Source organism: Streptomyces sp. NPDC015345 (assembly GCF_043078805.1).
In the GTDB taxonomy this organism is placed as follows: domain Bacteria; phylum Actinomycetota; class Actinomycetes; order Streptomycetales; family Streptomycetaceae; genus Streptomyces.
Genome location: NZ_JBIBTX010000008.1, coordinates 333312 through 390982, shown reverse-complemented (window position 1 = coordinate 390982; position 57671 = coordinate 333312). Strand labels below are relative to the sequence as shown.

Below are 57671 nucleotides of genomic sequence, written 5' to 3'. Positions count from 1 at the left end.
CGTCGTCGTGGCCACCGCGGTGCTCAATCTCTGCGTACGGGACATCCATCGGGTCAGGCGCCTGCCGTAGCCACGCCCGTCCTCGCCAACTGCCGCCGTCCGCACGGGGATTGATGTCGTTGAGTTATCACCTAATGGCATCGGGTCCGACCGCGCTCCCGCTCCCGATACTCGTCCCGACCGGAGGCCGCACCCGCAGGCCTCCATCCCGGAAGGGACACACCCCACATGAACAGAACCGGAACCGTCGCCGCCCTCGGCGCCGCCGCCCTCGTGGCCGCCCTGACCGCCCCCACGGCGTTCGCGGCCCCCGCCGCCCCCGCTCCCGCCGCCGAGAAGTCGTACGCCACCTCCGCGTACTCCTCGTCCTCGTACACCGGCGAGAGCCAGGCCGCCAACCGGCAGTTCTTCGAAGCCGTCATGAAGTCGGCGCTGAAGAAGCAGGCGGCGAAGCCCGGCATCCAGGCCGTCACCGTCACCTACAGCACCAGCCGGGCCCCGAGCTTCCGCAGCCAGATAGCGCAGAGCACACAGATATGGAACTCCTCGGTGAGCAACGTGAAGCTCCAGGAGGCGAGCAGCGGCACGGACTTCGAGTACCGCGAGGGCAATGACTCGCGCGGCTCGTACGCCTACACCGACGGGCGCGGGCACGGCTACATCTTCCTGGACTACCGGCAGAACCAGCAGTACAACTCCCTGCGCGTGACGGCCCACGAGACGGGTCACGTGCTCGGTCTCCCCGACCACTACTCGGGCCCGTGCAGCGAGCTGATGTCGGGCGGCGGCCCCGGCCCGTCCTGCACCAACGCGCGGCCCAACGCCCAGGAGCGGCAGCGGGTCGACAGCATCTGGTCCCGTGGCGTCGCCGTCCTCAAGGACGAGGGCGAGCTGACGAAGATCCGCTGACCGGGGCCCTCCACCCCTGGCCCGGCGGCTGTTACGTACCGCAAACACCTTCCGGGCCAACCCGGCCGCGCGCGGCGCCCTCTCCCACGACATGGGTATTCATGCTCGTGGGAAGAGGGTGCACCGCCGCGTGCGGCGTCTCGTGGACTACCCGCGCTCCGGCCGCGCGGGCGTCCGCCGCTGGCTGCCCTCCTGGCGGCAGCTGCTCGGCTCCGCCGGTCTCCTCGCGCTCACCCTCACCGCGCTCCTGATCGGTGTGTACGCCAGTGTGGACATTCCCGACGAGAACGCCGGGATCCACCGCGAGGCCAACGTCTACTACTGGTCCGACGGCACCCAGATGGTGAGCACCGGAGAGGTCAACCGGCAGAACGTGGAGCTGGACCAGATCGCCCCCGCCGCCGTGAACGCGGTGATCGCCGCCGAGAACGAGACGTTCTACGACGACTCCGGCGTCTCCCCCAAGGGCCTGGCGCGGGCGGCGGTCAACATGGTCCGCGGCCAGGAGACGCAGGGCGGTTCCACCATCACCCAGCAGTACGTGAAGAACACCTACCTCTCGCAGGACCAGACCGTCACGCGGAAGGTCAAGGAGTTCGTGATCGCGCTGAAGGTGGACCGCAAGAAGAGCAAGGAGGAGATCCTGGAGGGGTATCTCAACACCAGCTGGTTCGGGCGCGGGGCCAACGGCATCGAGGCGGCCGCCCACGCGTACTACGGCATCCCCGCCGAGAAGCTGGACCCCAGCCAGGGCGCGTTCCTGGCCGCGATGCTGAAGGGCGCCGAGCTGTACGACCCGGCGGGCGGCAAGGCCAACCGCGAGCGGGCGCGCGGGCGCTGGGCGTGGATCCTGGACCGGCAGGTCGACGTGGGCCTGATGTCGAAGAAGGAGCGGGCGAAGCACCGCACGTTCCCCGAGCCGCGCAGGCAGTCGCGCTCCACCAGCCTCGGTGGCCAGACCGGTTACCTCGTCGACGTCGCCAACAAGTACCTCAAGCAGCGCACCGGCCTCACCGACGAGGAGCTGGCGCGCGGCGGGTACGAGATCCACACCACCTTCGACAAGGGGAAGGTGGCCGACCTGGAGCGTTCCGTGCGCCGGGTCCTGGAGCGTGACCTCAAGCCGAAGACCCGCGCGGCCGACCGGCACGTGCAGGTCGGCGCCGCGTCCGTGCGCCCGTCCGACGGGGCGGTGGTGGCGCTCTACGGCGGCCGTGACGCCACCGAGCACTTCAGCAACAACGCGGACACGTCCGGTGTCCCGGTGGGCTCGGCGTTCAAGCCGTTCGTGCTCGCCGCCGCGCTCCAGCACGGCGTTTCCGCGCCCGACTCCCCGCTCGCCGGGGCCGAGCAGAGCGTCCTGGCCGACAGTTTCTACGCCGCCGACGGCACCCTGCGCCGCGCCACGGGCGAGCCCGACCCCGACCACCCAACCCTCCGTGCGGCCCTGTACCCCGGCGGCAACGCGACCTACGTACGCCTCGGCAAGGACGTCGGCCGGGAGCGGGTCCGCCGGACGGCCGTCGACGCGGGGCTGCTGACGCAGAGCATGGCGCCCCTGGAGCCGTCCTTCTCCGTCGGCACCTCGACGCCCAGCGCGATCCGGATGGCCGCGGCGTACGGCACCTTCGCGGGCGGCGGGCTGCGGCACGACCCCTACTCGGTGACCAAGGCCGTCAAGGACGGCTCGGCCCTGCCCGGCCTGGAGCGGCCCGCTCCGGGGCGCGCGCTGGACGAGGGGGTGGCGGGCGAGGTCGCCGACGCCCTGCGCGCGAGCGGCAAGGACCTCGGGCCGGGGGTCTCGGCGGGCCGCACGGGCGACCAGGACCGGCTGCGGACCGCCTGGGTCACCGGGTTCACCAAGGACCTCTCGACGGCGGTGACCGTCTTCCGCGTCCGCCCCGGCGAGCCGCGGCTGCTGCCGATGTCGGGCGTCGCGGGGAAGGACTCGCGGCGCGGGAACGTGCTGCCGCCGCGGATCTGGGCCGCGTACGCCGGACAGAAGTGACGGGCCGCGGCGGGCGTTGACCTTGCCCCTGGGGCAGACCCCAGAGTCTGCGTCACCGGGCCGGCCGGCCCGGTGACGGAGGATGGCAACCGTGACCGCGCAACCAGAAGAACTGCTCTCCATCGGCGTGTTCGCCGCCCGCGCGCGGCTCTCGCCGAAGGCGCTGCGACTGTACGACCGGCTCGGGCTCCTGACGCCCGCGCACGTCGACGAGGCCAGCGGCTACCGCTACTACCGGGCCGCCCAGATCGAACAGGCCCGCACGGTGGCGATGCTGCGCCGTCTCGACATGCCGCTGGCCGGCATCGCCGGGATGCTGGGGCTCGACGGGGAGCGGGCGGCGCGCACGCTCGACGCCTACTGGACCGGGGTCGAGGAGCGCTTCGCCGAGCAGCGGACCCTCGCGCGCTACCTCCGTGGACGACTGTCGGGAAGGAACGCCGAGTTGTACGCGACATTCGAGGTGAAGACGGTGGACGTGCCGGAGACCCACGTCCTGAGTGAGACCCGGCATGTCAGCAGCGGGGAGCTGCCCGCCTGGATCGATGCCTCGGCGGAGTGTCTGGAGCGGGCCGCCGAGGAGGAGTGCGGGGGCATGGCCGCCCCGCACTTCGTCGTCTACCACGCGGACGTGACCGAGGAGAGCGACGGACCCGCCGAGTCGTGCGTGCCGGTCGTGGACGCGGAGGCGGCCCGTGCCTGGGCCGCGGCCCGGGGTCGTTCGCGCGGCCTCACGGTGCGGGTGGAGCCCGCGCACCGCCTCGCCTACACCAGGATCACCAAGGCGCAAGTCGCCTACCCGCAGATCCTCGCGGCCTTCGACGCGGTGGAGGCCTGGGTGGCCGAGCGGGGCCTGACGGTGTCGGGGCCGTGCCGCGAGGTGTACTTCGCCGACTGGGACCGCAGCGGGCCCGAGGACGAGGTGTGCGACGTGGCGTTCCCGGTGTCGGGGGCGTAGGGCGCGCCCTGTGAATTCCCTCCCCGCCGCCCCATGCAGCCCAGGCGTCATTGCCCGTCCCGGCGCCTATCCTGAGGAAGCATGGGGGACGGGGACAAGAGGCGGGAAGGTTTCGGCGAGGGCGTGAACGCCCCCGCTGATCACGGCAGTTGGCGGGTGCGGCTGCGGCGGTGGGCCGCGTCGGGGAGCGGTGACGTGCTCGGCGCCGGGGTGCTGTTCGGCGGCGACCACGTGCTCACCTGCGCCCATGTGATCCGCGACCCGGTGACGGGCCTGCGCCCCGAGCGCGTCCAGGTCGAGTTTCCGATGCTCCAAGGGCTGACGCGCACCCCGCGCCGCACCGCGGCGGTGGCGGCCGGGCACTGGGTGCCTCCCTTCGGCAAGGCGCAGGGCGACCTCGCGCTGCTCGTCCTGGACGAGCCCGCGCCCGTGCCGTCACCGGTCACGCTGCACCGCACGCTCGACTACCGGGGCGCACCCGTCCTCATCGACGGCTTCCCCGAGTACCAGTCGGGCGGCGAGTGGCTGACCGGCGCCTGCATGGGTCCGGGCGGCGAGGGCGACGAGCGGGTGCAGATCGACCTGACGGGGGCGGGCAGGCTGCGCGGCGGGTTCAGTGGCTCGGGGGTGCGCGAGGAGGGCGGCGACCGGCTGCTCGGCATCGTCGCGCAGGCCGACGAGAGCGGCGAGCACGGCTACATGATCCCGGCGGCCACGGTCGCCAAGTACTTCCGCCGGTTCGCCGAGCGGTACGTGACGGGGCCGCACGCCGTGCCCGGCCACCGCGTCGTGCCCGCCGAGGCGGCCCGCGCGGCCCGCCCGCACGGCCTCCAGTGCACCGTCACCCGCTGGCTGAACGGTGACGAGGACGCCTGGGACACCGAGGTCCTCTTCATCGCCGAGGACGACGAGCGGGCCAGGCAGGCGCTGTACGTCGTACTGAACATGGCCGACCGGGAGCAGGCGCCGCACCTGGCCGTGAGCCCCCTGGACGCCGCGGGACCCGGCCCCGGAGCCCCCGGCCCCGCCGAGCCCGGCGCCTCGCTCCTGTCCCGCGCCGGGATCGCGCCCCGCGTCGGCAGCATCGGCCTCGTCCTCGACCTGGAGGGCGCCGCCCTCGACGACCCCGACCGGCCGGAGTTGCGCGAGGCCCTGGCCGTGCTGCGGCACGAGCTGCGGCACGCGGCACGGCGGCACACGGCCCCGCGCCACCGCCCGGCAGTCGCCGTGCTGTACGCCGACCGGTCGCCGACGGAGCCCGCCGCGGCGGTGCGCGTCCTGCGGGAACTCGCCGACTCCGGGGCGCGGTTGCTGCTCGTCGTGCGTGACGGCACGCACGGCTTCCCCTACGCCATGGCCGAACGTCTGCTGCCCGCCGACCGGGCCGCGCGGTGGCTCCGGCGGATCGGCGCCCGCGTCGACGAACTGTCCGGCACCGAGCGGCGTGCGCGGCGCCTCTTCCACCGCGTGGAGCCGCACGTCGTGGACCCGCCGCTCGCCACCGGGTACGCGGCGCGGGCCGCGCTGTGGACCGTGCAGCTCAGCGACGAGCTGCGGCCGCTCACCGGGCGGGGCGGGCCGCACTTCCTGGAGAAGCTCAGTTACGCCGAACAGGCCGTGGACACCTACCTCTTACGGGCCAGGGCCGCCGAGGGGGAGCTGCGGGCGGTGCTCGACGAGCATCTGCGGCTGCGCGGGCTGCTCCGCGACCATCTGGCGCGCCTGGCCCGGCGGGGCCTGGCCGAGCACGCCGACGCGGTCGGCCCCTACCGCGAGGCGCAGCGGCTCCTGATGGCGGGACCGTGTCCGCTCGCCGACGCCGAGCGGGCCGTGGAGGCGTTCGCGCGGGTGGTGCGGCGCCTGGCCGAGGCGGACGGTGACGCGTGAGCCCGGTCAAGTCCTGTACGCATCCCGGCTGTTCGGGGACCGTCACGCCCACCGGGTACTGCCTGGCCAGCGGGGAGCGGGTGGACCCGGAGACGGGGCGGCACTCGGCGGCGGCGCCCGCGATCCCCGGCCCCGGCCTCGACTCCGGCTTCGGCCTCGCGCCGACCGTCGCGGTGAGCGGCGGCCCTGACCTCTCCGGGCCCCCGCCCCCCTCGTACTCCTCCCACGGTCACGAGGAGCCCCCGTACTGGATCGTCGGCCCGGCCGCCGCGCCCCCGCCACGCCCCGCCGGTGTCACGCTCCCGCCCGAGAACCCCGACCCCACGGTCCTGCCCGAGATCACCCTGCTGGACCGCGCCGACAGCGAGAGCGGCGACGCGGCCCGCCTCGCCCCGCCGGGTTCGCTGCCACTGCCGTCCGGCACGCTGCTCGCGGGCCAGTACCGCCTGGTGCGGCCGCTCGGCTACGGCGGCATGGGCGAGGTGTGCCTCGCCCGCGACACGAAGGTCGACAACCGCGCCGTCGCCATCAAGATGCTGCACGCGGATCTGGCCACGGACTCGTACAGCCTGCTCAAGGGCGAGCGCAAGGAGCTGGTCGAGCTCAACCACGACGGTTTCATCCGGGTGTTCAACTACGGGCACCACGACGGCATCGGGGACTTCCTGGTCCTCCAGTACGTGGACGGGCTCAACCTCGAAGAGGTGCGGGCCCGCGCCCGTGAGCACCCCGAGGAGTTCGGCCACGAGCGGTTCCTGGAGTTCGCCCTCGCGTACGGCGTGCGGATCCTGGCCGGGCTCGCCTATCTGCACGCCCCCGAACGCGGCAAGGTCTACGGCGACCTCAAGCCGCCCAACGTCATGCACGACGGCTCCACCACCAAGCTCATCGACGTGGGAAGCGTGCGCCGCGCGGGCGCGCCCGGCCTCACCACCTCCGCCTACCGGGCGCCCAGCGTCGGGGACCACGGCGAGTCGCTGCCGCAGGACGACCTGTTCAGCCTCGGTGAGACGCTGCGCAGCCTGTGCGGCCTCGGCGCGACCCGCCACGACCTGGCGGAGCTGGCCGCGCTCGGCCCGCTGGACGACCCGGCCGCCGGGCACCGCGGGCTCGGCCTGGTCTCCCTCGCCCGCGCCCTGCGCCGCGCCACCCGCACCCGGCGCGCCGACCGCTTCGCCACCGCCAAGGAGATGGAGGAGCAGCTGCGGGGTGTCTTCCGGGAGTTGCGTTCCCTGCGCACGGGCGTGGAGACCTTCGAGCCCTCGCCGCTCTTCCTGCAATCGGCGTACGCGCTGGACGGCGGGCTCGGCGCCGCGCCCGAGGTGTCGCGCTGGGCCGCCCCCGACGCCTCCGGTGCCTCCGGTGCCTCCGGTGCCGGGGGTTCCGCGCCCCGCTACCCGGCCCCCGCCCCGCCCGAGGTGGCCCGGCGGCTGCCCGTGCCGCGCCCCGACCCGGACGACGATCACCACGGCGAGCTGAGCAGGCTCAGCGACGACGACCCCGAGGCGCTGCTCCAGCACACCGGCGACTGGCGGGACTCCCCCGAGGTGCACCTGCTGCGCTGCCGGCTGCGGCTGCGGGTGGAGCCGCACGGCGGCCCCGGCGCCCTGACCGCCGCCGAGACCGCGCTCGCCCTCGCCGAGGACGCCATAGGTCCCGCGCGGGCGCCCCACGACTGGCGGCTCGACTGGCACCGCGGCCTGCTCGCGCTCGCCCGGTCCCGGGTGGCCGAGGCGCGCGGCCACTTCGACCGGGTCTACGGCGCGATCCCCGGGGAGTACGCCCCCAAGCTGGCCCTCGGCCACTGCGCCGAGCACCTGCGGCGGCCGCACGAGGCGCTGACGTTCTACGAGGCGGTGCGGCTGCGCAATCCTTCGCTCGGCAGCGCGGCGTTCGGCGCCGCCCGTGCCCGGCTCGCCCTCGGCGGCCCCGACGCCCTCGCCGCCGCGATCGCCGCGCTGGACGCGGTGCCCCAGCACTCCCGGCACCGCACGGCCGCCCGTACCGCCGCGGTGCGCATCCGCGCCGACCACGCGCGGGACGCGGACGGCCTCGGCACGGCGGTGCGCGCCCTCGCCGGGCTGTTCTCCGCGCACGGCCTGACCGACGAACAGGCCCGCGTGCGGATGAAGGCGGAGGTGTGGGGCGTCGCCCAGCGCCTGCTCGCGCCCGCCGAGGGCGGCGCCCCGCGGATGACCGGCGCCGAACTGCGCGCCGTCGCCGGACGGGCCGACCCGCTGCTGGAGTTCCCCGCCGACGAACGCGCGCTGCGCAAGGACCTGTCCCGCTTCTACCGCGGCCTCGCCCTCCAGGCCGCCCGCGACGCACCGCCGCGGGGCACCGAGACGCCGCTCGCCGAACTCCTCCTGGACCGCGCCTACGCGGTACGCCCCTTCGCCTTCCGACACCACAGGGACACCCCATGGCCGGGCAAGAAGATCAAGGACTGGATCAGGAACAACACGCCGACGCAGCCGGGCGGTTGAACGTGACGTCCGGCCCGCGCGCCCGCGTCGGCCTGGAGGTGAGCCAGGTCGTCGAGCTGCCCCGCCCGCGCCTGCCCGGCAGCGCGGAACCGGCGCGGATGTACGCGGTCCTCACGGTGACCGTCCGCAGGCCCGGCGCCGCACCGCCCTCGGCGTCCGGCGCGACCGAGGGGGACCCGGCGGCGGGCGGGCACCGGCCCCGGCTCGCGGAGGTGCTGCTCATCGACCACTCCTCCTCGATGGTGATCCCGCCGAGCCGGCTGGCCGCCGCACGCGCCGCCGCCGTCAGCGCGCTGGCCAAGATCCCGGACGGCGCGCTGTTCGCCCTGGTCGCCGGGGGTGACAAGGCCACCATGATCTACCCCAGAAAGCCCGGCCTCGCCGTCGCGCACGCCGAGTCGCGGGCCGCCGCGGAGGCCGCCCTGTACGACTGCACGCCGGGCGGCGGCACCGCGATGGGCACCTGGCTGGAGCGGGCCAGGCTCCTCTTCCGCGAACTGCCCGCCACTGGGTCCGCCGACTACGTACGCCATGCCCTGCTGCTCACCGACGGCAAGAACGAGCCCGGGTACGAATCGCCCGAGGACCTGCGCGCGCGGGTCGAGCGGTGCGCGCGGGCCTTCGACTGCGACGTCGTGGGCATCGGCGACGCCTGGGAGACCGAGGAACTGCTGCTCATCGCGCACGCGTTGGGCGGCCGCACCCGCGCCGTGGAGGACCTCACGCGGCTGCCCGGCGAACTGGCCGCGCTCACCGGGCGCGCCGCCGAACGCGACGTGACCGGCCTGCGGCTGCGCCTCTACCACCGGGCCGGGGTGCGCCCGCTCTCCTTCGAACAGGTCCACCCCACGCGTACGGCGCTCACCCCTTCCCACGTCGACCTGACCGGCGTCAGCACCGGTGCGGGCGGTCCCGTCCAGGAGTACGAACTGGGCCCGTGCGGCGAGGAGACCCGCGCCTATCTCCTCTGCGTCGCCGCGCCCTACGACCCGGCCCAGCTCGGCAAGGAACTCCTGCTGACGGAGGCCGGGATCGACGCGGCCGACGACGCGCGGGACGTCGAACTGCCCGCGCCGCAGCCCATCCTGATGCGCTGGACCGACGACGCCGACCTCTACAGCCGCCTCGACCCCCAAGTCGCCCACTACCAGCACGAGGAGGAGCTGCACCGCACCTTCGAACAGGCCTGCGCCGAGCTGAAGCGGGGCGCGCGGGACTCGGCCGAGGCACTCCTCGGCACGGCCTGGCGGCTCGCGGGAGAGACGGGCGACACGGCGATGCGGGACCACCTGCGGCGCCTGATCCGCGTGGACGACGCCGAGCGCGGCACGGTACGGCTCCTGGACCACATCGCCCGCTTCGACGTCGAGGCGGCGCGCATCCAATCCAGCGTGACGGTCCTCCCCGGCGTCCGTCCCCCCGGGGGCCGCCGATGAGCGCCCCCTGGCCCGCCGCCCGCCTCATCGCCGCCGACGCGGCACGTCGCCTGTGGCGACATCTGTGGGCCGCGCCACACACCGAACGCACCCGCAACCGCGCCTACTTGCGCGAGCGTCTCATCGCACTGCCCCTGCTCACCGTCGTCGCGGCCGTCGCCTTCGGCTGGGCGTACGCCGAGATCCGGTCCGACGCGACGGCGCTGCGCGACAGTTACACGCCCGCCCTCGGTGATCTGGCCGACGCGGAGATGTCCCTGCGCATCGCCGACCGCGAGGCCGAGCGGAGTCTCGCCGCCGGGGAGTCGGTGCGGCTCAGCGGTATCGGGAAGCGCTACCTGACCCGGACCACCCGCGCCACGCAGAGCCTCAACCAGGTGGCCCGCAGCGGTGCCCTGACCACCGCCGAGCGCCAGGAGCTCGACGTGGTCTCCGGTCTCGTCGTCGACTACGGCACGTGGATCGACTTCGCGCAGGACAACGTCGGGGACCCGCCGCTGCGGGCCGCCGGCCTCAGCTACGCCCGCAGCATGCTCTGCACACCCCCCGCACCCCCGGACGAGGCGGGCCCCGGCGGCTACCCGCCGTGCGAGCCCGGCAGCGGCTCCGACGCGACCGCCGTGGTGGACCGCATCTCCACGCTGGAGGAGAGCCTGCGCGACAGGCTGGCGGAGCGGGCGGCCCTCGGCGGCGGTGTGCTCGGCGCGGCCGGGGTCGCCGGGATCTCCCTCGCCCTCCTCGGCCTCGGGCTCTGGCGCACCCAGGTCTTCCTCCGCCACCGCTTCCACCTGCGGGTCAGCGTGCCGCTGCTCGTGGCCTCGCTGCCGCTGCTCGCCGTTCCGTTCCTGACGGCCGACGCCGTGCTCGCCCACCGCGCGCAGCAGCGGGCCGTCACCACCGCGCACCAGCTGTCCGACGCGACCTCACCCGCGATCGAGGCCACCGTCGAGGAGCGGCCCTTCGGGACCCCGCACCCCCGCCTGATCGCCTCCCTGGACGAGCGGGCCGACCGCGACCTGGCGGGTGGCCGCCTGCCCGGACTCGGCGGGGCCGCGCCGTGGGTGGCGCCCGTGGGGCTGCTCAGCGCGGCCCTCAGCTACGCCACGCTGCACTCCTACCGCCGCGAGTACGTCCTCATCTCCCGCTCGGGGGCAGCCCTGTGAACCGCAGCCGTACGCGCACCCGCGCCGCGTTCCGCGGCTTCCTCGCCGCCTGCCTGCTCGCCGTCACCGCCGGCGCCTGCACGGACGAGCGGCCCGAGACACTCGTCGTCCTCGGCCCCTGGACGGGCGACGAGGGCGAGGCGTTCGAAGCGATGCTGAACAAGCTCGACGACGGCACGGGAGCGACGTACACCTACCAGGGGACCCGTTCCCTGCGCGAGACGCTCGTCGCGCAACTGGAGGCCGACGCCCCGCCCGACGTGGCGATCCTCAACAGCGTCGGCGAACTCACCGAGTACGCCCGCGCCGGCCGGCTCAAGCCGCTCACCGCCACGGCCGCCGCCCGCGCCTACCCGCCCTGGGCGCCGCCCCTGTCCGTCGACGGCACCCGCCGCACCTACTGGGTGCCGCTGAAGGTCGACCTGAAGAGCCTGGTGTGGAGCAAGGCCGGGAAGGGGGACCGCGCCGCCGACCCGAAGTGGTGCGTCGCGCTCGCCTCACAGGCCACCTCCGGCTGGCCGGGCACCGACTGGATCGAGGACATCCTGCTCCACCGGGCGGGCCCCGCCGTCTACACCGAGTGGGCCACCGGCCGCCTCAGCTGGCGCGACCCCCGGGTCCGCGACGCGTGGACGACCTGGGCCGCACTCCTCGGCAAGCGCTCCAAGGCCTCCGTCGACCAGTCCCTGACCATGTCGTACGTCGGCACCTCCGACCCGGCGGCGAAGGGCGCCGGAGCCCCGCGCGGCCTGCTCGACTCCATGACGCCGCGCTGCACGCACGAGCACCAGAGCGCCTTCATCCGGTACGTCTACGCCCGCGACCGGGTCCGCGTCGACCCGGCGGCGGGCTTCCTGCGCGGCCGCTCCGCCCACGACGGCGCCTACGAGGTGGCGGGCGACATGGCCGCCGTCTTCAGCGACAACCCGGCGGCCCGCACCCTCGTGGAGCGCCTGTCGGGCAGCACCGCCCGCACACTGTGGCGCTCCGAGGCGAAGAAGGAGCTGCGGCCGCTCTTCCCGGACGCCGCCGACCCCCAGCCCACCGACCCGACGGGGCGGCGCCTCGCCGAGATCCTCACCCGCGAGGCCGACACCCTCTGCTTTGACGCCTCGGACGTGATGGCACCGGGAATGCGCGACGCGTTCCACCGCGCCGTCCTGCGGTACTTCAGGGACCCCAAGGGTGCACGGCTCGACGAACTCCTGGAGCAGCTGGACGCGGTGCGCGAGGACGCCGCGCCGGACACGGCCGCGGGCCGGCTGCCCGCGTCCGGCGTCTGCGCGCCGCCCGGCGGCTGAAGTCAGCGCAGCAGCTCCGGCGGGCAGGGCGTGCCGCGCGGGATCTGGTAGGGCGAGCCGAGCCGGTAGACGCCGGCCTTCGGGGCGATCAGTTCGGTCCACTTGTCGCCCGCCCGGTCCTCCGCGGACTCCACCAGGCAGCCGTGGACGTTGCTGTACTCCTTGGGGAGGTCCTCGTCGTCCGCGCGCCGCCGCTGCGACTCCTCGGTCTCCTGGGGCCGCTTCACACCCTTGCCCTCGGCGTCGACGACGCTCAGCCACGGCGAGTACGGGATGCGGATCAGGATGCGGCCCGGCTTGTCCACGCGGAGCGTCATCTCGCCCTGCTCGGCCCGCTCCACCACGGCGTTCGGCTCGGCGAGCGGAGTCGGGTCGAGGACCTCGTACAACTGCCAGTTGTCGTCGGCCCACACCTTCTTCAGGTACGGCAGGCCGTTCTCGATGAGCTGCGCCTCCCGCTTGCCGCCGTCGCCGTCGGGCTCGCCGTAGGGCAGCACGACGTAATGCACGGACCAGCGCTGGAGCCACTCGTGGTAGTTCGCGGAGTTGAGGGTGTCGTCGTAGAAGAGGGGGTTGCGCTCCATGTCGGCCTGCCGGTTCCAGCCGCGGGCCAGCTGGACGTTCTGGGGCAGCGCGGAGGCCTCGCGGTGGCTGCGGGCGGGCACCACCTCGACGCGGCCCCTCTCCGCGCCGACCTCCTGGAGTTCGTTGAGCAGCGGCGCCAGCTCACGCGACCACGACGCCTCGGGCGTCGTGTGGATGATGTCGTCGACGGTCTTGTACCCCACCCACCCGGTGAAGACGGCGAAGGCCAGCACGATCGCGTACCACTTGCGGGACTTGCGCACGGTGTACGGCAGGGCGGCGATCAGCGCGACGCCCGTGAAGGACATCGCGAGGCGGGTGATGTTGGAGCCGATCTGCGAACTGATGATCCACACGCCGAGCACGAACGCCGCGTACACGGCCGTCGTGATCCGGACCGTCGTCCACTGCTTCGGTACGAGGAAGTAGACGGCCACCGCGAACAGCAGCGGCAGCGACGCCGACCAGAAGGACATCGGCTGCGTGCCGGAGAACGGGAAGAGCCACGCGGAGACGCCCACCACGACGGCGGGCGCGAGCCCGAGCGCGTACGCGCCCGGGTAGCGCTTGCTGAGGAAGAGCGCGACGGCGACGAGCCCCACGAAGAGCCCCGCCACCGGGCTGCCCATCGTCGCGAGCGCGGCGAACGGCGCGGCGACCAGGGCCTTGGCCCACCGCTTGTAGCGCCAGCGGTGCGGCCAGCAGAAGACGGCGGCGACCGCCATGAGCGCGAACATCTGGCCGAGGCCGAACGTCACGCGGCCCGATATGGCGTTGCACAGCAGCGCGAAGACACCCGCGAGGGCGGGCCACATCGGCTCCTTCACCGCGCGGCTGCGGACCAGGATCATGGTGAGCAGCGCGGCGGAGATCGTCCCCGCGATCATCATCGTCGTCCGCACGCCGAGCACCGACATCAGGTACGGCGAGATGACGCTGTACGACACCGGGTGCATGCCGCCGTACCAGGCGAGGTTGTACGCCGACGCGGGGTGCCGGCCGACGAACTCCGCCCAGGCGTCCTGCGCCGCGAGGTCGCCGCCGCTGTTGGCGAAGACGAAGAACCAGACGATGTGCAGCACGCCGGCGAGCACCGTCACGGTGAGCACCGGGCGGCGCAGAAGACGCTGCTTCCAGGCGGCCCAGGCGGTGTGCGGCTGGTCGGTGCCGGTGGGCCGTGAAGACGGCGGCGGTATTCGCGGGCCGGTGCCGCGGCCCGCGCCCTCGCTGCCGTCCGGCTCGGTCCCTGCGTCGGCGCGCGTCGGCTCCGCTGTTGCCACTGGAGGCTCTCTCCCCGTGTCGTCCGTGTTTCCGGAGTACCCGGGTTCGAGCCGACGAGGGTCCGTCCCGGACACCCCGTCCTCGGCCCCGGCGTACTGCCCCCCGAGCTTGTGACGCTAGCACGCAGACGCGGGGGAAAGCCCGGGGTGGGGCCTTCCCCCGCGGGGGTTCGGCGTGTTCTCGCCGCCGGTCGGCGGGTGCGTCCTGCCGTGCCTCAGCCGACGCGTCGCAGCTTCGCGCCGAGGCCGGGTTCCGCGAGATCCTTCTGGAGGGCGACGGGCACCTTGATCGCGTCACCCTTGCCGTCGCCGACGCTCAGCACGCCGACCTCGGTGCCGGCCTTCGCGGTGTGCGGCACCGGCTTGCCCTTCGGCTCCGTCATGTGCAGCTTCACCGTCAGACCCGGCCAGCCCACCGCGGAGACGTCCTTGGTCGCCACCACCGGGGTGGTCCCGCCGAGGCCGTCGTCCACATGGCCGACGACGTCGCCCTTCTTCACGATGGTCTTGGCGGTCAGCGCGTCCTGGCCGGCCTCGATGAGCTTGCGGGTGACGCCCGTGACCTCGTCGATGTTGGCGACGCCGTTCTTGCCGAACTGGCCGAGGGCGGCGCCGATGATCGTCTGCGTCTCGCCGCCGACCTTCTTCTCCGCGGCGAAGAGGATGTTGCCGCCCGCGGCCGTGGTGGTGCCGGTCTTGATGCCGATGGCGACGGTCGGGACGAGGCCGAAGAAGTTGTTCTGCTTCTCGCCGTTGAGGTCCTTGTAGCTGGGCTGGCGGGAGATCTCGTTGAAGACCGGGTCCTTCATCGCGGCCCGGCCGAGCTTCACGAGGTCCTCGGCGGTGGAGACGGTCGTCTTGTCGAGGCCGCTGGGGTCCGTGTAGCGGGTGTTCTTCATCCCCAGCTCCTTGGCGGTCTTGTTCATCTTGGCGACGAACGCGTCCTCGGAGCCGCTCTTGGAGTCCCAGCGGGCGAGCAGCTTGGCGATGTTGTTGGCGGACGGCAGCATGACCGCCTGGAGCGCCTCGTACTGGGTGATCTTCTGGCCCTCGGCGACCCTGACGACGGACTCCTGCTCGGCCTTGCCCGTCTCGTAGTGCTTCTCCGCGGCGGCGTCGACGGGGATCTTCGGGCCGTCCTCGCCCTTCTTCAGCGGGTGGTCCCGCAAGATCACGTAGACCGTCATGACCTTCGCGATGGAGGCGATCGGTACGGGCTTCTGGTCACCGGAGGTGCCGAACGAACCGATGCCGTTGACGTCCATCGCGGCCTGGCCCTGGGACGGCCACGGCATGGACGGCTTGTCGCCGCCGAAGGAGACGGACTGCTCGGCGGTGAGCTTCAGGGTGGGCGTCGGCAGCGGGCGCACGGCCTGTACGACCGCAAAGACGACCACCAGGAGCAGGACGATCGGCGTCCAGATCTTGACCCTGCGCACGGCGGTGCGGACCGGGGTCTCCGGCGGCGGCGGGGTGTTGGTCAGCTCGGCGAGCAGGTCGAGCGGAGGCTTCGGCGGCAGCGGCTGCTGGGTGGTGCGCTCGACGGGCGGCGGCGCGGGGGCTCCGCCGGGGGTCGCGGGCTCCGCGGTGGCCTTGGCCTCGGCCTTGGAGCCGCCCTCGGCGGCGGGCTTCGCGCCGGGGGCGGCCTTGGGCGCGGTCTTGCCGGCCGGCTCGTCGAGCGGCTTCAGGGCGACGAACTTACTGGTCCGCTCGGCATCCCGCTCAGCCTTCGCACCGCCCTTTGCGTCACTCTTTGCATCGCCCTTTGCGTCGCCCTTTGCAGGCGCCTCGCCACCGAGCTTGAGCATGGTGGTCGGCTGATCCACCTCGGGCACGCGGGGCGCCTTGAAGACGGCGGTGGCTTGATCGACACCCGTGGCCTTGGGGGCGTCGGTCTTGGCCTTGGGGTCGCTGCCGGGCTTGGACTCGGCGTCGGCGCTCGGCTTCGCGTCGGCGGCGGGCTTGGCGGCCTCGTCGGACTTGGCGTCACCGGCGGGCTTCGCCCAAGCCGGGGCCTTCCCGTCGTCGCCGGACTTCGTGACCTCGCCGGACTTCGCGCCGCTGGTGGACTTCGCGTCGGCGGCAGGCTTGGCGCCACCGGCGGGCTTCGCCCAGGCCGGGGCCTTCCCGTCGCCGCCGGGCTTCGTGGCCTCGTCGGACTTCGCGCCGCTGGTGGACTTCGCGTCGGCGGCAGGCTTGGCGTCACCGGCGGGCTTCGCCCAAGCCGGGGCCTTCCCGTCATCGCCGGACTCCGTGGCCTCGTCGGACTTCGCGCCGCTGCCGGGCTTCGCGTCGGCCGGAGCCCTCGCGTCGTCGCCGGGCTTCGTCGCCTCGTCGGACTTCGCGTCGCTGCCGGGCTTCGCCTTGGCGCCAGACGTGGCGTCACCGCTCGGCGTGGCGTCACCGGCGGGCTTCGCGTCAGCCGTGGCCGCCGAGGCGGCGCCCTCCGTGGCGGAGGCGTCTGACTTGGCGGGAGCTGCCTTGGCCGGGGCGTCGCCCTCGGTGAGCACAGGCTTCGCGGCGTCCCCCTTGGCCGAAGCCGCCTGCGCGGAAGCGTCGCGCCCCGCGGACCCCACGCCCTCGGAAGAGGCATCATCCGCGGCGGGAGCCTGGTCCCTGCCAGAAGCACCGTTCTTGCCGGAAGCATCGCCCTCGGCGGAAGCGTCTCCCTGGCCGGACGCATCGCCCGTGCCGGACGCATCGCCCTTCACGGACACGCCCCCCGCAGCGGAATCACCCGCAGCGATCCGGCCCCCGGCCTCAGCAGGACCGTCACTGCCGGCCGAAGCCCCGCTCGTCCGGGAGTCCTCCGGGTCCGCCTCGGGGTTCTCGTCGTCCGAGCCTGCGACCCACGCCGCCACCGCGTCCCGGAGCCGCTCGTCGCCGCCGGAAGCCACGGCACCCTCCGAGGCATCACCGCCGGAGGCAGCGGCACCCTCCGAGGCGTCACCGCCGGAGGCCCCGCCCCGTCCTTCGGAGACCGCCTTCGTGGAGAAGACCGCCGTCGCCTGGTCCTTGCGCGCCGCGGGGACCTCACGGGCCACCGCCAGGCGCGGGTCCCGTTCCTCCGGTGCGGGCACAGAAGGATCCGCCGCAGTCGGGTTCCCCGACGACTTCCGCTGCTTCGACCTGTCGGGGGTCTCGCCCGCCACCGATGCCTCCTCGTACGCCATGCCGTATGCCGATGCTGACGCGGCCGGTGCCCGGCCGTGCGTCAAAACCGGTCCGGACCCCACTGTCCGAACCGTGTACCAGTGTCCTGTGTGAGGGCTTAACCCCCGTGGTAGACGAGAACGACATACCTACTGGTTCCAGTACATCCCGCCCACGCACTCTCGACAGACCAATGTGAGAGGGGTCACCCTGTCATTCATCCACGCGGGGAGGCATGGATGGGCAGGAGCCGCAGAACAATTCCGGAGGAGCTTCTGCTGCTCGCTTTGGACCCGGCCACGGGTACCACAGCGCAGCCGCAGTCGCTCGACCTCGGTCTGGCCGGAGCACAGCTAGTGGAGCTGGCGCTGGCCGGACGGATAGCCCCAGACGGGGATCGTATCGCCGTGGTGATGCCACGGCCGACCGGAGATCCGACTCTGGACTCCGCACTGGAACTGCTGCGCAGGCGCGGCAGTCCGGTTCGGGCCGTCCACTGGATCGGCGGACCCCGACTGGGGCTCCGCCAGACGTACCTCTCGCACCTGGAGCGGTGCGGCATGGTTCATGCCGTGGCGGGTCAGATGTGCGGGGTACTGCCGACGACTCGCTACCAAGCGACGGAGACGGCCATCAGCCGGGAAATCAGGTCCCGGCTCGATTCGGCGATCCGCACCGGCGTGCCGCCGGACCCGCGGACCGCCGCGCTCGCCGCCCTGGCCCACGCGGTCGGTCTCGGCAAGCATCTGTATCCCGGGAACGAAGGGCGTTCATCCCGCTCCCGTCTCCGGGACCTCATCAGGCACGACCCGATGGGCGGCCTCGTGGCGCACGCCGTGATGGACGTCCAGAACGGTGTGGCGGCTCAGCCGCGCCGCAGCGCCGCACCGGCAGGCCCCACGGGTCCTGGCGGACGGCAACCGGCCAGGGCGGTGGCGGACCCGGACCGGATCCCCATGCAGCCGCGCCGAGGGTCCATGGCACGCGCCGTGGCCCACTGAGTACGACGACAGACAGCACGTCACCTCACATCACCCCTCACGGCATCGCACCGCAGCACCAGGCAAGCGCACCACCGCACCAGCGCCGCACCGCAGTCCCCCCAGACCCGGTACGGGAGCCGCTGGGCCGCGCGGGGCACGGCACCGGACCGTCCGGACGACGACATCCCGGTGCCGCCGCCCCGCGCGGCCGCACATCCGCACCCCTATACGTCCGCCCGCACGTTCGCACATCGGCTGTTTTCCAGCGCTGCCACACACGTTGGTGGCACTCTGCTGAGCAGTAGATACGCAAAATCGAGGCAGGCAAGCCGGAGGTGCACGTCCCGTGGCGTCCAATGTCAATCCCACCGTCAGGCGACGTCGCTTGGGTCAGGAGCTGCGCCGGCTCCGTGAGCTCAAGGGCATGACGGCCGAGGAGGTCGCCGAGCGCCTGCTCGTCTCGCAGTCGAAGATCAGCCGCCTCGAGAACGGCCGCCGCTCCATCAGCCAGCGCGACGTCCGTGACCTGTGCGGTGTCTACGAGGTCGAGGACCACCGCATCGTCGACTCCCTGATGCAGATGGCCAAGGACTCACGCCAGCAGGGCTGGTGGCACTCCTTCGGCGACATCCCGTACAGCGTGTACATCGGTCTGGAGACGGACGCCGCGTCGTTGCGCGTGTACGACCCGCAGGTCGTCCCCGGCCTGCTCCAGACCCGCGGCTACGCCGAGGCGCTGATCACCGGCGCGCTCCCGGAGACCACGACGACCGACATCGAGAAACGGGTCCAGGTGCGCATGCGCCGCCAGGAGCGCATCGCCGCGCCGGACAATCCGCTGCGCCTGTGGACCGTTCTCGACGAGTCCGCGCTGCGTCGCGTGGTCGGCTCCCGGCAGCTGATGCGTGACCAGCTGGAACACCTCGTGGAGCAGTCCCAGCTGCCCCACGTGACGGTTCAGGTGATCCCCTTCGAGCTCGGCGCCCACCCGGGCCTGAACGGGCAGTACGCGATCCTGGAGTTCCCCGACGCGGCGGACTCCAGCGTGGTCTACATCGAGGGCGTCACGAGCGACCTTTACCTGGAGAAGGCAAACGACGTCCAGCAGTACAGCGTGATGTACGAGCACCTGCGGGCGCAGGCGCTCAACGTGGAGCAATCACGCCAGCTCATCGCGGGGATCGCGAAGGACTACGCCCGCTGATCCAGCCGGGCCGCAGCCCGCGGAACCGTGCCCCGCGCGTGAGGGCGCCGCACGGTACACCCTTGCCGGGGTGAGGCGGAAGACCCACCTGGAATATGCCATCCGGTCGAGTGAACGGCCCCTTCACGCACTGGGGTTGGCGAGTAGCGTCAATCACGCCATCGAGCAAGAGCGTTGGCGCACACCGCGGTCATGCGGTGGGAGCAACTCACCAACTGTGCAAACCGGAGAAAACATGGCAATTCAGCAGGGCGTCTCGCATGCCTGGGTCAAGTCCTCGTACTCCACCGGCAACGGTGCGTGCGTCGAGGTCAAGTCACCACTGAAGACCGGCATTTCGGTGCGTGACTCCAAGGTCGTCGAGGGTCCGGTCCTCGCCTTCCCCGCCGACTCGTGGAACGCGTTCGTCACCGAGGTCGGCCGGGGGGCTGCCGACGTCGCGTGACGCGGAAGCGCCGGCCCGTGATACCGGTACACAGCAGAACAACCGCAGCGCCACAATCGGATAAGCAGCACCGTATGAGCCCTCTCGACTGGCCCGCCGTCCCGGCCGAGGGGGCTCGGCCCTGGGTCAGCGCAGCTGGTCGACGTACCGGTCCGTGCCCGGCACCGTCGGAATGAAGGGCGCGACCAGTTCCACCCGCCCGAGCCCGGATCCGGCCACGGCCGCGTCCCGCCCGGTGAAGTGCGCCTCCCAGCACTCCCGCGGATCCTCCTGGAGGAACCACAGCAGCGTCAGCCGGGTGTCCACGCCCTCGACCTGCTTGACGTACGTCATCCGGTCGCCCGGCAGCGGCGTCGGCCGGAAGACCGTCACCATCGCGGCCGGTGAACCGGCGAGCGCGCGCGGCAGGTGCCGGGTAAGCAGCCACTCCAGCAACTCCCGCCTCGCCTGCGGCCCTTCCGCGTCGATGACCTCCAGGACCAGGCCCTCGTACGGATGGTCGAGCGCGTGGAAGTCGCGCGGGCCCGACGCGCCGTCCCGGTAGACGGTCGCCTCGTGGTCCTGGAAGGCGGTGAAGACGTGGGTGCGCTCCTGATGGACGCGGCCGTCGCGGTTCAGCCGTCTGTTGATGCCGACGGTCCACTTCATGTGCTCGTCGTAGCGGCCCTCCGTCACCCAGTACGTGGAGAGGTAGCACCCGGCGGTGACCGGTTCGGCCACCGCGGACCTCCCCGGGTAGCGCAGAAGCTGGAGGTCGCGCGTGGCGACCCAGCGGCGCCCCGCGTACATCCAGGGCATGGCCATCGCGCCGGCGTAGTAGTGGTCGTCCTCGTACCAGCGGTTGTACGCGAACTCGTGCCCCGGGTGCGGCTCGACCATGGTGATCAGGGCGTGCCCCGGGCGTACGCCATAGGGCCCGACGGCGGCCAGCTCGGCGTACATGTCGCTGCGGGTGTCGTCGCTTCGGGTGTCGTCGCTTCGGGTCTCTTCTCCCATGCCTCTCGCCTGCCTCTCTCTTCCTTCCTCCTGCGGACGCCCATACTCTGACGCCCCGTCAGACGAACCGCCAGAGCCAGGAGGGCCCCATGCCGACATCGCCGTCGCCGCTCCTCGAAGGAAAGACCGTCGTCGTCTCGGGTGTCGGTGCCGGGCTCGGCCACCAGGTGGCGGCAGCCGTGGTGCGCGACGGGGGCAACGCCGTGCTGGGCGCGCGCACCGAGGCGAATCTCGCCAAGTCCGCCGCGGAGATCGACCCCGGGGGCGCACATACCGCGTACCGGGCGACGGACATCACCGACGAGCGGCAGTGCGAGGCCCTGGCCGCGCTGGCGCGCGACCGCTTCGGCGGGATCGACGCCGCCGTCCATGTCGCCGCCTGGGACAGTCACTTCGGCGGCCTGGAGGACGCGGACTTCGAGACGTGGCGCGGTGTCGTCGACGTCAATCTGCTCGGCACGCTGCGCATGACGCGGGCGTGCCTGCCCGCACTGAAGGAGCGGGGCGGGTCGGTGGTGTTCATCGGCACGCAGTCGGCGGTGGCGGCGCCGTCGCAGGTGCGGCAGGCCGCGTGCGCGGCGTCGAAGGGTGCTTTGACCTCTGCCATGTACTCCCTCGCGCGGGAGCTCGGACCGCATCGCATCCGGGTCAACTCGGTGCTGCCGGGGTGGATGTGGGGGCCTCCGGTCGAGGCGTACGTCCAGTTCACCGCGGAGTCCGAGGGGGTGCCGGAGGCGGAGGTGCGGGGGCGCCTCGCGGCGCGGATGGCTCTGCCGGAGTTGGCCACGGACGGGGATGTGGCGGACGCGGTGGTGTTTCTGGCGTCGGAGCGGGCGCGATCCATCACCGGGCAGTCGCTCCTGGTGAACGCCGGGGAGTTGATGCGGTAGGCCGCCTTCGGCTGCGGGCCTGTCGCGGCTGGGCGCGCAGTTCCCAGCACCCCTGATGGGGTACACCTCGGTCAGTCAAGTATGTGAACGACAATCAGTTCAGCGAACGATTTTGCCTGCTCTTGACTCTACCCACCGTTGTCGCCGACGTGTGCCCGAACCCACGATGAGCACGCACTTCCGGGTCGTTCATGTCTTCCGTGGCCGGTACTGGCGAAGTGCGAGCCATTATGCGCAGTTCACCAGGCGGACCCCTGGAGGGCCATATGAACAGTCTCGACTGGGCCGTGCTCATCGGCTACTTCGGCGTGATGGTCGCGATCGGCGTGTGGTCCCACAAGCGGGTCGACAACGTCAGCGACTTCTTCACCGCCGGCGGAAAGATGCCCTGGTGGCTGTCGGGCATCTCGCACCACATGTCGGGCTACAGCGCGGTGATGTTCACCGGGTACGCCGGCATCGCGTACACCTACGGCGTGACGTCCTTCGTCACCTGGTCCTTCCCCATCGCCCTCGGCATCGCCATCGGCGCGCGGCTCTTCGCCCCCCGCATCAACCGGCTGCGTTCACGGCTGCACGTCGCCTCGCCGCTCGAATACCTCAAGAACCGCTACAACCTGAAGACGCAGCAGGCGCTCGCCTGGTCCGGGATGCTGCTGAAGATCGTCGACGTGGGCGCCAAGTGGGCCGCCATCGCCACGCTGCTCGCGGTCTTCACCGGGGTCTCGCTGAACCAGGGCATCCTCATCACCGGCGTCATCACGGCGATCTACTGCACCATCGGCGGCCTGTGGGCGGACGCCCTCACCGAGCTGGGGCAGTTCATCATCCAGCTCTTCGCCGGTATCGCGATGTTCGTGGCGGTCGTCGCCAAGCTCGGGCCGCACGGCGGCTTCTTCGGCGTCTGGGACGAGCCCGAGCTCGCGGGCCACGCGAAGCCGCTGGTCGGGCCGTACGGCACGGTGTTCCTGCTCGCGTTCCTCTTCATCAAGCTCTTCGAGTACAACGGCGGCATGCTGAATCAGGCGCAGCGCTACATGGCGACCGCCAACGCCAAGGAGGCCGCGCGCTCCGCGAAGCTCTCCGCGATCCTGTGGCTGGTCTGGCCGCTCGTCCTCTTCTTCCCCATGTGGATGTCGCCCCTCCTGGTCGACGCCAAGAAGCCCGACGGGTCGGACGCGTACGCCCTGATGACCGAACAGCTGCTGCCGCACGGCCTGCTGGGTCTTGTCATCGTCGGCTTCTTCTCGCACACCATGGCGATGTGCTCCTCCGACGCCAACGCCATCGCCGCCGTCTTCACCCGTGACGTGGCGCCCGTGCTCTCCGCGCGGGCGAAGGTCTGGTCGGAGCGCACGGGGCTGCTCGCCGCCCGCCTCACCACGGTGATCTTCCTGGGGCTGTCCATGGCGGTCGCCACGCAGGTCAACTCCCCCACGTTCAAGGACATCATCACGGTCGTCATCAAGTGGGTCGCCGGTCTGATGGGGCCGATCGCGATCCCGATGATGCTGGGCCTGCTCCGCACCTTCCGCAAGTCCGGCCCGACCGCCGCGCTGACCAGCTGGGGAGCCGGTCTCTTCGCCTTCTACCTGGTCAACTACCCGATCAACGACGCCGTCGAGGGCGGCGTGGCCCTCCAGTACCAGGTGTCGATCCCGCTGGCGGTCTCGCTGATCCTCTACATCGTCATCGGTTACGTGAAGCCGGAGGACACCCCGGAGCGGGACGCGCTCATCGAGCGGATCAACACGGATGACGACGGACCGGCCGGTTCGGCCGGGCCGGCCGGCTCCCCGGCCGCGGCGGCCGTGCCCGCCCCGGTGAAGGACTAGGGCCTGTCTGACAATTCGCGTCGTCGCCCGGAGGGCGGCCTCGCGGCGTCAGGTGCGTGCTCTCGGCGTGCCGGGCGTAGGGCCTCGTACTGGATGTACTTGGCTCTGCGCCCGGTGCGGCGAAAGTGCGTGCATGGCGTCGCGAGGCAGGCGGGCATGGTCAGACAGGCCCTAGCCGCGCGGATAGCGGGCCAGCCAGCCCGGCGCGGACACGGCGGGGCCGTGCAGCGCCGGGCCCTGGGTCATCTCCATGGCGAAGTCGTCCGCGAGCTCCAGGACCGTGGGCCGGCCCTCCAGCTCCGTGAGCCAGCCCGGCGGCAGCGCGGTCTCCCCGTGCAGCGCGCCGAGCAGCGCCCCGCACAGCGCCCCCGTGGCGGAGGACGGGCCGCCGTGGTTGACGGCCAGGCGCACCCCGTGGCGGATGTCCTCGCCGACCAGCGCGCAGTACACGGCGACGGCGAGCGCCCCCTCGGCCGTGCCGTCGGCGAGCAGCTCCGCCACGCGCGCGGCCGTGGGCATGCCCTGGCGTACGGCGCCCAGGGCGTGCCGCAGGGCGTCAGCGACGGGCGGGTGGCCGGGGTGGGCGGCGAGCAGGGCGAGGGTCCGCTGGATCGCGCCGTCGAGGGACTCCCCGCGGGCGAGGCCGTGCACGATGACGGCGTGCGCGCCGGCCGCGAGGTAGGCGGTGGGGTGGCCGTGTGTCTGGACGGCGCCCTCGACGGCGAGCTGGAGCACGAGCTGCGGCTCCCAGCCGACGAGGAGGCCGAAGGGCGCGGACCTGACGGCGGCCTCGGGGCCGCGCTCGTCGGGGTTCTTCGGGGTCTCCAGGGTGCCCATGACCGCGTTGCCCAGTCCGAGGAGGCAGGCGCGGGAGGGGGCGCGGCGCGAGTAGAGCCACTCCTCGCGGGCGAGCCAGCCGTCCTCCTTGCGCCGCTCGTCCGGTCCCCAGTCGCTCTGGGTGGCCGCCCAGCGGCGGTAGGCGCGGTGCAGGTCGGTCGGCGGGTGCCAGGCGCCGGTGTCGCGGCGGACCTGGGCGCGGATGAGGCCGTCCACGGTGAAGAGGGCGAGCTGGGTGGCGGCGGTGACCGCGCCCCGTCTGCCGTACGCGGGCACGGGCTCGGTGAGGCCTTCGGCGCCGTGCGCCGTGCGTATCTCGTCGAGGGAGAGCCCGTCCAGGGGCGCCCCGAAGGCGTCGCCCACGGCGGCCCCGAGGAGCGTGCCGCGCACCCGGCTGCGGAAGTCCTGCTGTTCGGCGCGGCCCCAGACACCGGTGGCTGCTGCTGTGCCCACCGAACCTCCCTCCGTGCCTCTCCCGGTTGCGACTGCGCAGCACTGTAATCGAACGGGAACGATCGATTCAGACGGCAAGTGGTATGCGGCAAGACGCCCCTGAGGTCGCTTTTGGACGACGTTCACGGGAGCTTCGCAGTTGCTACAGACAGCGCGCCCCCGGCCGTCATCCGCCGGACGGGGCCGGGCCCGCGCCGGCCCCCGTGATCCGCTGCCGCTGCTCCCTCGCCCAGCCGTAGCCGGGGTCGATGCGCAGCGCCTCGTCCAGGGCGGCGAGGGCGTCGTCGCGGCGGCCGAGGGCTTCCAGGGACAAGGCCTTGCCGCCCCACGCCCAGGCGTAGCCGGGGTCGAGCGCGAGGGCCGCGGCGTACTCGGCGGCGGCCTCCTCGTGGCGGCCCGTGAGGCGCAGTACGTCGCCCCGCTCGCCCCGGGTGCCCGCCGCGTCCGGGGCGAGCTCCTGGGCGCGGCCGAGGTCGGCGAGGGCGCCGGCCGTGTCGCCGAGGGACTGCCGCACCCGGGCCCTGCGGGTCAGCGCCCAGGCGTAGTCCGGCCACAGGGTGATCGCGCGGTCCAGGTCGGCCAGGGCCTCACGGGCGCGGCCGAGGGTGAACTTGACCTGGCCGAGGCTGCCGAGGGTGAGCGGCTCGGCGGGGTCGAGGACGTGTGCCCGCTCCAGCCAGGGCAGCGCCTCGTCCGGGCGTCCCATGCGGCGGTAGGTCTCGCCGCGCTCGCGCGCGGGCCACGCGGCGTCGGGGGCCACCTCGGCGGCGTCGGCCAGATGCCCGAGGGCCGCCTCGTACTCGCCGAGCGCCCGGCGGGTGACGGCGAGGCCGTGGTGGCCCCACGGGTCGCGGGGGTCCAGGGTGAGGGCGCGCTCGTGGTCGCCGAGGGCCTCGCGCAGCCGGCCGAGGAGGAAGAGCCGCAGGCCGTGCGCGTTGTACGCGGCCACCCTGCCCTCGTCGTCCAGTTCGGCGCGGCCGAGCAGCACCTCAAGGACCAGCAGGGCGCCCTCCCGCTCCAGGGCGAGGGGGCCCTGACAGGCGGCGGCCAGCGACTTCAGGGGCTCCGTCTCCCCGGCCAGGGGGTCCGCGGCCGCCTCGGGCTGCTCGGCGCCCGCGGTGTCCTCGGCCGCGTCCGCCACGGCCCGCGCCCACTCGCGGGCCACCGCCGTGTCCACGCGGCACGCCTCAACCCCCTCGCGCAGCACCTCCGGGAGCGCGGCGCGCGGCCGGGCGCACAGCCGGTGGTACAGCTCCTCGACGCGCAGCGCCCGCCATGCCGGGCGTGTCCACGGCCGGTCAGGCCGGGCCGGGCCGCCCTCCTCCAGCGCGCCGCGCCGCCGCTCGTACAGCTCGGCGAGGCGGGTGTGCGCCGAGCTCCAGCTCTCCGGGGAGGCGTTGCGGCGCAGGCGGAGCATCGGGGCGCGGACGACGCCGTGGTAGCGCGCCGTCCCTTTGCCGTCGGTCCGGACGAACGGCATGGTGCGCAGCCATGCAAACAGCTCCGCCGGGTCGACGCCGCCCTCGCCGGTGGCCGCGCGGATGGCCTCCTCGTCCAGTCGGCGGGGCAGCGCGCACGCCAGCGCGGCAGCCCGGCGGGCCGGGTCCGGCTCCCACTTCAGGAAGCGCTCCACGGCCGTGGCGCTCGGGTCGCCCACGTCGCCGGGGGCCGTGGGGCCGCTCTCGGCGAGCGTGGAGACGAGCACGGGCAGGCGGCCCGTCAGGCGCAGGACCTCGGCGACCACCGGCTCCTCGGTGACGCCCTTGGCGGCGAGCAGGTCACGCGCCTCGGCCTCCGTGAAGGGCCGCAGCGGCAGATCGGCGGCGAAGTCGGCGGCGCCCTCCCAGCGGGCCGGGTCGAGGGGGCGCTGCCCGGCGGTCACCACGACGGTGTGGGCGGGGAGTTCGCCGTACCGGTCGGTCGTCATCACGTCGTGCAGCCAGCGGTCGAGGAACGGTGACGTCCGCTCGTACGTGTCGAAGAAGAGGGCGAGCCACGGCGCGGCGTCGGCGGCCCCGGCCAGCTCGGCCAGGAGCACGGGGGTGAGCGCCCGCTCCGGTTCCAGGACGAGGCGGGCGTCCTCCTGGCTGCGGAAGCGGGCCCGCAGCCGGTCGGCGCCCAGCGCGAGGCGGTCGGCGTCGACGGCGCCGGCGAACGCGCCGACGACCGGCACCAGGCCGAGTCCGGCGACCCCCGCGCGGGCGGCCATGGCGCTGCCCGTGGACGGCGTGCCGGGTCCCGGCTGGTGCTCGGCCGCCGCGACGGCCTCGTGGCTGCGCTGCCGGTGGGTGGCGAGGGCCCGCTCCAGCTGCTTCAGGGGCCGCCCCTGCTGGGCGAATTGCGCGGCCACTTCGGCGAGGACCTCCGGGACGCCGCTCGCGCCCTCGTCCACGGACGCGACGAGAGCGCCCCGGTCGCGGGCCAGCTGGACCATCTCCCGCACCAGTGACGTCTTGCCGACCCCCGCGTGGCCGTGCACATGGAAGAGGAACCGGTGCCGGTCGTCGTCCGGCGGCATCTCGAAGTTGGCCTCGAACACGCGCAGTTCCTCGCGGCGCCCGACGAATGCCGCCCGCCGTCTGCGCCGGATGAGCTCCTGCATCGACATCCTCGTCCGTGCCATCCCGCCCCTCCCCTGCGTCCCCCGGGCTCCCGCCCCGCGGCCAGTCTCACGCATACGGGCGGGCCGCGAGGTGAACGGCCGCCGTACTCGAGCGAACGTCCGTATCTCGTAACGGAGTTCCTGTGGTGTACAACCTTCACTCGAAATGGCCCGTCTCCCGTTACGTCACAGACGTTCCTCACAGGAGGCACCGTGCCCCGCCGCACACTCATCACCGCCATCGCGGTCGCCGCGCTGACGACCCCCCTCGCCCTCTTCGCCACGTCCGGTTCCGCGTCGGCCGCCCCCGTGCCGCCGCGCACGCCGATGACCGACTTCAACCACGACGGGTACGCCGACCTCGCCGTCGCGGCGCCGCACGGCACGGTCGACGGAGTCGAGAAGGCCGGTTACGTCTCGGTCGTCTACGGCACCGCCTCCGGGCCCGGCACGGCGCGCCACCAGCTCATCAGCCGGGCCACGCCCGGCGTCCCCGGCGAACTGGAGGGCACGTACGCCTTCGGTTACCAGTCGATCCCCGGTGACCTGGACGGCGACTCGTACACCGACCTGCTCGTGGCGGGTGGCGGCGACGAGAACAAGGCCACCGTGCTGTGGGGCTCCAAGGACGGCCTGACCGGCCAGAACACGCTCCTGCCCTACGCGTACTCCGATTTCGCCCTGGGTGACTTCAACGGTGACGGCAAGCGTGACCTCGTCGTGAACTCGCACCCGAGCGACGACCCGGACGTCTCCGGGATGACGATCCAGTACGGCCCGTTCACCCGGGACGGCAAGACGCGCACGCAGGACAGCATCACCACGGACGACGGCTCCTCGGGTCTGCGCTCCTTCATCACCGGTGACCTGACGGGCGACGGCGTCGACGACATCGTCACCACGCACGGCTTCGAGGAGATGCAGCACGACGCCCGCTTCTGGAAGGGCTCGAAAACCGGCGTCGGCCACACCGCGAAGTCCCTCGGCACGGCGTACAGCGGCACCGTCGGTGATGTCGACGGCGACGGTTACGGCGACCTGATCACCCGCGACATCGGCTCCGTCACCGAGGTGATCGACTCCGCCCCGGGCAGCATCACGATCCAGTACGGCAGCTCCACCGGTCCCTCGGACGCGCGAAAGAAGGTCATCACGCAGGCCACCGCGGGCGTCCCCGGGGCGAGCGAGGACGACGACGCCTTCGGCGCGTCCCTCAGCGCCGGTGACGTGAACGGCGACGGCAAGGCGGAGGTCGCCGTCGGCGTCCCCGGCGAGAGCCTCGACGCCGCCACCGGCACCGGCGCGGTCGTCCTGCTCAAGGGCGCCTCCAAGGCCGAGGGCGGCATGACCGGCAAGGGCGCCGTCGCCTACAACCAGTCCACGGCGGGCGTGCCCGGCGTCTCCGAGACGGGCGACGACTTCGGCCGCCAGGTGAGCCTCACCGACCTGGACAAGGACGGCAAGGCCGACCTGACCGCGACGGCCCCCGGCGAGGACGGCACGTACGCCGACTCGGGCGCCCTGTGGAACCTGTACGGCTCCGCGAGCGGACTGACCACCACGGGCGCGGGCACGCTCAGCCCGGTGAAGCTCGGCGCGCCCGAGAAGGACGCCGCGTTCGGCCTGCGGCTCGGCGCCTGACCCACCCAGACCCACACGCTCTCTGGCTCTCTGGAGGACCAGTGCGACGCTCTCTGACGGCCGCCCTCGCGGTCACCACCCTCATCACGCCCCTCGCGCTCGTCGCCACCGCGGGCTCCGCCTCGGCCGCCCCGGTGCCGCCGCGCACCCCGCTCGTCGACTTCAACCACGACGGGTACGCCGACGTCGCGATCTCCTCGGTCGGCGGCTGGCAAGGCACGACGCCCGGCACGGTCACGGTCATCTACGGCTCGGCCTCGGGCCCCGACACCGCCCACGCGACCTTCGGCCGCGCCACCCCGGGCGTCCCCGGCGACCCGCAGGACGGCGGACGCTTCGGCTCGCAGACGGCTGCCGCCGATCTCGACGACGACCAGTACACGGACCTCGTCATCAGCGGCGACGGCAACGCCGTCGTCCTGTGGGGTTCGGCGTTGGGCCTGCACGGCGAGAAGAGCTCCGAGCTGCCCTGGCGCGGCAGCGACGTCACCGCCGGCGACTTCAACGGCGACGGCAAGCGGGACCTGGTCACGGGCGATATCGAGGGCGAGCCCGACCCCGGCGACGACCTCTTCGGGATGTCGGTGTCGTACGGACCGTTCACCCGCGACGGCAAGGCCGCGAGCAAGCAGCAGGTGCCAACCCAGCGGGAGTTCGGCGAGTCCGCCTTCGTGGTCGGCGACGTGACGGGTGACGGCGCCGACGACATCGTCTCCAGCCACGGCTTCGAGGAGAAGGCGCACGCCAGCCAGTTCTGGAAGGGCGGCAAGAACGGTGTGAGCACCACGTCCACACCGCTCGCCGCCACCTACAGCGGGGCGATCGCCGACGTCGACAAGGACGGCTACGGCGACCTGATCGTCCGCGACATCGGCGACAACTACGAGGACATGCCGTACCAGAAGGGCACGATCCTCGTCAGGTACGGAACGCCGGACGGGCCCTCGGCGACCCGCACCGCGAAGATCACCCAGGACACGGCGGGCGTCCCCGGCGTCGGCGAGGTGGGCGACGAGTTCGGCTCCTCGATCAGCGCGGGCGACGTCAACGGCGACGGTTACGCGGACGTGGCCGTCGGCATCCCCGGCGAGGACATCGACTCCGTCGCGGACGCGGGCAGCACCGTGCTGCTCAAGGGCTCCCGCACCGGCCTGACCGGCACGGGCGCGCAGGCCTTCCAGCAGTCCACGACCGGGGTGCCCGGCGTCTCGGAGAAGAACGACAGGTTCGGCGCCCAGGTCCTGCTCTCCGACACCAACAAGGACGGCAAGGCCGACCTGACGGCGACCGCGCCCACGGAGGACGGCACCTACGCCGACTCCGGTGCCGCCTGGTACCTGCGCGGTGCCGCGAGCGGCCTCACCATCACCGGCATCACGTCCTACAGCCCGAAGTCGCTCGGACTCCCGGAGGACCGCGTGGAGTTCGGCGGCGCGCTGACCCGCTAGTCAGCGCCCGCCCTGCTGCCGCTGAGGGACGTCAGTCCACCAGCGGCAGCAGCTCCGGCAGCTGCCCGTCCGAGGCCCGCGCCGCCCGCTGCCGCTCCTCGGGCACCTCGCCGTAGAGCGTCGTACGCGGCTTCGCGGGCCGCCCGGCCGTCTCCGCGATGGCCACCAGGTCCTCGACCGACCGGTAGGAACCGTAACTGGAGCCCGCCATACGCGAGATGGTCTCCTCCATCAGGGTTCCGCCGAGGTCGTTCGCGCCGGACCGCAGCATCTCGGCGGCGCCCTCCTGGCCCAGCTTCACCCAGCTCGTCTGGATGTTGGGGATGTGCGGGTGCAGCAGGACCCGCGCCATGGCCGTGACGGCGCGGTTGTCGCGGGTGGTCGGGCCCGGCCGGGCGATGCCCGCCAGATAGACCGGCGCGTTGGTGTGGATGAAGGGCAGCGTCACGAACTCCGTGAAACCGCCGGTCTCCTGCTGGATCGCGGCCAGCGTGCGGAAGTGGCCGAGCCAGTGCCGGGGCTGGTCCACATGCCCGTACATCATCGTGGACGACGAGCGGATGCCCAGTTCGTGCGCGGTCTTGACGACCTCGATCCAGGTGGCGGTGGGCAGTTTGCCCTTGGTGAGGATCCAGCGCACCTCGTCGTCGAGGATCTCGGCGGCCGTCCCCGGGATGGAGTCGAGCCCCGCCTCCTTGGCCGCGCCGAGCCACTCCCGTATCGACAGTCCCGTCCTGGTCGCGCCGTTGACGACCTCCATCGGCGAGAAGGCGTGCACGTGCATGCCCGGCACGCGCTCCTTCACGGCCCGCGCGATGTCGAAGTAGGCGGTGCCCGGCAGGTCGGGGTGGATGCCGCCCTGCATGCACACCTCGACGGCGCCGACGTCCCAGGCCTGCGCGGCGCGGTCGGCGACCTGGTCGAGAGAGAGGGTGTAGGCGTCGGCGTCGGTCCTGCGCTGCGCGAAGGCGCAGAAGCGGCAGCCGGTGTAACAGACGTTGGTGAAGTTGATGTTGCGGGTGACGATGTACGTGACGTCGTCGCCGTTGACCGTCTTGCGGATGTCGTCCGCGATGCCGCAGAGCGCGTCGAGTGCGGGCCCGTCGGCGTGCAGCAGGGCCAGCGCCTCGTCGTCGGTGAGCTTGGTCGGATCGTCGGCGGCGGTGGCGAGGGCGGTGCGTACGTCGCCGTCGATGCGGGACGGCACCATGCCGGGTGCCGCTTGCTCCCGCAGGGCCTCCCAGTCGCCGTACACCTCGTCGAAGTCCTCGCGCCGGTCGGCGGTGCGGCCCTCCGTGTCGATGGTGCGGTGCAGGTCGGTGCGGCCCGATGACTTCGTGGCGACGTACCCCTCGTCGGGCTCCTGCCAGGGGTGGCCCTCGACGGTGGCGTCCGGGAGGGCGAGGCCGGTCTCCGGGTCGGCGAGGGCCCGCACGTGCGGGAGGAGGCGCGGGTCGAGCCAGGGCTCACCCCGCTGCACGAACTCGGGGTAGACGCAGAGCCGTTCGGCGAGGGTGAAGCCCGCCGCGGCGGACCGCTCGGCCAGTTCGTCCAGCTTCGGCCACGGCTTCTCGGGGTTGACGTGGTCGATCGTGACCGGCGAGACGCCGCCCCAGTCGTCGATGCCGGCGCCGATCAGCCGCTCGTACTCCCCCGCGATGAGGTTCGGCGGGGCCTGGATGTTGCCCGCCGGGCCCATGATGTGCCGGGCGACGGCGATCGTGGCGACGAGGTCGTCGATCTCGGCGTCGGGCATGCCGCGCATCGCCGTGTCCGGCTTGGCGCGGAAGTTCTGGATGATCAGTTCCTGGATGCCGTGGTACGAGCGTGCCACGCGGCGCAGCGCGAAGAGCGAGTCCGCCCGCTCCTCGTACGTCTCGCCGATCCCGATCAGCAGCCCGCTGGTGAAGGGCACGGACGAACGTCCCGCGTCCTCAAGGACCCGCAGCCGGACAGCCGGTTCCTTGTCCGGGGAGCCGTAGTGCGGTTGCCCCGGCTCGCTCCACAGCCGTTCGGCGGTCGTCTCCAGCATCATGCCCATGCTGGGCGCGACGGGCTTGAGCCGCTGGAAGTCCGTCCAGGTCATGACGCCCGGGTTGAGGTGCGGCAGCAGCCCCGTCTCCTCCAGGATGCGGATGGAGATGGCGCGGACGTACGCGATGGTGTCGTCGTACCCCTCGGCCTCCAGCCACTCGCGGGCCTCGGGCCAGCGGTCCTCCGGCTTGTCGCCGAGGGTGATGAGGGCTTCCTTGCAGCCCAGTTCGGCCCCGCGCCGCGCGATGTCGAGCACTTCGTCCGGGGACATGAACATGCCGTGCCCGTCGCGGCGCAGCTTGCCGGGCACCGTCGCGAAGGTGCAGTAGTGGCACTTGTCGCGGCACAGCCGGGTGAGCGGGATGAAGACGCTCTTCGAGTACGTGATGACGCCGGCGCGGCCCGCCGCCTCCAGGCCCGCGTCGCGCACCCGGGCGGCCGACGCGGTGAGGTCGTCGAGGTCCTCGCCGCGCGCCTGCAACAGGACGGCGGCCTCCGTCACGTCGAGCGCGACGCCGTCCCGCGCCCTCCTGAGCGCGCGCCGCATGGCGTTCGCGGTGGGTCGTCCGGCCTCGTCGGGCTGCGCGCTGTTGGTCATGTCTCCGAGCATACGAGCGACAACGCGTGACCTGGACGGATACTTCCGTGGTGGCTACGGAGGACTTTCCGTGGTGGCTACGGAGGACTTCCCGTGGTGGCTACGGAGGACTCATGGCCTTCTGTGCCGCGTCGAGCGCCGCGCACACCTGCGCTTCCCCGGCGGCCGGCAGCTGCACGATGACCTCGTCGACGCCCAACTCCGCGAAGTGCGCGAGCTTGCCCGCCTCGGGGGCCACGGCCGTCAGCGCCACGTACAGGTCGGCCGCCTCGCGCCCCGCCTCGGCCCACGCCGTGCGCAGCGCGGGCAGCGCCCGGCGCAGTCCGCTGCCGCCGACGGGCAGCCAGCCGTCGGCGTACTCCGCGATGTGCGCGAAGAGTCCCGGCCCGGCGGCGCCGCCGATGAGGGTCGGCGGCCCGTGCAGCGGCCCTTTCCCGAGCCGCTTGCGGGGCGCGCGCCGGGGCTTCGGATGGGCCTCGCTGGCCCGCACGGAGCCGTACTCGCTCTCGTACTCCGTGGGTTGCTCGGCCCACAGGGCCCGCATGAGCGCCATCCGGTCCCGCACGACGGCCCGCCGGTGGGGCCATGGGACGCCGTGGTCCTCGGCCTCCTCGCGGTTCCAGCCGTAGCCGATGCCGAGGGTGACGCGGCCGCCGGAGAGGTGGTCGAGGGTCGCGACCTGCTTGGCGAGGTCGATGGGGTCGTGCTGGGCGACCAGCGCGATGTTCGTGCCGAGGGTGATCCGCTCGGTGACGGCGGCGGCCTGGGCGAGGGCGACGAAGGGGCTGAGCATGCGCGCGCACTCGGGCGGCAGGTCGCCGCCCGGGTAGGGGGTCTCGCGGGGCACGGGGATGTGGGTGTGCTCGGGGAGGTAGAGCCCGTCGAAGCCCCGCCCCTCCAACTCCCGGGCCAGCCGCACCGGCCCGATGGTGCCGTCGGTCATGTACAGCGTCGCGGAGATGCGCACGGGTGCCTCCGGGGAGTCGTTGCTTCCTCGGCACTTCCTATCCCCGGAAAGCCGGTTGGTCCATGGCCGCGCGCTCATTACCCTGGCGCCGGTGAACAGACGACGGCAGAAGAAGCTGACCCGCCGCCTGGTGCTCGCCGCGCTGCTCGGCGACACCGCCGCCGTGGCCTCCGTCCTGCGCACCGGTGTCGACCCGCGCCTGCCGAACGCGCAGGGCACGCTGCCCCTGTACGCGGCCTCGGTGCACGGCGACGCCGAGGCGGTGCGGCTCCTGCTGCGGGCGGGCGCGCTGCCCGACGCCGAGAGCGGCCACGGCTCCGAGGGCACCCCGCTGTGCGGCGCGGCCTGCTGGGGCCACGTCGACGCGGTGCGCGAACTGCTCGCCCACGGTGCGGACCCGAACCTGCCGGAGGACCGCGGCACGGGCTGGACGCCGCTGCGTTGGGCGCGGGGCGGTCCGCATCCACAGACGGAGGCGGTGCTGGTGGCGGCGGGCGCCATCGCCTGACTCGCCGCGTGAGCCCTGCCGCCGGGTCGCCGCTTGGACTGGCCCGGTCAGATCACCGCCTCCCTGGCCATGACCGGTCTCACCTTCGGTGTCATCGAAGGCGGTTCCCGGCTGCCTTCCTGGTCACCGCGCGCCGCGCCGCCGTGCCCCTGTGTAGTTCCGCACGGCCCTGCGGGTCCGCACGACCCGCGCGAAACGTTCCGGCGACAGACCATCGCCGCTCCTGCCATCGGTCATGTCTTCGGTATGGCGCCTTGGCGATCACGGGACCCGGCGGTGCTCCGCCATCCGGGGCGAGCCGGGGAAACGGAAGCGGCTCGTCGGTGCGAATGCCGTCCATCGGGTGTAGGTCCGTCAATCGACTTCCCTTGCCGCTCAGTTCACGGCTCAATACCAGGGTTGCACGCACCGCCCACGTCACCACCGACACCCTGGGAGCCGCAGCATGTGTGAGGACCACCCGCAGCACGGCACGATCAACCGGCGCGGACTGTTCGTGACGGGAGCCGCCGCCGCGCTTACGTTGAACGGCGTGAGCTTCGCCGACGGCGCCGAAGGGCGCGTCCCGCCCCAGGAGCGGCACAGTACGCGGGAGACCAAGACCCTCCGCGGGACCCTGCCGCCGGGCGCCCCCGACTTCGTGTACCTGCCGCTGAGGATCCCGGCCGGCGTGAGCGAGCTGCGCGTCGCGTACACCTACGAGAAGCCGCCCGTGCCCGCCGGGACGCAGGGCAACGCCCTGGACATCGGCATCTTCGACGAGCGCGGCACGGACCTCGGCGGCAAGGGCTTCCGGGGCTGGTCCGGCGGGGCCCGCACCGAGTTCTTCATCCGCGCCGACGAGGCGACGCCCGGTTACATCCCGGGCCGCGTCCGTCCTGGCACCTGGCACATCGCGCTCGGCCCCTACACGGTCGCCCCCGAGGGCCTCCCCTACGAGGTGACGATCACCCTCACCTACGGGGCGCCAGGCAGCACCCCGAGGCCCGCCTACCCGCCGGAGCGCGCGAAGGGCCGCGGCCGCGCCTGGTACCGCGGCGACTGCCACCTGCACTCCGTCTACTCCGACGGCCGCCGCACCCTCGGCGAGATCGCCGCGCTCGCCCGCGCCGCGGGCCTCGACTTCATCAACAGCTCCGAGCACAACACCCACTCCGCGCACGTGCACTGGGCCGAGCACGCCGGGGACGACCTGCTGATCATGCTGGGCGAGGAGGTCACCACCCGCAACGGCCACGTGGTGGCGCTCGGCACGGACCCGGGCACGTTCGTCGACTGGCGCTACCGCGCCCGCGACAACCGCTTCGGCAGATACGCGCGCGAGATCCGTGACGCGGGCGGCCTCGTCGTCCCGGCCCACCCTCACGCCACCTGCGTCGGCTGCAACTGGAAGTTCGGCTTCGGCGAGGCGGACGCCGTCGAGGTGTGGAACGGCCCGTACACGCCGGACGACGAGGTCTCCCTCGCCGACTGGGACAGCATGCTCGTCGCGTCCGTACGCGGCGGGAAGCCGTGGATCCCGGCCCTGGGCAACAGCGACGCGCACCGCGACCCCGACCGGATCGGCGGTCCGCAGACGGTGGTCCTCGCCGACGACCTGACCCGCGAGGCCATCCAGGAGGGCCTGCGGCGCGGCCGCTCCTACGTCGCCGAGTCCAAGGAGGTGGAGCTCACCTTCTCCGCGGCGGGCGGCCGCGGCGGACACGCGGGCATCGGCGAACGCCTCACCGTGGACCACGACACCCCGGTCACGGTGCGCCTGGACGTCAAGGGCGCCCCCGGCTGCACGGTCCGCCTCATCACCGACCAGGGCGTCCTGCACACGTCCCCGCCCCTCCCGCCCTCCGGCACGGGCACGGTGGAGTGGCGCACGACGCCTTCATACGCGGCGTACGTCCGCGCGGAGGTCCGCCACCCGACGACGACGGCTGCCCTGCCGGGGGCTCTGCGGGGGTTCACGAACCCGATCTTCCTGGGGGATTGATCCGCGGCGGCCCTACCCCGGAAGCCTGAGCGTCCGCGCGAAGTCGTCCAGTGGTTCCATCGACGCGGCGACCAGCTCCGGATCGTCGTGGTGCCCACGGAGCAGGACGTCGGGGAGACCGGCCGGGGTGTGCCAGTGGTACGACACCGAGGTCATCATGACGGAGCTGTCGGCGGGGTAGGAGCGGGTGACCCGGACTCCGTCCGCGCCGAGGTAGGGAGAGGCGAACGGAATGCTGCCGGTTCGCTGCTGCCACTCCGGGATCTCCGCATGCGGCACCGTGAGCGCGGCGACTCCCTCACAGGAGGCCGCGTCACGGGCGTCGCAGTGAATACGGGTGGCGTGCACGACCAGCGGCATATAGGTCAGCGGAACGGGGTGATAGATGAACGCCTCGTCGGCCTGGAGCTTGTCGCGAAGGGTGACGATCGTCTGCTCGTAGAAGCTTCTGTGGAACCGGCGGATTTTGCGGGTGAGTTCGATGTTCTGGATGGCGGCCAGCTCGGTGAGAGTCGCGTCCAGCCATTCCTTGAACGTCTTCTTGTCCATCTGGAGCCAGAGATAACCCCAGAGGCCCTTGTGGGCATCCGTATCGACGTGAAGGGCACCGAGGTCGGCGCTCCACAGGGTGCCTTCGGACATGATCGGTCTCTTTCGTCGCGGCTCAGGCATCGGAGGGGGACGCCATCAGGCATAAGTCCAGCGGAAGGTGCTCATCACGGCATCGAACAGCTCCACGAGCGTGTCATAGAAGGCGGGATCCGAGCCGGGTGCGATCAGCGCGCTGAAGGAGAAGGTGAGGTACTGGTCAGGCCTGCTGTCCGGGATCGGCACGAAGTACTCGACTCGACGGTGGGCGACGTCGACGCCCTGGGCCGCGTCGGCGGGTACATCTCGCTCCGAGCGCATGGCCGCGGTGTCGTCCAGCTCTCGTATCTCGGCCCCGGCAGTCTCGGAGGCGAGCGCCGCAAGGACCGCTTCAGGGCCGCTCTCGGTCCTGACCCTCGGAATCTCGATCGGTTCGGAGGCCACGATCGAGACGGGCAGCGCGACGCCGTGGAGGCGTTCGGTGGGGAGGTAGAGGGTCATGCCGCCCTTGGCGCGAGCCCGTCGTACGACCTTCTTCATCTCCTGGAGGAGCTTCAGCCGGGCTTTCGGAATGTCGTCCTTGGGGAAACCGGGGGGAAGTTGCCTGACCGCCTTGCGGACGATGCGGTCCATCGCTTCCTGGGTGCCCGAGCGCAGCGGAATCACGTCCCAGCCGGGCGGCGTCACCAGGTTGAAGCCGTTCGGGGTCCGGCGTTGCTCAACGGTGGTCATAGTGCTCCCGCGTCAGTTCCACGGCATAGGCAACGCCTACGAAGAGTGCCCACGCCGGGGCGGCGATCATGCCCGGCCAGAAGCCGAGCATCAAGGAAGGCAAGAAGAAGCCGCCGCCCATGGCCAGATCTCGGGTGAGGTAGGGCGGTCGGCCCGCATATCTGGGGTACTTCGTGAAAACCCATACATAGTGGAGGAGACATCCCAGGATTCCGGCCTGATAGACGAAGAAAACGTCGTTCCTCAGGAACTCCGGCACGAGGATCATGATTCCGATCACCGGAAAGACCAGCGGCATTCCGATCAACATAGTCAGCCTGAGTCGCCGGTTGGGGCCGGTGCCGAGGCCCGTGCGGGCGGCTTCGGCTTCGGCGATGCGTTGCGCCGAGTTCAGGTCCATGATCACTCCTTACCAGTGAGTATCGGGGGCGGGCTTTAGGGTGTTGTCCTTCCAGTCGGAATACCCCTGGTTGTAAGGCTTTTCGCCGGTTCCGAGGTTTTCGTGTGTCCAGCTCGTCATGTCGCTCTTTCCCAGCGCCTTGTCCGTGACATCCATCCCCATGCCGGTCCAGGCGACACCGAGGCCCGCCTGATAGGACTTGTACGCCTTGTCCGCGGCGGCGCCGGCGGCCTCCGGGAAGGTGGCCTTGTTCGCCTTCAGCATCTTCGCCATACCGGCCATCTCCTTGTCGCCGAGGTGCACCAGCGTCGACAGCGGGCTGACTCTCAGCGGGTTCTTGGCGACCAGGCCGACATTCTGGGAAATGGACTTGCGTATGCCATTACGGGCAGCACCGATTACCTGTCGCCCTGCCCCTTCCGGCACTTTGGACATCAGCCGCCCCAGGTCGTCCATGACACCCTTGACGCCCCTGAGCCCTCGGCTCAGCCCGGCGGTCCGGGCTGCCTGAGCGGCCCCCACGGTGGCCTTGGCGCCGCTGGCCAGCTTCGCGGCGGCCGCGAGGCCACCCACGACGAGCAGCCCGCCCACGACGTCGAAGATGACATCCGTCCAGGTGGCGTCGCCGGATGCCACCAGCAGGAGTCTCAGTCCGATCGTGAGCAACGCGATGCCGAGGACAAGAAAGTTCAAGCCGGGGATGGCGAGGGCCAGAAAGCCCGCGAACGTCGCGACCCAGCCGAGCACATCGATGAAGGCCTTGATCAGGTCCGCGTTGTCATGGACCCAGCCCTTGACGTCGTCCCACCACGAGTCCTCGATCACGTCGTCGATCTCGTCACGGATCTTGCCCGCGTGGTGGTCGGCGCGGGTGTCCCGGTCACCGGTGACGGTGTGCAGGCGGGCGCGGTACGAATGAAGTGGGTCGTCCGCGGAGCTGATGCCGCTGGGGGACGCGTCGGGGGCGTCCTTGTCCTTGGAGCCGGACTTCTTGGCCTTGTCGGCCTCGACCTCGTCCTGCTTCTCCTTGGCCTCGCGCAGGATCTTGTCGGCGTCGCTCTGGAAGTCCTCCAGCTCGTTCGACCACTTGGTCAGATGGCCGTGCACACGCTCGTACCGCCCGGCCACCTCCCGCATGTGCTTCTCCAGCGTCGAGGACTCCTCGCGCAGGGACGTCACGTACTTGCCCTTGAGCGTTTCGTCGTCGCTGATCGCCTTGAGGTTCTTCGCCTGGTCCCGGAGCTTCTTGGCCACCGAGATCATGTGCTTGACCTCATCGCGGATCTCCTCCGGATCACCGGGAACCGGATCGGAGTCGCACAGCGGCTGCCAGTCCACCGGACGGCGCTTGGATGTCGGTGTCATGGCGTCACTTCTTCTGCTGCTTCTTGCCCGTCTTGGCCAGCTTGTCGTCGAGGTCCTCGAACGCCTTCTTGCTGCCGCTCACGAGCTTGCCGACCGATTCGATGGACTCGACGAGTCTGGTGCGGTAGTCGTTCCAGTTGTCGACGAAGTCCCCCATGGCCCCGGCGACGGCACCGGAGCCCCAGTGCTCCTTCATGTCGTCCCGACGGTTCTCGATGTCCTCGAAGGTCTTCTTGAGCTGGCCGAGCTTGCGCTCGCAGTCCACGAGGAAGTCATAGTCGACCGTCAGGTCCGGGTCGCCCATGCCGTCCGTGCCCCCCTGTTTGGCTGACCAAGACGACTGACGCTAGCGGTGGGGTCATCGGTTTCGCCAGAGCGAACTTCTGCGACGGTGCCGCAAAGCGGGGCATACGGCACGGATACCGCTACCGCGCCCTCACCCCGGCCACACGATCGCCTGGAGTTCGCTGTACGCGTGCAGGGCGTACGAACCCACGTCCCGGCCCACGCCGCTCCGCTTGAAGCCGCCGAACGGCGCCTCCATGTTGCGGCCGACCGTGTTGACGCCGACGCCGCCCGCCCGCAGCCGGCGGGCGACTCGGAAGGCGCGGGCCACGTCGCCCGACCAGACGTAGTCGATGAGGCCGTACTCGCTGTCGTTGGCGAGGGTGATCGCCGTTTCCTCGGCGGCTTCCGGGCCGTCTGCGTCGAAGGGGACCACCGCAACCACCGGGCCGAATACCTCCTCGCGGACGACCCGCATGTCGGGGGTGCAGTCGGCGAGGAGGGTCGGGGCCACGTAGAAGCCGGTCGGGAGCGCCGGGCGCTCGCCGCCCGTGACGACGCGTGCCCCCTCCTTGCGGCCCAGTTCGACGTACGACTCGACGCGGTCGCGGTGTGCCGCCGAGATCACCGGGCCGACGACCGTGTCCCGCTCGCGCGGGTCGCCGATCTTGAGGAAGCCGATGTACTCGGTCAGCTTCCGCACCAGCCGGTCGTACACGCCGCGTTCGGCGATCACGCGGGTCGGGGCCGTGCAGATCTGGCCGCTGTAGAAGGAGAAGGTGGTGCCGATACCGGCGACGGCCGCGGCCAGGCCCTTGTCGTCCAGGTCGTCGAAGACGATCGCCGCGCCCTTGCCGCCCAGTTCCATCAGCTGCCGCTTCATGTCCCGGCCGCAGACCTCGCCGATGCGCCGGCCGACCGCCGTCGAGCCGGTGAAGCTCACCATGTCGACGTCGGGGGAGGCGACGGCGGCCTCGCCCACCGCCGCGTCCGTGCCGGAGACGACGTTGACGACGCCGGGCGGGACGCCCGCCTCTTCCAGCGCGGCGGCCATCGCGTACACGGACAGGGGGTCCTGCGGCGCCGGTTTCACGACGACGGTGTTGCCCATGGCGAGGGCGGGCGCGACCTTGCCCGCCGGGTTCGCCCAGGGATTGTTGTACGAGGTGACGCACGTGACGACGCCGACGGGCTGGCGCACGGCGAGCGCGCCCGTGACCGCCGCCGGGCCCATCGGCCCCGCCTCGCTGATCTGCGGCGGCAGTGCGGACTCCACCGGTTCCAGCGCGCCCTTCGCGTACCGCTGGAAACGCGACACGGCCACGGCGACCTGCATGCCGCGTGCCGTGCCGGTCGTCGCGCCGGTCTCGGCGCGGGCGAGTTCGGCGTGCGCGGCGAGGTCGCGGCGCAGGATGCCCGCCGCGCGGTCCAGGACGGCCGCCCGCTCCTCGGGGGCCGTGCGGGACCAGGCGGGGAAGGCGTCGCGGGCCGCCGAGGCCGCCGCGTACGCCTGCTCGCGGCTCGCCTCGGGGGCGAGGCCGACGACCTGCTCGGTCGCCGGGTCGATCACTTCGTAGTGCCCGCCGTCGGGCTCGGCCCACTCGCCGCCGAGGAACAGCCGCCGCGCGCCCGTCACTTGGTGCTCACCGTCCTCGTGTCGCGGCCGGACCGCAGGATCGCGCCCGGCACGGCGCCGGTGACGACGTCCTCGCGGATGACCTCGACGCCGTTGACCCAGACGGCGTTGACGCCGATCGCCTTGGAGTCCAGGCGCGGGCTGTCGCCGGGCAGGTCGTGGACGAGGGTGGCCTTGCCCGCGTCGATCCGCTCCGGGTCGAAGAGCACCAGGTCGGCGTGGTGGCCCTCGGTGATCCGGCCGCGTTCGCGCAGCCCGAAGAGCTGGGCGGGATCGTCGGTGAGCATCTTCACCGCCTGTTCGAGACCGACCAGCTTGCGTCCGCGCAGGCAGTCGCCGAGGAACCGGGTCGTGTACGGGGCCCCGCACATGCGGTCCAGGTGCGCGCCCGCATCCGAGCCGCCGAGGAGGACGTCCTCGTGCTGCCAGGTCCGGGCGCGCAGGGCCCAGGAGTCGGGGTCGTTGTCGGTCGGCATCGGCCACAGGACGGTGCGCAGCCGGTCGGCGGCGCAGATCTCGACGAGGCAGGTGAAGGGGTCCTGGCCGCGTTCGGCGGCGATGTCGGCGACGACGCGGCCGGTGAGGCCCTCGTTCCGCTCGGAGTACGTGTCACCGATGACGTACCGGTCGAAGCGGGCCAGGCGGCGGAAGACACCCGCCTCCTTGCTGTCCGCGCGCCGCAGCATCTCCCGGCGCACGTCGGGGTCGCCCAGCTTGGCGATGCGTTCCGGGACGGGCAGGCCGAGGATGTCGCCCCAGCCGGGGATGAGGTTGAGGGCGCAGAAGGTGCCGAGCGACATGTTCATGGGGGTGAGGATCGGCATGGTGAGGGCGACGACGCGGCCGCCCGCCTCGCGGGCGCGTTCGCTCGGCACGAGCTGGCGCGGGACGCGTTCGGGGACGGCGGCGTCGATGGTGAGGACGTTCCAGTTGAGGGGCCGCCCGGCGGCCACGCTCATCTCCACCAGGAGGTCGATCTCGTCGTCGCCGAACTGGTCCAGGCACCCCGCCACGATCGCTTCGAGCTGCGTGCCCTCGTGCTCGGCGACGGCGCGGGAGAGGGCGAGCAGTTCGTCGGGGCGGGCGTGGCGGGAGGCGACGGGCTGTCCGTCGCCGTCGGAGTGGGTGGAGGACTGCGTGGTGGACAGGCCCCACGCGCCCGCGTCCATCGCGTCGTGGAAGAGGCGCAGCATCTCCTCCAGCTGGGCGGGGGTCGGCTGCCCGCCGACGGCGTCCGCGCCCATGACGTACCGCCGCAGGGCGCAGTGGCCCACCATGAACCCGGCGTTGACGGCGATCCGCCCCTCCAGGGCGTCGAGGTACTCCCCGAACGAACTCCACGTCCAGGGCGCGCCCTCCTCCAGCGACACCAGCGACATGCCCTCGACCTTCGACATCATCCGCCGCGTGTAGTCGGCGTCCTCCGGCCGGCCGGGGTGCAGCGGCGCGAGCGTGAACCCGCAGTTGCCGCCCGCGACGGTCGTCACGCCGTGGTTGAGGGACGGGGTGGCGTACGGATCCCAGAACAGCTGCGCGTCGTAGTGCGTGTGCGGGTCGACGAACCCGGGGGCGAGGACCAGGCCCCGGGCGTCCTCACTGGTCCGTGCCTCCTCGGACACGGCTCCCGGTGCGGCGATGACGGCGATACGGCCGTCCCGTAGGCCGACGTCGGCGACGCGGGCGGGGGCGCCGGTGCCGTCCACGACGGTCGCCGCGCGGATGAGGTGGTCGAGCATGGCGTGTCCCTTCCTGTGGTGCCTTCAGTGGGGCGGGCGGACGTGGCGGAACCCCGGCCTCCGTCCGGGAGGGGAGGCCGGGGTGGCTGGTGGCCGGGGCGGCCGCGTGCCTCAGGGCTCACGCCCCCGCGGCCTGCCGGAAGCGCGTGGTGCGGTGGACCGGATCCGTGTCGATCTTCGGGATCACGTGCTCGCCGATGAGTTTGATCGTGTTCACCGTGTCCTCGGGCGAGACACCGATCGGCAGCCCGAAGCTGAGCTGGTCGGCACCGGCCTGTTCCCACCGCTTGCACTGCCGGAAGACCTCGTCCGGGTCACCGCAGATCATCAGCTCCTCGGCGATGAGCAGCTCGATGATCTCCTCGCTGTACGCGGGCAGCAGCTCGGGCCACTCGGGGATGCCCTCGGGGCGCGGGAACGTGTCGTGGTAGCGGAAGAGCAGCGACTGGAGGTAGTTGAGGCCGCCGCCGACGGCGATCTCGACGGCCTTGGCGTGCGTCTCGGCGCAGATGGCCGTGGAGGTCACCATGACGTTGTCGTTGACGAAGTCGCCGATCGCCGCGGCCTCCTTCACGGCCGACTTGTAGGAGTCGACGACCCACTCCATGTCGGACACCTTCTGCACGCTGAAACCGAGCACCCCGAGGCCCTTCTTCCCCGCCATCGCGTACGAGGAGGGGGACCCGGCGGCGTACCACATGGCGGGGTGGGACTTCCCGTACGGCTTGGGCAGGATCTTGCGCGGCGGCAGGGACCAGTGCTTGCCCTGGAAGCCGGCGTACTCGTCCTGGAGCCACATCTTCGGGAACTCGGCGATGGTCTCTTCCCAGATCTCCTTGGTGTGGTTCATGTCGGTGATGCCCGGCATGAACCCGAGGATCTCGTGCGATCCGGCGCCGCGGCCCGTGCCGAACTCGAAGCGGCCCTCGGAGAGGTGGTCGAGCATGGCGACCTTCTCCGCCACCTTCACCGGATGGTTGACGGGCGCGAGCGGGTTGAAGATGCCCGAGCCGAGGTGGATGCGGTCGGTCGCGTGGGCCAGGTACCCGAGGTAGACGTCGTTGGCGGAGAGGTGGGAGTACTCCTCCAGGAAGTGGTGTTCGGAGGCCCAGGCGTACTTGAACCCGGACTTGTCCGCCTGGATGACGTACTCGGTCTCCTCGATGAGCGCCTTGTGCTCCGCTTCGGGGTCGACCTGGGCCCGCGCGGCGGGCACGTATCCCTGTACAAAGAGACCGAATTCCAAGGAGGTTCACCATCCTCGTGAGGTTCTGACGGGCCGGGCTCGCCCTCGCACCGCCACGCTTTCTGACGGCCCGTCAGTTCAGGATGCGTCGACTGTTCCACCGGGCGGGCGGGGCGTCAATAGCTGACGTAACGTCAGATGACGCTGACCCCCGCCAGCCAGCCGCCGTCGATGACGAAGGGCTGGCCGGTGATGTACGAGGAGTCCGTGCCGGTGAGGAAGAGCGCGAGGGCCGCGATCTCCTGGGGCGTGCCGATCCGCCCCATCGGCACCAGCTTCTCGTACAGCTTCGCCACCGCCCCGCGCGCCGCCTCCGGGTCGGCGGCCGGGTCCAGCTGCGCCGGGTCGGTCATGGGGGTGTCCACGGCTCCGGGGCAGATGGCGTTGACGCGGATACCCTTCGCCGCCAGCTCGATGGCGGAGACGCGCGTGAGGCCGAGGATCGCGTGCTTGGTCGCGGCGTACGCGCCGACGAAGGCCATGCCCGTGAGCGCCGCATAGGAGGCAGTGTTCACGATGGTGCCGCCGCCGGCCGCCGCGATCTCGGGGGCGACGGTGCGGATGCCGAGGAAGCAGCCGACCTGGTTGACCTGGATGACCTGCTGGAACTCCTCCAGGGGCGTGGCGAGGAGTTCGTTGAAGCGGAGGATCCCGGCGTTGTTCACCAGCCCGTCGACCTTGCCGTAGGCGTCCTTGGCGGTGGCCACCGCCGCCTGCCAGTCGGCCTCCTCGCGCACGTCCAGGTGGACGTACGTGGCCGCCCGCTCGCCCCGCTCCTCGACGATCTCCTTGACCAGCGCCTCGCCCTGGTCGTCGAGCACGTCGGCGACGACGACCTCGGCGCCCTCGGCGGCGAAGAGGCGGGCCTCCTGCTCGCCCTGTCCGCGTGCCGCGCCGGTGACGATGACGACGCGGCCGTCCAGCTTGCCCATGGGGTCACTTCCTTCAGTCGTTGAGGTGAGGGGCCACGTCGGCGGCGAACGCCCGCATCTGGTCGGTGAGTTCGTCCCGCCCGCGGCTGCGGAAGCGGACCTGGACCTGGTCGACGCCCATCGCGGCGTACGCGCGGAGGGACTCGGTGAGGGCCTCCGGCTTGCCGTGCAGCGTCCGGCGCCCCACGGGCCAGCCCGGCTCGCCGACGTACAGGGCCTCGGTGATCGCGCCGATGACGATCGGCTCCTCGATCCCCGCCTGTGCCCGCAGCCGCCTGAGCTTCGCGATCTGCGCGGGCAGCTTGTCGCGCGGGTCGCCCTGGGGCAGCCAGCCGTCGGCGCGGGTCGCCGCGCGGCGGATGGCGGCGGGTGAGGAGCCGCCGACCCAGAGCGGTACGCGGCGCTGGGCGGGTCGAGGACGCTGGCCGAGGCCGCTGAAGTCGTGTCGCTCGCCGTGGTGTTCGGGGTATTCGTCCGGGCCGAGCGCGGCCCTCAGCGCGTCGATGGTCTCGTCGAGCACCGGCCCGCGCCGCGCGAAGTCGACGCCGAGCGCCTCGAACTCCTCCGGTACGTGCCCCGCGCCGACCCCGAGGATCAGACGGCCGCCGCTGAGGTGGTCCAGGGTCGCGTACTGCTTGGCGGAGAGGAGGGGGTGGCGCAGGCCCACGATGGCGACGTGGCTCATCAGCCGGACGTTCTCGGTGGCGGCGGCGAGGTAGGAGAGGGTCGCCACGGGGTCGTACCAGGTGGTGCCCATGGCTCCGGCGAGGCGGCGGGGGATCGCGACGTGGTCGCAGCTCGCGAGGTAGGCGAAGCCGGCGCGGTCGGCGGTGCGGGCGATCTCGACGAGGTCGCCGGGGGTCGCGTCGGCTTCCCAGGGTTCGGCGTAGAGGGAGCTCTGGGACTGTACGGGGAGCTGCATTCCGTACGCGAGGGACGAATTCCACTGCGCTGGCGGGGACATGGCTGGCGGCTCCTGCCTGTCGGCCGGACGAGACCTGACGGCACGTCACTTACGCGCCGGTCGCCATGGTGCGGGCTGACGGTTCGTCAGGCAAGGGCCTGGCCATGCGGCTTCGTCGCGGGAGGGCGCCCGCCGCCTGTTCGCCGGTGAGCCGCCGGCGACCGTCTGCCGGTGCCGGCGGCCCCGCGGGGCAGCGGCCTACGGGCGCTGCCTCACCCGGTCGACGATCCCCCAGTCCACCACGTGCGACAGCTGGATGTACTTCTTCTTCCCGGAAGCCGAGATCCGCTCGTCGCGGAAGCCCAGGAATTCATACGACGCCGGATCGAAGATCAGGTACGCGCCTTCGCGGGACCCGCGCTCGGTGTAGGCGACCCCCACCCCGGTCCGCCCGGCGGAGTCCTTCACTCCCGGGATCGTCCTGACGCCGGGCACGAGGGCCAGCGCCTCGTACGCCGCGGGGCGCAGTCCCTGGGGCAGCACCGGGTTCTTCAGGAGCTCGCCGAGCAGGAAGTAGGCCTGGAACCGATCGAACCCGGTGAGATCGCCGACCGACCGGTCGTCGGACCCGCCGGGGGTGAGGATGGCCGAGACGAGCTTCTCCGGATCCTGGGGCAGCTTCTTCAGCTCGCTCCACTTCCGGGGCGGCCACACCCCGCCGCCCTTCCCCGCGGGCTCCTCCCACATCTCGCGGCCCAGTTCCATGGACAAGGAGCGCTTGGAGACGTCCACCGAGTCCCACATCTCATCGGTGTAGGTCTTGACCTCGCCGGTCTTTTGCTCCGTCTCCTTGATGATCCGCTTCGAGTAGATGAACTGGTCGTCACGCGGCGCCACCGGCTCCTTCTCCCGCTGGCGCTCCCACGCCGCCGCCCCGTTCAGCACCGTCGCGGCGGCGTTCTCCACCCGCGGGGCGCTCGTGCCCGGAGCACCGCCGCCCTCGCCGGAGCCGTCCGTACCGATCAGGACCGCCGTCCCCGTGACCGCCGTGGCGACCACCGCGGCCGCCACGAGGCGCAGCGCGCGGCGGCGACCGGGGCCGATGCCGGTGCCGGTTCCGATGCCGGTGCCGGTGCGCCGGTCCGCGTGGACCATCGTGTTGAGCAGCCGGTGCCGGGCCCGGTCCCGGGCCGAACCGGTGAGCGGGGCCGCGTCCGCGTCCCACTCCTTCAAGAGTTCGAGTTCGTCATTCATGGTCGGATACCTCTCGCAGTGCCGTCGGATCGGATCCGCCCAATGTTTCGCGCAGCTTGCCGCGAGCCCGGTGCAGCCGTGATCTGACCGTGCCCACGGGGATACCGAGGGCCTGGGCCGTCTCCTCGTAGCCGAGACCACCCCAGGCCACAAGCAGCAGCACGTCCCGGTGCCGGGCGGGCAGCGCGGCCAGCGCCGCCGCCAGCTCGCGGCGCACGGCCCGCGCCACCACCCGGTCCGCGGCCCGGTCGGCCAGCGGCTCGTCGTGGTCGGCGGGGGCCGGGACCCTGGCCATGGCCTTGAACCGGCGGGCCTCCGCCCGCCGGTGCCGGCCGACCAGGTTGGTCGCTATGCCGAACAGCCAGGGCCGGGCGTCGGCGCCCGTGCCACGGGCCGGGTCGTAGCGGTGCCGCTGCTGGAACGCGGTGGTGAAGGTCTCCGCCATGAGGTCATCGGCGACCTCGCCGCCGAGGCGGCGGGCCGCGTAGCGGTGCACTGCGTCGGCGTGCCGGTCGAAGAGCGCGGCGAACGCCTCGGGCTCATCCCGGGACCGCGCGATCACTGAGGCGTCGCTCTCCGGATCGGCACGTGTGGTGCCGATGCCGACGCCTGGTCCGACGGTCATCGGGGCTCCTTTCGTCCAAGGGACGATGCTCGAATACTTGGGCTTTCACCTCTCCTTCGCCCATCGCGCGGAAGTGGTTCCCTCGGGGTGGCCCGGGATCCTGTCCCGCTCGTGCGCCTGGGCGCGTGTCATGTGCGCGAGCTCGGCGACGCAAGGGCCGCAACCGTATACGTCACCTGTCGCGCCGGGCGTGGTCACCGAACCGACCCACAGCACACGCACGTTCCGGCGCCGGCAGTACAGCCAGCAGGAGCCGGTCACCCACCGGTTCCCGTCGTCGGTCCGCGCGACGAGCGGCCACGCGTCGCGCCACTGGCGTGCGGCGGCCGGGGTGAAGGTCACGGCTACCGCTCGGCGCGCGGCGTGCCCGCGACGTGCAGGAAGCCCCCGGCCTTCTCGATCTCGCTCGCCAGCTCGTCGTACTCCCCCGGGACGGCGGAGATCATCGAGCGGCACGCCGTGAGCACCGCCCCCGCCTCCCCGCGGCGCACCCGCCGCACGGCGCGCCCCAGCCCGTCCCGCCCCTGCGGCGGCAGCAGCCCCGCGCGCTCCTCGATCACCTCGGTGATCTCCCAGCCGAACGCCTCGGCGTACTCCACGCAGTCGATACGGGGCCCCACGATGTTCGCCCGCGGGGCTCCGCAGAGGTAGATCACGCAGCGGAACCGCTTGATCCGGCCGGACTCCTCCGGCGCGATGCCGGCCGCCGCGTCCGCCAGTGCGCGTCGGCGTCTCAGGTCGCCGTCGGATCGGCCGGTGCGGTTCTCGCTCTGCTGCGGTTCGTATTCGGAACTGGCCATGCACTTATCGTGCCCATTCGATCACCTACGGTGAAGAGATGGGCCATAGGGGAGGGCGAGGCTGAACGGCCTCCGCTCGTACGCTCCGTCGGGCTTACGCGATCAGCGGGACGCCGATGAGTTCGCCGATGTGCCGCACGCGCGCCGTGGACACCTTGGCGAGGCGCTTGCCGATGACGCCGGGCAGCGCCTGGTGCCTGACCCACTCCGGGGCGTCGAGGCCCACCTCGATCAGGGTGTCCGCAGCCTTGTCGTGCAGCCCGGCCGCGCACTGCGCGAGAGCGACGTCAAGCTTGTAGCGGTTGCGGGCGAGCTTCGGCATGGACCCCGGCAACTCGGTGCGCGAGGCCAGCTGGAGGGCTTTTCCGTGATTCCCCAGCGCGACGGCGATTCCGACAGCTTCGGTGTTCGCGGTGGTCGGACCGAAATGCGTGCCGTACACGGTCTCGTCCCGGCCGAGTCGAGCCGCAGCCGCATGCGCCTGCGACAGATAGTCCTCCGCGGACACACCGTCGCCGCGTCGGGATGCGGCGACTGCGGCCGCGATCATCAGGCGTCCGTACGCCACGAGTTGAGGGCGTGGAGCCTTGCTGAACGAGGGCTCGATGCGCAGAGCCGCACGCTCCGCGACCGTGACGGCCTGGGGGACTTTGGCGCTCCGGAGGTGGAGCCAGGACAGGGTGGACTGGGTGACTGCGGACAGCACGACGTCCCCGGCGCTCGCTTCGATGTGCCGTGCGGAGGTGAGCGCGCTGAAGGCGAGATCCCGCTGCCCGAGCAGCATCGCGCTCGAAGAGGCGAACTGATAGGCGCTGGTGAGGACCGCAGCCAGTTGTTCACGCTCGTACCCCGTCGCCTGCCCGAACCGGGCGGCCCCTTCGACCAGTAGCTTGGCAAGAAGTTCACTCACCTCCACGAAGTCGCCCCGCCAGTAGGCGGCGCCGACCCGGTCCTGGACGCTCGACAACTCGGAGAGCGTGCTCGGCTCGCCGAGGCCGTCCCAGTCCCCGAGGGCGCTGTAGTGAACCGCGTCGGAGAGCCGCCGCAAGGCTGCTCGGGTGCCCCGGCTCATCCCCCGCCGCGGCGCCTGCTGCCCCAGAATCACCGACACGTCCGTATTCAACGCATGCGCCAGCTTCAGCAGCGAGCCGATGGACAGTTCCCCCCGGTCCTGCTCGGCCTTCTGCACCAGCGCAAGGGACAGCCCCGCCGCCTCCGCCAGCCCCTGCTGGGTCAGATCGGAGCCCCGCAGACACTTGATGCGCTTGCCGTTCGTCAGATCCGCCCAGTTGCTCACGGTCACCCCAGTGCGTTCGCTCCGGCTGCTGTACCTCGATGGTAGGCCCGGAGCCCCCGCCTCACGCCCCGGACCAGAGCCCCGAATCCGTCAGCCCCAGCAGGCGGATCGCGTTGCCCCGTACGATCCGCTCCACGACGTCCGGCGCCAAGTGCCCCATCTGCGCCTCGCCCACCTCCCTCGACTTCGGCCACGTCGAGTCCGAGTGCGGGTAGTCCGTCTCGTAGAGAACGTTCCCGACGCCGATGGAGTCGAGGTTCCGCAGCCCGAACGCGTCGTCGAAGAAGCACCCGAAGACATGCTCCGCGAAGAGTTCCGACGGCGGCCGGTGCACCTTGTCCGCGACGCCGCCCCAGCCCCGGTTCTCCTCCCACACCACGTCGGCCCGCTCCAGGATGTACGGGATCCAGCCGATCTGCCCCTCCGCGTACATGACCCTGAGGTTCGGGAAGCGTTCGAACTTGCCGCTCATCAGCCAGTCCACCATCGAGAAGCAGCAGTTGGCGAAGGTGATCGTCGAACCCACGGCCGGCGGCGCGTCCGCCGAGGTCGACGGCATCCGGCTGGAGGAGCCGATGTGCATGGCCACCACCGTCCCCGTCTCGTCGCACGCCGCGAGGAAGGGGTCCCACTCGTCGGTGTGGATGGACGGCAGCCCGAGGTGCGGCGGGATCTCGGAGAAGGCCACCGCCCGCACCCCGCGCGCGGCGTTGCGCCGCACCTCGGCGGCGGCCAGTCGGGCGTCCCACAGGGGGATGAGGGTGAGCGGTATGAGGCGGCCGTGGGCCTCGGGGCCGCACCATTCCTCGACCATCCAGTCGTTGTACGCGCGTACCCCGAGCAGCCCGAGTTCACGGTCCTTGGCCTCGGTGAACGTCTGGCCGCAGAAGCGCGGGAAGGTGGGGAAGCACAGGGCCGACTGGACGTGGTTGACGTCCATGTCGGCGAGGCGGTCGGGCACGCTGTAGGAGCCGGGCCGCATCTGCTCGTAGGTGATGACTTCGAGCTTGATCTCGTCCCGGTCGTAGCCGACCGCCGTGTCGAGGCGGGTGAGGGGCCGGTGCAGGTCCTCGTACACCCACCAGTCACCGATGGGCCCCTCGTCCCCCTGCCGCCCCATCACCGGGGCGAACTTCCCGCCCAGGAAGGTCATTTGCTTCAGCGGGGCGCGCACGACGCGGGGTCCGCTCTCCCGGTACCTGGACGGGAGCCGGTCCCGCCAGACGTGCGGGGGTTCGACGGTGTGGTCGTCCACCGAGATGATCTTGGGGAAGGTCTCCGGGCTCGCCATGGTCTCCACGGTCTCCATACGGCCACGGTAGCGTTGATCTGACGGGGCGTCAGCAAGTCGTACGGCGCTCGCTGAGGCGTACCGGAGCACGGCGTCGCACGGAACGGCGTGCGAGGACCCTGTGAGAGCCGTCTCCCATGGCTGACGCATCCGCCGCGGACAAGGCAAACTGGCGGGTGCACGAACCGAGGTACGGCCACGGACCGCCCGAAGCGGGGCCGCGGCCCGGCCGAGGCACGACCGAATACGGCACGACGCGGGCAGGGCAGGCCCGCGACCGGCAGGACTTGGGAACGGCAGGGCGGCAGGGGGAGCGATGGTCGATGTACCGCGAGTACCGGAGCAGTGGCGTCCGGCCTCGGGGAACACCCCCGAGGGACGGACCGAGGGGCACCCCCCCGAGGTCCAGGCGTCACGCTTCAGCGTGCTCGGCCCGGTGCGCGCGTGGCACGGCACGGATCAGCTCCAGACCGGTTCACCCCAGCAGCGGGCCCTGCTGGCGGCCCTCCTGCTGAGGGACGGCCGCACGGCCACGGCCTCGGAGCTGATCGACGCCCTCTGGGGCGAGGAACCGCCCTCGCAGGCACTGGCCGCGGTACGCACGTACGCGTCCCGGCTGCGGAAGGTACTGCCCTCCGGTGTTCTCGTCAGCGAATCCGGCGGTTACTCGATCCAGGTCGCGGACGGCGCCCTCGACCTCGCCCAGGCCGAGGACCTCTGGGCGGCGGCCGAGAAGGCGCGCGGCGTGGGCGACCTGCGCCAGGCCCGCACGCTGGTGAACGAGGCCCTCGACCTGTGGGACGGCGAGCCCCTGGCCGGCGTCCCCGGGCCCTACGCCGAGACGCAGCGCACCCGCCTCGGCGAATGGCGGCTGCAGCTGGTCGAGTCCCGCCTCGACATGGACCTGGAGGTCGGCTGCCACGCGGAGGCCGTCTCCGAACTGACCGCCCTGACGGCGGCCCACCCTTTGCGCGAGCGACTGCGCGAACTGCTGATGCTCGCGCTCTACCGCAGCGGCCGCCAGGCCGAGGCCCTCGCCGTCTACGCCGACACGCGCCGCCTGCTCGCCGACGAACTCGGCGTCGACCCGCGCCCCGGCCTCAAGGAACTCCAGCAGCGCATCCTCCAGGCCGACCCCGCGCTCGCCGAGCCCTCGGCGCCCTCGCCCGAGCCCACCGGGAAACTGGTCCGGCCCGCCCAGCTCCCGGCGACGGTCCCCGACTTCACGGGCCGCGCGTCCTTCGTGGACGAGCTGAGCGACATCCTCTCCGCCGCCGAGGGCCGCGTGATGGCGGTCTCGGCGCTCGCGGGCATCGGGGGCGTCGGCAAGACGACGCTGGCCGTGCACGTCGCGCACGTCGCGCGCACCCACTTCCCGGACGGCCAGCTGTACGTGGACCTCCAGGGGGCGGGCGCGCGGGCGGCGGAGCCGGAGACGGTGCTCGGCGCCTTCCTGCGGGCCCTCGGCACGGCCGACTCGGCGATCCCGGACTCCCTGGAGGAGCGGGCGGCGCTGTACCGCTCGGCCCTGGACGGCCGCAGGGTGCTGGTCCTCCTGGACAACGCGCGCGACGCCGCCCAGGTCAGGCCGCTGCTCCCCGGCATGGAGGGCTGCGCGGCCCTGGTCACGAGCCGCGTCCGCATGGTCGACCTGGCGGGCGCCCACCTGGTCGACCTGGACGTGATGTCCCCGGAGGAGGCCCTGCTCCTGTTCACCCGCATCGTCGGCGAGGAGCGCGTCACCTCGGAGCGGGAGGCGGCCCTCGACGTGGTGGCGGCGTGCGGCTTCCTGCCGCTCGCCATCCGCATCGCCGCGTCCCGCCTGGCGGCGCGCCGCACGTGGACGGTCTCGACACTGGCCGCGAAGCTGGCGGACGAGCGGCGCCGCCTCGACGAGCTCCAGGCGGGCGACCTCGCGGTCAAGGCCACCTTCGAACTCGGCTACGGCCAGCTGGAGCCGGCCCAGGCGAGGGCCTTCCGCCTCCTCGGCCTCGCGGACGGCCCCGACCTGTCCCTGGCGGCGGCCGCGGCGGTCCTCGACCTCTCCCCGGAGGAGACGGAGGACCTCCTGGAGTCCCTGGTGGACACGTCCCTGGTGGAGTCCGCGGCGCCGGGCCGCTACCGCTACCACGACCTCGTACGCCTCTACGCGCGTGCATGCGCCGAACGCGACGAACAGCCCCCGAGCGAACGCGAAGCGGCGATGTCGCGGCTCCTGGACTTCTATCTGGCGTCGGCGGCGCGGGTCTACGCGATAGAGCGCCCCGGGGACCGCACGGTGGACCACCTGGAGGTCACCGAACGGGTCGGCCTCGACTTCACGGACGGCACCACGGCCTTCGACTGGCTGCACGCGGAGGCCTCCTGCATCCTGGCGTGCGTCCAGCAGTCGCTGGGCCGTACGGGGCTGCGGCGGGCGGTCGACCTGCTCCTCGCCGCGAAGGACCTGGCGGAGTCGGGGGCCATATCGCACCGGTACGAGACGGCGACGCGCGCCGCCTGCGCGGCGGCCGCCACGGCCGGCGACGCGCTCGCCGAGGGACGGGCGCGGGTGAGCCTCGCCCAGGTGCTCAACAAGGTCGGCCGTTTCGACGCCGCCGCCACCGAGCTGGAACTGGCCGCCACGCTCGCCACGGGATCCGGGGACCCGTGGACCACCGGCAACGCCCTGAACGAACAGGGCATCGTCAACAACTGCATCAACCGGCCGGAGGTCAGTGAGACGCATCTGCGGAAGGCGATCGACGCCTTCCGTGCCGACGGCAACCGCCACAGCGAGGCGAGCGCCCTGTGCAACCTGTCCCGAGCGCTGCTCGCGATGGGCCGCATCCACAAATCGATCGACCTCGCCCGGCAGGCGATCACCATCTACACCGACCTCGGGGTCACCTTCCGCCTGGCCAACGCGAAGTACACCCTCGGTCTCGCGCTCAGCGACGCGAACCGGCACGCGGATGCCCTGGACCAGCTGACCGACGCCGTGCAGATCTTCGTGGAGAACCGTCAGCGCCTGTGGGAGGGCACGACGCACTACCGCATCGCCCAGGTGGAACTCGCGTACGGCCGCGCGGCCCGCGCCGCCCAGCATGCCGAGCAGGCGCTCGCCATCGGCTGCGTCGGCGGCGAGTGGATGCGGGCCAACGTCCTGACGCTGCTGGGGCGGTCACTGGCGGACCTGGCGCAGCTGGACCGCGCGAAGGCCTGCTGGCGCGAGGCCCTGGCCATCCTTGAAGAGGCGGGCGCGCCGGAAGCCGCTCGGGTCAGGAACCTCCTCGATCCCACCACCGTCACCTGACGGCACCCGGGTGACGTTCATCGAACGTTTATGAGCGGCTGGCACTCTCATGGAGTCGATCCGTCGCGTCGGGGGGCAGACGGGTCGCCAGGGCCCTGTGGATAAGGTGAGCGGCCCGGTACGCCCGTTCGGCGGTCCTCGGGGGAGTCGCCGAGCGGGCGTAACCACTACCGGAACCCCGTTCTGACCCAAGGAGTTGTCACACATGAGCGAGATCGACAAGAACGTCGGCATCACCACCATGGGAGAGGGCCACACGCCGGCTCCGCCCAAGGACGGCACCGTCACGACGCTGGGCGAGGGCCACACGCCCGCCCCGCCCAAGGACGGCACCGTCACCACGCAGGGCGAGGGCCACACGCCCGCCCCGCCCAAGGACTGAACCGCCCAAGGACTGAACCACTTCATATCCCGACGGGGGATCGATCGGCCGCGGCGGCGCGGAGGGGGAGCCGTCGCGGCCGACGCATGTCCGGGCAACGGGGCGGGCGAGATGCCACGCCCGTCGGATGGACGGAACCGAACGTTCGGACACCCTGGTCAGTAGGGTCCACGACGTCGGAAGTCCATTCGAAGTCAGAGGAGTTGGAATGAGTCGCACCAAGAGGTTATTCGTCGCTTGCGCCGCTGTCGTCGCCACCGGGTGCCTGGCGGCGACCCCGGCGTTCGCCGACGGCCACACCCCGGCCTCCCCCCACGGTGACCGCGCGCCGATCACCGCACAGGACAGCCACGGGCCCACGGCGCCCCTGGGGGACGGCCACACGCCGATATCCCCGAGAGACTGACCGCCGCGCCACTCCACGGGGCCGGGCCAAGCGCTCGGCCCCGTTCCATAACCTGTGGACAGGCGCCGCCGCCAAGGCGAATAGTGCCGCCCATGACCTCTCTCGTGCGCCACCTCACGTTCGACGCCCATGACGCCTACCGCCAGGCCACCTTCTGGGCGGAGGTACTCGGCGGCAAGCTCGCCGACGACGACTTCCCCGGCGACCCCGAGGCACTGGTGGAGGGCGGCGGCGTCACGCTGCTCTTCGTCACCGTGCCCGATGCCAAGACGGTCAAGAACCGGCTGCACGTCGACCTCCAGCCGCAAGGCCGCACCCGCGACGAGGAGGTCGAGCGGCTCCTCGCCCTCGGCGCGGAACTCGTCGACGACCAGCGCAAGCCGAACGGCCGCGGCTGGGCCGTCCTCGCCGACCCCGAGGGCAACGAATTCTGCGTGGAGTGCAGCGCCGCCGAGCGCGCCGCCCTCACGGCAGCCGTCAGCGAGTGACCCCGCCCCGCAGCTGCCCCTTCACCACTTTCCCGCTCGCGTTCCTCGGCAGCTCCGCGACGAACTCGACGCCCCGCGGCACCTTGTAGTTCGCCATCTCCCGCCGGGACCAGGCGATGAGGTCGTCCGCCGTCACCACCGAACCGGGCCGCCGCACCACGTACGCCTTGCCGACCTCGCCGAGCCGCGCGTCGGGCACGCCGATCACCGCGACGTCCGCGACATCGGGGTGGAGGCCGAGGAGCTGCTCTATCTCGGCCGGATAGGCGTTGAAGCCGCCGACGATGAACATGTCCTTGATGCGGTCGGTGATGCGGAGGTTGCCGTCCTTGTCGAGGACACCGACGTCCCCGGTGCGCAGCCAGCCGTCCGGGGTGAGCGCGCGGGCCGTCTCCGCCGGGTCCTCGAAGTAGCCCCGCATGACGTGGTGGCCGCGGACGAGGACCTCGCCGGGGTGGTCGGGCGGCACCGGCCGCCCCGCGGGGGAGACCACCCTCACCTCCGTGTCCGGTATGGCGCGGCCCGACGTCGACGCGATGACCTCGGGCGGGTCGCCGCGCCGGCACATCGTGACGATGCCGCTCGCCTCCGAGAGGCCGTACGCGGTCAGGACCGTGCCCACCCGCAGCTCGCGCCGCAGCCGCTCGACCAGCCGGAGGGGGACGACCGCCGCGCCCGTCACCACGAGCCGCAGCGCGGAGAGGTCGTGCTGGTCACGGGAGGGGTGGTCGAGGATCGACTGGTGCAGGGTGGGCGGGCCCGGCAGGACGGAGACGCGTTCGGCGGCGACGTTCGCGAGGACGGTGTCCACGCCGAAGACCGGCTGCGGGACCATCGTGGCGCCCCGCATCAGGCAGGCGATGATCCCCGCCTTGTAGCCGAAGGTGTGGAAGAAGGGGTTCACGATCAGATAGCGGTCGCCCTCGCGCAGCCCCGCCAGCTCGCTCCACACGTCGTAGCAGCGCAGCGTCTGCGCGTGGGTGATCACGGCGCCCTTGGGGCGGCCGGTGGTGCCCGAGGTGAAGATGATGTCCGAGGGCGCCGATCCGTCGACCGAGGCCGCCCGCGCGCGGACGGCCGCCGCGTCCACGCCGTCGCCGCTCGCCAGGAACTCCTTCCAGGTGCGGAAGTCCTGCGGCGCGTCGTCGGAGAGGACGATCACCTGCTCCAGGTGCGGCAGCCCGGGCAGCGGCCCGCTCCCGGCGCCGTCGGACGCCGCGCGGCGCAGGGAGGCGACGTACGACGTACCGAGGAAGGTGCCGGTGACGAAGAGGAGCTTCGCGCGGCTGCGGGCCAGGACGTAGGCGGCCTCGGCACCCTTGAAGCGGGTGTTCAGAGGGACGAGGACGGCGCCGGCCGAGACCGCGCCGAGCGCGGAGACGATCCAGTCGAGGGTGTTGGGGGCCCAGACGGCGACG

General features: G+C 72.1%; 44 protein-coding genes (2 of these 44 cut by a window edge). 21 read left to right on the top strand and 23 right to left on the bottom strand.

All coding sequences use genetic code 11. The features are described 5' to 3' along the window. The 9 genes from ACF062_RS31375 to ACF062_RS31335 form a co-directional block, all read left to right on the top strand. A protein-coding gene (locus tag ACF062_RS31375; RefSeq protein WP_392143000.1) for an MFS transporter crosses the window boundary here: on the top strand, positions 1 to 70 show its end. 1175 nt of this gene lie to the left of the window's left edge; 70 of the gene's 1245 nt are visible here — the last part of the coding sequence; its start codon lies beyond the left edge, outside the window; it ends in the stop codon at positions 68 to 70. Positions 71 to 228: 158 nt separating this feature from the next. Then, on the top strand, positions 229 to 909 hold the full coding sequence (snpA, locus tag ACF062_RS31370) for a snapalysin (protein ID WP_392142999.1): 681 nt from the start codon (positions 229 to 231) through the stop codon (positions 907 to 909). Positions 910 to 1039: 130 nt separating this feature from the next. Next, complete coding sequence (locus tag ACF062_RS31365) at positions 1040 to 2917, top strand: transglycosylase domain-containing protein (RefSeq protein WP_392142998.1); 1878 nt, start codon at positions 1040 to 1042, stop codon at positions 2915 to 2917. Positions 2918 to 3008: 91 nt separating this feature from the next. Further along, entirely contained in the window at positions 3009 to 3875 is an 867-nt protein-coding gene (locus ACF062_RS31360) for a MerR family transcriptional regulator (RefSeq protein ID WP_392142997.1), read from the top strand. Positions 3876 to 3956: 81 nt separating this feature from the next. Continuing rightward, positions 3957 to 5762, top strand: a complete 1806-nt coding sequence (locus ACF062_RS31355; RefSeq protein WP_392142996.1) for a trypsin-like peptidase domain-containing protein — start codon at positions 3957 to 3959, stop codon at positions 5760 to 5762. Then, positions 5759 to 8248, top strand: coding sequence for a tetratricopeptide repeat protein (locus tag ACF062_RS31350; protein ID WP_392142995.1), 2490 nt, complete (start codon positions 5759 to 5761; stop codon positions 8246 to 8248). Before ACF062_RS31355 ends, ACF062_RS31350 begins: the two co-directional genes overlap by 4 nt. 2 nt (positions 8249 to 8250) lie before the next feature. After that, on the top strand, positions 8251 to 9684 hold the full coding sequence (locus ACF062_RS31345; protein ID WP_392142994.1) for a VWA domain-containing protein: 1434 nt from the start codon (positions 8251 to 8253) through the stop codon (positions 9682 to 9684). After that, complete coding sequence (locus ACF062_RS31340) at positions 9681 to 10847, top strand: hypothetical protein (RefSeq protein ID WP_392142993.1); 1167 nt, start codon at positions 9681 to 9683, stop codon at positions 10845 to 10847. Before ACF062_RS31345 ends, ACF062_RS31340 begins: the two co-directional genes overlap by 4 nt. Further along, entirely contained in the window at positions 10844 to 12148 is a 1305-nt protein-coding gene (locus ACF062_RS31335) for an extracellular solute-binding protein (RefSeq protein WP_392142992.1), read from the top strand. Before ACF062_RS31340 ends, ACF062_RS31335 begins: the two co-directional genes overlap by 4 nt. A 2-nt stretch (positions 12149 to 12150) precedes the next feature. On the opposite strand, the gene ACF062_RS31330 is transcribed toward ACF062_RS31335, so the two are convergent. Next, positions 12151 to 14013, bottom strand: a complete 1863-nt coding sequence (locus tag ACF062_RS31330) for an MFS transporter (protein WP_392142991.1) — start codon at positions 14011 to 14013, stop codon at positions 12151 to 12153. A 215-nt stretch (positions 14014 to 14228) separates the two neighbouring features. Continuing rightward, entirely contained in the window at positions 14229 to 17186 is a 2958-nt protein-coding gene (locus tag ACF062_RS31325; protein WP_392142990.1) for a D-alanyl-D-alanine carboxypeptidase, read from the bottom strand. 219 nt (positions 17187 to 17405) lie between these two features. Between ACF062_RS31325 and ACF062_RS31320 the strand changes: the two genes are divergently transcribed. The 3 genes from ACF062_RS31320 to ACF062_RS31310 all read left to right on the top strand — a co-directional run bounded on the left by ACF062_RS31320 (position 17406) and on the right by ACF062_RS31310 (position 19798). After that, positions 17406 to 18167 carry a GPP34 family phosphoprotein gene (locus ACF062_RS31320; RefSeq protein ID WP_223775200.1) on the top strand — a complete coding sequence of 254 codons (762 nt, stop codon included), beginning with the start codon at positions 17406 to 17408 and terminating at the stop codon, positions 18165 to 18167. 328 nt (positions 18168 to 18495) lie between these two features. Beyond that, positions 18496 to 19353: a helix-turn-helix domain-containing protein gene (locus ACF062_RS31315; RefSeq protein ID WP_392142989.1), complete on the top strand. Its 858-nt coding sequence runs from the start codon at positions 18496 to 18498 to the stop codon at positions 19351 to 19353. 235 nt (positions 19354 to 19588) lie between these two features. After that, positions 19589 to 19798 (top strand): DUF397 domain-containing protein, encoded by a 210-nt coding sequence (locus ACF062_RS31310; protein WP_223775202.1) that lies wholly within the window; start codon positions 19589 to 19591, stop codon positions 19796 to 19798. 126 nt (positions 19799 to 19924) lie between these two features. On the opposite strand, the gene ACF062_RS31305 is transcribed toward ACF062_RS31310, so the two are convergent. Further along, complete coding sequence (locus ACF062_RS31305; protein ID WP_392142988.1) at positions 19925 to 20794, bottom strand: hypothetical protein; 870 nt, start codon at positions 20792 to 20794, stop codon at positions 19925 to 19927. Between the two features lie 89 nt (positions 20795 to 20883). On the opposite strand from ACF062_RS31305, the gene ACF062_RS31300 reads away from it, so the two are divergent. Together ACF062_RS31300 and ACF062_RS31295 are read left to right on the top strand one after the other, a co-directional pair. After that, positions 20884 to 21684, top strand: a complete 801-nt coding sequence (locus ACF062_RS31300; protein ID WP_392142987.1) for an SDR family oxidoreductase — start codon at positions 20884 to 20886, stop codon at positions 21682 to 21684. A 266-nt stretch (positions 21685 to 21950) separates the two neighbouring features. Continuing rightward, positions 21951 to 23519, top strand: a complete 1569-nt coding sequence (locus tag ACF062_RS31295; protein ID WP_392142986.1) for a sodium:solute symporter family protein — start codon at positions 21951 to 21953, stop codon at positions 23517 to 23519. Positions 23520 to 23690: 171 nt separating this feature from the next. Here ACF062_RS31295 and ACF062_RS31290 read toward each other — a convergent pair whose 3' ends face one another. Both ACF062_RS31290 and ACF062_RS31285 read right to left on the bottom strand, forming a co-directional pair. After that, on the bottom strand, positions 23691 to 24809 hold the full coding sequence (locus ACF062_RS31290; protein WP_392142985.1) for an ADP-ribosylglycohydrolase family protein: 1119 nt from the start codon (positions 24807 to 24809) through the stop codon (positions 23691 to 23693). 166 nt (positions 24810 to 24975) lie between these two features. Then, positions 24976 to 27432 (bottom strand): tetratricopeptide repeat protein, encoded by a 2457-nt coding sequence (locus ACF062_RS31285; protein WP_392142984.1) that lies wholly within the window; start codon positions 27430 to 27432, stop codon positions 24976 to 24978. 192 nt (positions 27433 to 27624) lie between these two features. On the opposite strand from ACF062_RS31285, the gene ACF062_RS31280 reads away from it, so the two are divergent. Both ACF062_RS31280 and ACF062_RS31275 read left to right on the top strand, forming a co-directional pair. Then, positions 27625 to 29052: an FG-GAP-like repeat-containing protein gene (locus ACF062_RS31280; protein WP_392142983.1), complete on the top strand. Its 1428-nt coding sequence runs from the start codon at positions 27625 to 27627 to the stop codon at positions 29050 to 29052. 41 nt (positions 29053 to 29093) lie between these two features. Further along, positions 29094 to 30500 (top strand): FG-GAP and VCBS repeat-containing protein, encoded by a 1407-nt coding sequence (locus ACF062_RS31275; protein ID WP_392142982.1) that lies wholly within the window; start codon positions 29094 to 29096, stop codon positions 30498 to 30500. Between the two features lie 31 nt (positions 30501 to 30531). Here the strand turns inward: ACF062_RS31275 and ACF062_RS31270 are convergent, their stop codons facing one another. Beyond that, on the bottom strand, positions 30532 to 33132 hold the full coding sequence (locus ACF062_RS31270; protein WP_392142981.1) for a bifunctional FO biosynthesis protein CofGH: 2601 nt from the start codon (positions 33130 to 33132) through the stop codon (positions 30532 to 30534). Between the two features lie 100 nt (positions 33133 to 33232). After that, positions 33233 to 34099, bottom strand: a complete 867-nt coding sequence (locus ACF062_RS31265) for a TIGR03619 family F420-dependent LLM class oxidoreductase (protein ID WP_392142980.1) — start codon at positions 34097 to 34099, stop codon at positions 33233 to 33235. A gap of 91 nt (positions 34100 to 34190) precedes the next feature. Between ACF062_RS31265 and ACF062_RS31260 the strand changes: the two genes are divergently transcribed. Then, entirely contained in the window at positions 34191 to 34607 is a 417-nt protein-coding gene (locus ACF062_RS31260; RefSeq protein WP_392142979.1) for an ankyrin repeat domain-containing protein, read from the top strand. A 445-nt stretch (positions 34608 to 35052) separates the two neighbouring features. Next, positions 35053 to 36591 (top strand): CehA/McbA family metallohydrolase, encoded by a 1539-nt coding sequence (locus tag ACF062_RS31255; protein ID WP_392142978.1) that lies wholly within the window; start codon positions 35053 to 35055, stop codon positions 36589 to 36591. Positions 36592 to 36603: 12 nt separating this feature from the next. On the opposite strand, the gene ACF062_RS31250 is transcribed toward ACF062_RS31255, so the two are convergent. The 15 genes from ACF062_RS31250 to ACF062_RS31180 all read right to left on the bottom strand — a co-directional run bounded on the left by ACF062_RS31250 (position 36604) and on the right by ACF062_RS31180 (position 51682). After that, positions 36604 to 37233, bottom strand: coding sequence for a hypothetical protein (locus ACF062_RS31250; protein ID WP_392142977.1), 630 nt, complete (start codon positions 37231 to 37233; stop codon positions 36604 to 36606). A gap of 45 nt (positions 37234 to 37278) precedes the next feature. Further along, positions 37279 to 37911 carry a hypothetical protein gene (locus ACF062_RS31245; protein WP_392142976.1) on the bottom strand — a complete coding sequence of 211 codons (633 nt, stop codon included), beginning with the start codon at positions 37909 to 37911 and terminating at the stop codon, positions 37279 to 37281. Next, positions 37898 to 38311, bottom strand: a complete 414-nt coding sequence (locus tag ACF062_RS31240) for a hypothetical protein (protein ID WP_392142975.1) — start codon at positions 38309 to 38311, stop codon at positions 37898 to 37900. Before ACF062_RS31240 ends, ACF062_RS31245 begins: the two co-directional genes overlap by 14 nt. A 9-nt stretch (positions 38312 to 38320) precedes the next feature. Continuing rightward, positions 38321 to 39676, bottom strand: a complete 1356-nt coding sequence (locus ACF062_RS31235; protein WP_392142974.1) for a hypothetical protein — start codon at positions 39674 to 39676, stop codon at positions 38321 to 38323. A gap of 4 nt (positions 39677 to 39680) precedes the next feature. Continuing rightward, complete coding sequence (locus tag ACF062_RS31230) at positions 39681 to 39980, bottom strand: hypothetical protein (protein ID WP_392142973.1); 300 nt, start codon at positions 39978 to 39980, stop codon at positions 39681 to 39683. Between the two features lie 132 nt (positions 39981 to 40112). Then, entirely contained in the window at positions 40113 to 41597 is a 1485-nt protein-coding gene (locus ACF062_RS31225; protein ID WP_392142972.1) for an aldehyde dehydrogenase family protein, read from the bottom strand. Beyond that, the gene (locus tag ACF062_RS31220; protein ID WP_392142971.1) at positions 41594 to 43333 is read right to left on the bottom strand and encodes an amidohydrolase family protein; all 1740 of its coding nucleotides are present in this window, start codon (positions 43331 to 43333) and stop codon (positions 41594 to 41596) included. Before ACF062_RS31220 ends, ACF062_RS31225 begins: the two co-directional genes overlap by 4 nt. Before the next feature lie 118 nt (positions 43334 to 43451). Next, on the bottom strand, positions 43452 to 44579 hold the full coding sequence (locus ACF062_RS31215; protein ID WP_392142970.1) for an LLM class flavin-dependent oxidoreductase: 1128 nt from the start codon (positions 44577 to 44579) through the stop codon (positions 43452 to 43454). 134 nt (positions 44580 to 44713) lie between these two features. Further along, on the bottom strand, positions 44714 to 45511 hold the full coding sequence (locus ACF062_RS31210; protein ID WP_392142969.1) for an SDR family NAD(P)-dependent oxidoreductase: 798 nt from the start codon (positions 45509 to 45511) through the stop codon (positions 44714 to 44716). A 13-nt stretch (positions 45512 to 45524) separates the two neighbouring features. Then, on the bottom strand, positions 45525 to 46475 hold the full coding sequence (locus ACF062_RS31205; protein WP_392142968.1) for an LLM class F420-dependent oxidoreductase: 951 nt from the start codon (positions 46473 to 46475) through the stop codon (positions 45525 to 45527). A gap of 198 nt (positions 46476 to 46673) precedes the next feature. Further along, positions 46674 to 47669, bottom strand: a complete 996-nt coding sequence (locus ACF062_RS31200; RefSeq protein WP_392142967.1) for a CU044_5270 family protein — start codon at positions 47667 to 47669, stop codon at positions 46674 to 46676. After that, entirely contained in the window at positions 47662 to 48294 is a 633-nt protein-coding gene (locus ACF062_RS31195) for an RNA polymerase sigma factor (RefSeq protein WP_392142966.1), read from the bottom strand. Before ACF062_RS31195 ends, ACF062_RS31200 begins: the two co-directional genes overlap by 8 nt. Positions 48295 to 48638: 344 nt before the next feature. Continuing rightward, complete coding sequence (locus ACF062_RS31190; RefSeq protein ID WP_392142965.1) at positions 48639 to 49094, bottom strand: hypothetical protein; 456 nt, start codon at positions 49092 to 49094, stop codon at positions 48639 to 48641. A 94-nt stretch (positions 49095 to 49188) separates the two neighbouring features. Next, a complete protein-coding gene (locus ACF062_RS31185; protein ID WP_392142964.1) occupies positions 49189 to 50391 on the bottom strand; it encodes a helix-turn-helix domain-containing protein in 1203 nt (400 codons plus the stop codon). Between the two features lie 61 nt (positions 50392 to 50452). Then, complete coding sequence (locus ACF062_RS31180; RefSeq protein WP_392143029.1) at positions 50453 to 51682, bottom strand: amidohydrolase family protein; 1230 nt, start codon at positions 51680 to 51682, stop codon at positions 50453 to 50455. 316 nt (positions 51683 to 51998) lie between these two features. Between ACF062_RS31180 and ACF062_RS31175 the strand changes: the two genes are divergently transcribed. The 3 genes from ACF062_RS31175 (at position 51999) to ACF062_RS31165 (ending at position 56253) form a co-directional block, all read left to right on the top strand. Continuing rightward, on the top strand, positions 51999 to 54977 hold the full coding sequence (locus tag ACF062_RS31175; RefSeq protein WP_392142963.1) for a BTAD domain-containing putative transcriptional regulator: 2979 nt from the start codon (positions 51999 to 52001) through the stop codon (positions 54975 to 54977). A 205-nt stretch (positions 54978 to 55182) separates the two neighbouring features. Continuing rightward, the gene (locus ACF062_RS31170; RefSeq protein WP_392142962.1) at positions 55183 to 55359 is read left to right on the top strand and encodes a sigma-like protein; all 177 of its coding nucleotides are present in this window, start codon (positions 55183 to 55185) and stop codon (positions 55357 to 55359) included. 498 nt (positions 55360 to 55857) lie between these two features. Next, positions 55858 to 56253 (top strand): VOC family protein, encoded by a 396-nt coding sequence (locus ACF062_RS31165; protein WP_392142961.1) that lies wholly within the window; start codon positions 55858 to 55860, stop codon positions 56251 to 56253. On the opposite strand, the gene ACF062_RS31160 is transcribed toward ACF062_RS31165, so the two are convergent. Then, positions 56243 to 57671, bottom strand: partial view of a FadD3 family acyl-CoA ligase gene (locus ACF062_RS31160; RefSeq protein ID WP_392142960.1) — the 3' portion only. Its footprint extends 179 nt past the window's final position; 1429 of the gene's 1608 nt are visible here — the last part of the coding sequence; its start codon lies beyond the right edge, outside the window; the stop codon is at positions 56243 to 56245. The genes ACF062_RS31165 and ACF062_RS31160 overlap by 11 nt on opposite strands.

Bases quoted from the DNA above. Each gene is read 5' to 3' on its own strand.
- snpA (WP_392142999.1), top strand. From the start codon at position 229: ATGAACAGAACCGGAACCGTCGCCGCCCTCGGCGCCGCCGCCCTCGTG.
- ACF062_RS31355 (WP_392142996.1), top strand. From the start codon at position 3,957: ATGGGGGACGGGGACAAGAGGCGGGAAGGTTTCGGCGAGGGCGTGAAC.
- ACF062_RS31340 (WP_392142993.1), top strand. From the start codon at position 9,681: ATGAGCGCCCCCTGGCCCGCCGCCCGCCTCATCGCCGCCGACGCGGCA.
- ACF062_RS31325 (WP_392142990.1), bottom strand. From the start codon at position 17,186: ATGGCGTACGAGGAGGCATCGGTGGCGGGCGAGACCCCCGACAGGTCG.
- ACF062_RS31320 (WP_223775200.1), top strand. From the start codon at position 17,406: ATGGGCAGGAGCCGCAGAACAATTCCGGAGGAGCTTCTGCTGCTCGCT.
- ACF062_RS31310 (WP_223775202.1), top strand. From the start codon at position 19,589: ATGGCAATTCAGCAGGGCGTCTCGCATGCCTGGGTCAAGTCCTCGTAC.
- ACF062_RS31305 (WP_392142988.1), bottom strand. From the start codon at position 20,794: ATGGGAGAAGAGACCCGAAGCGACGACACCCGAAGCGACGACACCCGC.
- ACF062_RS31300 (WP_392142987.1), top strand. From the start codon at position 20,884: ATGCCGACATCGCCGTCGCCGCTCCTCGAAGGAAAGACCGTCGTCGTC.
- ACF062_RS31295 (WP_392142986.1), top strand. From the start codon at position 21,951: ATGAACAGTCTCGACTGGGCCGTGCTCATCGGCTACTTCGGCGTGATG.
- ACF062_RS31285 (WP_392142984.1), bottom strand. From the start codon at position 27,432: ATGGCACGGACGAGGATGTCGATGCAGGAGCTCATCCGGCGCAGACGG.
- ACF062_RS31270 (WP_392142981.1), bottom strand. From the start codon at position 33,132: ATGACCAACAGCGCGCAGCCCGACGAGGCCGGACGACCCACCGCGAAC.
- ACF062_RS31255 (WP_392142978.1), top strand. From the start codon at position 35,053: ATGTGTGAGGACCACCCGCAGCACGGCACGATCAACCGGCGCGGACTG.
- ACF062_RS31250 (WP_392142977.1), bottom strand. From the start codon at position 37,233: ATGTCCGAAGGCACCCTGTGGAGCGCCGACCTCGGTGCCCTTCACGTC.
- ACF062_RS31245 (WP_392142976.1), bottom strand. From the start codon at position 37,911: ATGACCACCGTTGAGCAACGCCGGACCCCGAACGGCTTCAACCTGGTG.
- ACF062_RS31240 (WP_392142975.1), bottom strand. From the start codon at position 38,311: ATGGACCTGAACTCGGCGCAACGCATCGCCGAAGCCGAAGCCGCCCGC.
- ACF062_RS31235 (WP_392142974.1), bottom strand. From the start codon at position 39,676: ATGACACCGACATCCAAGCGCCGTCCGGTGGACTGGCAGCCGCTGTGC.
- ACF062_RS31230 (WP_392142973.1), bottom strand. From the start codon at position 39,980: ATGGGCGACCCGGACCTGACGGTCGACTATGACTTCCTCGTGGACTGC.
- ACF062_RS31220 (WP_392142971.1), bottom strand. From the start codon at position 43,333: ATGCTCGACCACCTCATCCGCGCGGCGACCGTCGTGGACGGCACCGGC.
- ACF062_RS31210 (WP_392142969.1), bottom strand. From the start codon at position 45,511: ATGGGCAAGCTGGACGGCCGCGTCGTCATCGTCACCGGCGCGGCACGC.
- ACF062_RS31205 (WP_392142968.1), bottom strand. From the start codon at position 46,475: ATGTCCCCGCCAGCGCAGTGGAATTCGTCCCTCGCGTACGGAATGCAG.
- ACF062_RS31200 (WP_392142967.1), bottom strand. From the start codon at position 47,669: ATGAATGACGAACTCGAACTCTTGAAGGAGTGGGACGCGGACGCGGCC.
- ACF062_RS31195 (WP_392142966.1), bottom strand. From the start codon at position 48,294: ATGACCGTCGGACCAGGCGTCGGCATCGGCACCACACGTGCCGATCCG.
- ACF062_RS31190 (WP_392142965.1), bottom strand. From the start codon at position 49,094: ATGGCCAGTTCCGAATACGAACCGCAGCAGAGCGAGAACCGCACCGGC.
- ACF062_RS31180 (WP_392143029.1), bottom strand. From the start codon at position 51,682: ATGGCGAGCCCGGAGACCTTCCCCAAGATCATCTCGGTGGACGACCAC.
- ACF062_RS31175 (WP_392142963.1), top strand. From the start codon at position 51,999: ATGGTCGATGTACCGCGAGTACCGGAGCAGTGGCGTCCGGCCTCGGGG.
- ACF062_RS31170 (WP_392142962.1), top strand. From the start codon at position 55,183: ATGAGCGAGATCGACAAGAACGTCGGCATCACCACCATGGGAGAGGGC.
- ACF062_RS31165 (WP_392142961.1), top strand. From the start codon at position 55,858: ATGACCTCTCTCGTGCGCCACCTCACGTTCGACGCCCATGACGCCTAC.